This is a genomic window from Synechococcus elongatus PCC 11801 (assembly GCF_003846445.2).
In the GTDB taxonomy this organism is placed as follows: Bacteria; Cyanobacteriota; Cyanobacteriia; order Synechococcales; family Synechococcaceae; genus Synechococcus; species Synechococcus elongatus_A.
Genome location: NZ_CP030139.2, coordinates 2,164,190 through 2,220,785, shown reverse-complemented (window position 1 = coordinate 2,220,785; position 56,596 = coordinate 2,164,190). Strand labels below are relative to the sequence as shown.

Sequence of the window (56,596 nt, the reverse complement as noted above, 5' to 3'; positions counted from 1 at the left end):
AACATGGGACAACTCAAAGCCGTGATGGAACAGCCGGTCGACTAAGCAATGCAGGCTACTCCGGCTCAAGCAACAAGGCTGCGAGTCGTCCAAGCAAGTTTTCCGCTGAGGCTGCAGGGCGTTCACCGATCCTTCAGTTGCCTTAGGAAGAGAACAGGCTCGTTTCTTTGCTACTACTTGACAGTCATATAGAAATTAGCGATTGCTGCATGAGTCATGCAGATTTATCAACAATTATCATGAGAATTTTATCAATTCGAACTCCATCCATATCAACTACTTCGAATCTCAAGTTTTCCCAAGTAAAAGTCTCGCCAGTCTCCGGAACTCGTCCTAGATGATTCAGGACAAATCCACCTAAAGTATGAAACTTACTTGTCTCTTCTTCTGGTAATTGCTCACGATTGACTAAATTCTTAAAATCATGAATATCCAGAAATCCATCGAGCAGCCAAGATCCATCTTCTCGTTGAACAACTAGGGGCTCCTCATGATGCTCAGCAGAGGGAAGAGAGCCAACGATTGCCTCCATTAAGTCACTGAGGGTTACCAGTCCTTCCACCCCACCATATTCATCAGTCACAAGAGCAATATGGACTCCTGTATTTTTAAATTGGCTGATGACGTTCAAGACTCGAGTATTCTCTGCAACATAGAGAGGCGGCTGCACAATCGTTTCGATATTGACAGATTGATCAGCTAGTTTTGCCGCTAATAAGTTCTTCCCTCGGATAATTCCAACACAGTCGTCTAAACTACCCTGTCCGACAGGGAAGCGAGAGTGACTGCTCGACATAATTAATTCTATATTTTCTTCTAAAGAAGACTCCATATCTAGCCAGTCGATCTCAGTGCGAGGAGTCATCATCGCTCTAATGGGGCGATCGCCTAGCTGAAAGACTCGCTCTAGCATTTTATGTTCTGTTTCTTCAAATAAGCCTGACTGTGCCCCTTGTCGAATCAGAACTTTAATCTCTTCTTCCGTCATCTCAGGTTCATCAGAAGCCTGAACTCCCATAACTTTAAGGAGTGCATCGGTTGAGGTACCCAAGATATGGACAATTGGTGCCGTGATGCGAGCCAGAAGTTTCATTGGCCTAGCGATCGCGCAGGCAAATTTCTCAGGATTACCCAGAGCAATGCGTTTGGGAGCGAGTTCTCCAACGACCAGTGAAAGATAGGTGATGACCGTGACAACGACAACAACGCTAAGCCCTTCGCTATAAGACTTCAAAGAAGGGATACTCTCAAAGATGGGTTTGATTCTTTGAGCAATAGTTGCTCCACCAACAGCACCACTTAAAATGCCGATTAACGTAATCCCAATCTGTACAGCTGACAGAAAGTCATTTGGAGAATTGATAAGACTAATTGCAGCATTGGCACTACGATTACCTTGCTTCGCAATTTGCTCTAAGCGAACTCTTCGAGAGGAAACAACAGAGATTTCCGAGCCAGAAAAGACTCCATTAGCGACAACTAGAACTAGGATAAAGAATATTTCAGCTATTATTGCTGACATTGCCTTGATCTTGAGACTTTCTAGTTGAGATCATAGCAGAATAAACAAGATTTTATAAAGTTATTTTTATAACAACAAAAATCGATAATTTCTAAGACTTATTCAATTACTATTACTCAAATTTTGACTTGTTGATTATGCCTGTTTATTGGTCAACAAAAAGCGTAATTTCACTCCAGAAACAGAGTGAAATTTGGCCGATTTTTACTGCGAAAGAGTCATGCTCAAAGATCCTCTCTCACCTTGAAGGTTTAGACAGTGATGCAGTCAGACAAAGCCACCACTCGGAGTGTATCAACTGTAAGTTGAGCAATTTGTTGCATCTATTGAAACCCGCAACTGCAGGTTAATTTTGATGTTCACGTCATGCGACTTAGGCTTTCGGCCAATCAATGCGCAGCAGATGGAAGAGAGGACCAGGGAGTTCTGCCCGGATGCGGGCTCCGCGATCGCGGCAGAGTTGTCGCCATTGGTCAAGATCAATTAATTCCACGGGTGCCCCAAGATAGGTCTCAAGAATGGCCCAGTCTTCAGCGATCGCTGCTTCCGGATTCACAACATCAAACAGGAAATGACCACCCGGCTTGAGCACCTTTTGGACTGCGGTCAGGACTTCAGCCCAGTAGTCGAGCGGATAGTAGGCACTGACTCCCGTGGCAATCGCGCCATCGAAGCTGCGATCAGAGTAGTCGAGTTGGTGGGCAGGGGCGAGGCGGCAGCCCTTGAACAGTTTGGAGTTGAGCTGAGGCCCCCGCTGCCGCAGGATTTCGCAAGCTTCGGGGCAAATATCTTGTCCTGAAAAGCTAGCCTGCCAATCGCGCCAAGGATAGACCAAAAAGCTGAGGCCACAGCCTAAATCCAGCCAAGTTTGGCCTTTGCTGGGTTGCACCAGTTCCCAGAAGGGAGAAGCAATCTGGTTCTGGAGATGACCCGCGCGCCAGGTTTGGACGATCGCCAACGACTCGAGGTCATCCGGGAGCGGTTGGTCTTCGCGCCGATACTCGCGGCTGTAGCGACGAGCAACGGTCTGCCAGCGGTCTTGCCAAGGATCTGCGATCGCCATGACCCTAACCCTTGAGGGCGCGACGGAAGTTCTGGCGGAAGGACTGACTGACTAACAGCAGCGGCCAGAGCAGCGTCAAAAGAGCACGGTTATGACTGAAGTGGGTTTTTCCAAAGCCCACCCAGAACCGCCAAGCGCCGAGGAGGTAAACAATCAACCCAAGGTAGAGCAAGCCGGTCATTGCAATTTTTCTCTGGTCTTGCCCCGATCATAGGATTTTTGCCTCATTGCGGGCATCTTGCCAAAAAAGACGGCAGAGACGATGCGTGCTGTTTTACTGGCGGGTGGATTGGGAACGCGGTTGCGGCCTTTGACCTGCGATCGCCCCAAACCGATGGTGCCGATCCTCAATCGCCCGATCGCGGCCCACATTCTGCAGTTACTCCAACGTCACGGCTATCAAGAAATTCTGGCGACCCTCTACTATCATCCCGAGACGATTCAGCAGTATTTTCAGCAAGGTCAGGACTGGGGGGTTGACCTGCGCTACGTCCTCGAGGCCGATCGCCCCTTGGGAACAGCAGGCAGTGTTAAAAATCTGGCCGGTCAGCTGCGAGAAACCTTTTTGGTTGCCAGTGGCGACTGCCTGAGCGACTTTGACCTAACGGCGGCCTTGGCTTGGCATCGACAGCAGCAGGCCATTGCCACGGTGATTTTGGCGACGGTCGATCAGCCGCTGGAATTTGGCTGCGTTGTCTGCGATCGCCAGCAACGGATCATTCGTCTGATTGAAAAACCGGACGCTAGCGAATTAATCTCCGACACCGTCAACAGTGGCTTCTACATCCTGGAGCCCGAGGCCTTGGATTATCTGCCGCTGGATGAGCCCTCGGACTTTGCGACCCATCTTCTGCCCCGCTTGCTCGCGGCTGGAGAAGTGGTGACAGGCTACGTGGATCAGGGCTACTGGTGCGACATCGGCAATCGGCAGGCCTATCAGCGAGCGCAACTGGATGCCTTGCTAGGGCGGGTACAACTGCAAGCCGATCATGTGGAATGGCAGCCCGGCATCTATGTGGGGGAAGGCAGCACGATCGCGAGTAGTGCGCAGCTCGAACCGCCGCTCTGGATTGGTCGCCACTGTCAGATTGGCGAAGAGGTTCAGCTCAAAGCGGGTACCGTCATTGGCGATGAAAGCCGAGTCGAGGCCGGTGCTTGCCTCGATCGCGCGGTCATTTGGAATCGGGTTCAAATTGGGCAGCGATCGCACTTAGAGGGCTGTGTGCTGGCGGATGGGGTGCGGCTGGAACGCCATGTGCAAATTCACGAGGGCGCGGTCATTGGCAGCGGCTGTCGTCTTCAAGAAGAAGCGCAAGTGCAGGCCGAAGTGCGGATTTGGCCGCGCAAACAAGTTGAAGCTGGGGCGATCGTCAACCTCAATCTAATTTGGGCGACCAGTGCCCGCCGTCGCCTATTTAGTGATGGGGGCGTGCGCGGCATCGCCAACGTCGATATCACGCCGGAGTTTGCCGTCAAGCTCGGAGTCGCCTACGGCTCAACCCTGCCGCCCGGTAGCAGTGTCACGGTCTCGCGGGACCAGCGCAGTATTTCGCAAATGGTGACGCGATCGCTGATCGCTGGCTTGATGTCCGCAGGCATCACGATTCGGAATCTCGAAGCCGCAGCGGTGCCGATCGCCCGTTCGATGCTGGCGCGGCTGCCGGTGGTGGGCGGCATTCACGTCCGTCTCGATCCCCTCTGGCCCACCCATGTCCTGATCGAGTTTTTGGATCGCGAGGGCTTGACCGTCGATCGCGCTTTGGAGCGGCGGATTGAAGCTGCCTTCTTCCAAGAGGATCTGCGCCGCGTCCCGATGCAGGATCTGGGCACGATGATTACTGTCAGCGAAACCCTGCCGCTCTACCGCCAACTCTTTTGCGATCGCCTCGATCGGGATTTACTGCTGCGATCGCCCAACCGCATCGTGATCGACTACGCCTATGCCGTATCGGGAGCCGTGCTGCCGTTGCTGCTGAGTGAATTTGGCTGTGATGCCGTAGTGCTCAATGCCAGCCTGCGTCAGCAACCGCCCACAGAGATCGAACGCCAGTCCCTGCTGGCCCAGATGGGGCAAGTCGTCAGCGCGATTAAAGCGAACTGTGGCGTACAAGTGGCAGCCAATGGTGAGCGTTTCACGCTGGTGGATGAGCAGGGCGTGGCGCTGGACCAAGAGCAGTTGACGGTTTTGATGGCAGAAATTTGCTGGTTGCGGCGGCCCGGGGGCACCGTGGTGGTGCCAATGACCAGCTCCAGCGCTGTGGAACAAGCAGCTTGGCGCTATCAGGGGCGGGTTCATCGCTGCCGACCCACACCAACGGCGTTGATGGCTGCCTGCCGCAATCTACCGGACGTCATCCTCGGCGGCAGCGGCGAGTTGGGCTTTATTTTCCCAGAGCTGCACGCCGGTTTTGATGCCATGTTTGGCATTGCTCGCCTCATGGAAGGGCTCGATCGCCAGTCGCGATCGCTGTCCCAGTGGGTAGAGTCGCTGCCGAGTATTGCCCATCGCCACCTAACCCTGAGCTGCCCGCGCAATCTGTTAGGAACGCTGATGCGGCAACTCCTCGAAAGCCATCATCCCGATCGCCTCAATTTCCAGGAAGGCTTGCGGATTCATGGCGATCGCAGTGATCAATGGCTGCTCGTCCTGCCAGATGCCAGTTACCCGCTGATTCATCTCTATGCCAATGCCCAAGACCATCACTGGGTCGAACAAACACTGGGGAGTTATCAACAGCGGATCGAGCAGTTTGTCGCAACCATTCAGAGCCCGTAATTGGCTCTCAAGGATTCAACTCGCGTAGCCTTCGATGATGCAGACTTCGCTGGCAGTGGTGTGAATCTGCTTGAGCTGGAAACCGGATTCAGACAGGAGTGTTGCGAACTCTGCTTGGGTACGTTCGCGGCCACCCTGGGTCATCACCAACATGTTCAGGTCGAGCCACTTGGCGACATTGATCGTGTTGCCCGGCTGTACGACCTGTTCCACCAGCAATAGGCGATCGCCTGGCTGCATCACCTGACGACAATTCGCCAGAATCTTGCGGGAGTCAGCATCATCCCAGTCATGAATGATGTGCTTAAGCAGGTAGGCATCGCCACCGGCAGGTACAGCCTCAAAGAAATCGCCGCCGCTGATCTGAATGCGATCGCTCCAGTCTGCTAAAACGCTGTCAGCACCCGCGACCACTGCCGGTTGGTCAAAGAGAATGCCCGTCAGTTCAGGATAGGCCGCCAAGATCTGAGTCAGCAGTTGGCCATGTCCGCCACCCACGTCTACCAGACAGCGAATTCCTTGAAAGTCATAAGCGGCAATCACGGCAGCCGTATCTTGTCGCGAGATATCGGACATCGCGCCATTGAAAATGGCTGCTGGCGCAGGGTGCTGCGCGTAGTAGGCAAACACCGGCGCACCATAGTGATGCTCAAAGGCATTCTCACCAGTCTGGACACTATGCAGCAGCTCACCCCAAGCCACGTAATGCTCTTCGCCAAACATGATCACGAGATGACGCACCGATTCCGTCGTGCCCGATCGCAGCAGTTCGGCAGCCGGTGTCAGGGCAAACTGGCGATCGCTAACCTCAGTGAAAATGCCTAGGCTGGCAAGAGCCCGCAGCAGTCGGTAAAGAACATCCGCCTTAGCCCCAACGGCGATCGCCAGATCATCACAAGATCGCGGGCCATCCACCAGTTGATCGGCAAGGCCTAACTTCGCTGCGACGTAGAGCGCCTGTGATCCCCAATAACCAGTCGTGATCTGACGCAGCAGCAAACTTGCATCCATCCGGACATCCTCAGCGAACTTCCTTGGAATACCCGTCGGACGCTGCTGATCTGTCATTCCTCGCCGGAAAACTCCGACAAAGCGATCGCGAGATGGGTTAGGGAGCCGCCGCTAGGGCCGGGTCAAGCGGAAATGGGCCACTGACGACTTTTTGCAACGGCAACTGCACCAAGTAAGCCAGTGGCGGTTGTCCTCCTTCGGCTGGGCAAGCGACCAGGTATTCCCCAATTTCAGGGTCAAGCTGGTTGGCGCGGTAGCGGTAGGGTTTGCAGTTCGGGACGGTGTAGCGGCTCAAGCTACTATCCAACTCCGCTAATGGTTGGGTTTGCCACGGCCCCGGATAGATCTCTGCCAAGCTAGGCTCGCGCAGCAGTTCCGTTCCGGCCCAATAGCCTAAGAGTCCGATCGCCGTGCTGCCGATCGCAAGCCCAAGGAGACGACGTTTACCCATCGTGGCGGGTTAAGCACTGAGCAGCTCAGCGGGCGATCGCTCGGGCAGGCTAGCGTCACCCACAATTTCGACAATTCGATTCGCGGCGGCTGGATTGGTCAAGGCTTCGACTGCGACTTCCGCCACTTGGAGGCGCGGCAGACTGCCTTCAAGGAGCTGATCCGGCCCCGTTAGTTTGAGGGGAACCCTTGTGCGATCGCTACGTAGACCGCCAGGACGCACGATCGTGTAGGACAGGCCGCTGGATTGGAGGTAGTGCTCAGCGCGGCGCTTCCAGAACAGCACCAGCCAAAACAGGTTGAGCGGGTGCAGCAACTGCGACACACAGAGCGAGCTGACCAAGACAAAGCGCTGAATGCCGGCGGCACCGGCCAGATCAATCAGCTGAGTTGTTCCTAGATAGTCAACCTTGAAGGGACCGAGGGGATCGAGGTTGGGTGTAGCCCCAGCAGCTGAGATCACGGCGTCCATACCGGTGAGTGCTGCCTCCAAACTGGCGCGATCGCCAAGGTTACCCACCACGACTTCCACGCCCTCGGGTAAGGGTGGCTGGGGATTGGCACTCCGCACCAGCGCCCGCACCTGATGTCCGGCTGCGATCGCCGTTTCGACAACACATCGCCCCGTGCGACCGGTGGCACCCACAACTAAAACGCGCATTGGTTTCTGGCTGATCGTTTCCCTCTAGCCTAGAAGGCCAGCCGACCATTGCTGGCGATCGCCCCGATACAAGACATGCGTCCGCAGGCGATCGCCCTCTGGCAATGCCGGATGCTCGAACGTCCCAACGGGTTGTAGCCCCAGCCGTTGCATTAACCGCTGCGATCGCTGGTTACAGACAGCGGTAAAGCTGACGATTGTTTCGAGCTGAAGCTGCTCAAAGCCAAATTGCAGGGCAGCCTTTGCTCCTTCAGACGCCAGCCCTTGCCCCCAGTAGAGTTGTGCGAGTCGCCAACCAATTTCAATGGCCGGTGTAAATGCAGCTTCAAAGGGGACTTGCTTCAGGCCAATAAACCCAATGAAGGCGCGATCGCTCTTTTGTTCAACCGCCCAGAGGCCAAATCCCAACTGCTGCCAATGCGCTTCGATGCGATCGATGAAGGCATCACTCTCGGCCCGACTCAGGCAGGCAGGAAAATGCTCCATCACCAAGGGATCGGCATTGAGTGCCGCAAAGGGCTCGCGATCGCTCTCTTGCCATGCCCGCAGGCGTAAGCGATCGGTTTCGAGTTCAGCAATTGTGGCCATGGTTAGGGTTCAGGCTGGGGAACGATCGCAAATTCTTGGGCTTCGACGATCGGATATTCACGGCCAAGCTGTTCCTGAAACCGGCGATCGCCCTCGATCAACACATCCTCAGGAATACTCTTCCACTGCTCGCGACTTTGCCAGTGAATGACGAGCACAACCCGATCGCGATCGCCGGGATCCCGCCAGATTTCTTTGCGCAAGTAACCCGGATAGTGACTGAGAAGGGGCGTCCAAATTGCCGCATCGGCAGCCAGAAAAGCCGCTTGTTCAGCTTCAGGAACGGCGAATTTGAGCCACTCAACCACCATCAGCTGCTCAACTGTTCCTGTGGGTCGAGGTTGAACAACATTTGCAGGGCATCCACAGCACGACGGCGGGCTTCGATATCCTGCTGCGATCGCAGCTGCACCATCGGGTCATGCAGGATTTTGTTGACGATGCCGCGGGTTAGCGCTTCCACCACCGCTTGGTGCTTGTCGCCAAATTCCGTGCCGAGTCGCGACAGGGCTTTTTCTAGCTCTTGCTCGCGAATCATCTCAATCTTGTCCCGCAGGCAGTTAATCGTCGGCACCGTATCGAGGGACTGCCACCAGTTGTCGAAGGCGTCGACCTCTTCTTCCAAAAGTGCTTCTGCTTCTTCAGCCAGCTTGCGGCGACTCTCTTGGTTTTGCGCCACAACCTCGCGGAGGTCATCGACGTTGTAGGACTCAACCGCCGTCAGCTCGACCACATCGGCTGCCACGTTCCGCGGCACCGCAATATCGATCAGCATCAGCTGTTGTTCGGGCGCCAGCACCATCTCTAGCTTGGCGCGATCGAGAATTGGATCGGTAGAGGAGGTACTGGTGAAGACAATATCGGCCTCAACGATCGCTCCCATCAAGCCCGAGAGCAACCCGACCTGAATTTGCAGATCGCCACCGTACTGTTTGGCCAATTCTTCGGCCCGTCCCAAGGTGCGGTTGAGGATCTGAATCGTGTCGGCTCCTTTGGCGATCAGGTGCTGCACCAACAGGCGCGACATTTTGCCTGCACCGAGAATCAGTACTCGCTGGCCCGCGAGGTTGCCATCATTGCGATCGCCCCGTGCCATGACCTTGAGCTGCGCTAGTTCCACCGCAGCAGAGCTGATCGAAACAGCGCCAGTGCCAATACTGGTTTCAGTGCGGACGCGCTTGCCTGCCGTCACTGCTTGCTTGAGCAGGCGATTGAGAATGCGACCGACACCTTCGTACTGCTGCCCCAGCTTGTACATGGTTTTGACTTGGGACAGAATCTGGCCTTCTCCCAGCACCAAACTGTCGAGACCCGCTGCCACCCGCATCAGGTGCATCACCGCATCTTGATGAAGCAGGACAAACAGGTGAGGCCGCAACTCCGCTAGGGGCAGGTGGCTGTGCTCAGACAGAAATTGAGTGATCTCGCGCACGCCGGGTTCGGTGGCGCGGGTGACACAGTAGATTTCGAGGCGGTTGCAAGTGCTGAGGATCGCCACCTCTTCAATGTGCGGATAACTTTTGAGCTGCTGAATCGCGGCTTCAACTTGCTGTTCAGGAATGCTCAGCTTCTCGCGCACGGCAACCGGTGCTGTCCGATGGCTGAGGCCGACAACTGCGAGATGCATGAGGGGCGTTTAAAGAAGGTTGACTAAAGAATTTTGAAAAGCGATCGCCAATGGAGTCGCTGAAAAACAACGGCCGAAGCGATCGAGCTATACCCGTTCTACCGCTCCGGCCGCCATTTGGGATCAGGAATTAACGGAGGCTAACCGTTTTGACATCGTCGAACATGTGAATCGTGTCGACAAAACGAGCAGTGCGCGACTGGCTGGAGATCACCAAGCTTTGAGTGCGAGCGCCGCCTTTGAAGAAGCGCACGCCTTCCATCAGCAAGCCCGAGGTGATACCGCAAGCAGCGAACAGCACTTCTTGACCCGAAGCCAGTTCTTCAGCGTCATAAACGCGATCGGGATCGGTGATGCCCATTTCTTGCAGACGCGCGATGTTGCTCTCGCGGCTTTCACCGATCAGACCGGTTTTGACAACTTCCGGGTCGTAGATCAATTGACCTTGGAAGTGACCGCCGAGGCAACGCATTGCTGCTGCCGAAATCACGCCCTCGGGAGCTGCACCGATGCCCATCAAGGCGTGGGTGTTGGTGCCAGAAAAACCGCAGGAGATGGCGGCCGAAACGTCACCGTCGCTGATCAGACGGACGCGAGCACCGGCTTGGCGGATCTCTTGGATCAGCTCTTTGTGGCGAGGACGATCCATGACCACAACCACCAGCTCATCGATGGCGCGATCGAGGCATTCCGACAGAATTTTCAGGTTCTCGGTGGCGGACTTGTTGATGTCCACTTTGCCTTTGGCTGCTGGGGGCGCAGCCAGTTTCTTCATGTAGAAGTCAGGAGCGGCAAACAGACCACCTTTCTCGGAGATGGCCAAGACCGCCATCGAGCCAGGCTGACCGTAGGCGCAGAGGTTGGTGCCTTCGCAGGGGTCAACAGCGATGTCGATTTCCACCAGCTTGCCAGCAGGGACACCGGCTCGCTTGTCTGCATCGCGGTAGATGCCGACTTCTTCCCCGATGTAGAGCATCGGTGCTTCGTCACGTTCGCCTTCACCGATGACGATGCGGCCGAGCATTTCGACTTGGTTCATCCGCACCCGCATCGCTTCCACCGCGACGCGATCGGCTTCATTTTTTTCGCCTTTGCCCATCAGGCGGGCCGAGGCGATCGCTGCCTGCTCGACAACTTCAATAATCTCGAGACCGATCGTCTTCTCCACGCCTACCTGACTCCTTACGGATGATTGCTTCTAGGGATTCCAACAGTTGAGTCTACCAAAGGGCGGATCCCCTCCTGACATCTGTGGCTTTAGTTGCGATCGCGGTGACTGCTATCGTTAGTGGGGCTGGTGAGGCATCGACCCCAGTCAAGTGTGGGCATGGCCTATAAACGCGTTCTTCTCAAACTGAGTGGCGAAGCCTTGATGGGCGACGCGACCTACGGCATTGATCCCGCTGTGGTGCAGCGCATTGCGCAGGAAATCGCCACAGTGGTCCAAGAGGGCTTTCAAGTCGCGATCGTGGTTGGTGGCGGCAATATCTTTCGGGGTATCAAAGGTGCTGCCGCGGGCATGGAGCGGGCGACAGCAGACTATGTCGGCATGATTGCCACCGTGATGAATGCCATCACCCTGCAGGATGCGCTAGAGCAGCTTAAGGTGCCGACGCGGGTGCAGACTGCGATCGCCATGCAAGAAGTGGCTGAACCTTACATTCGTCGCCGTGCGATCCGTCACCTTGAAAAAGGCCGCGTCGTGATCTTCGGCTCCGGCACCGGCAATCCCTTCTTCACGACGGATACAACAGCAGCCCTACGGGCAGCAGAGATCAACGCTGATGTGGTCTTCAAAGCCACCAAGGTTGATGGCGTTTACGATTCTGATCCGAAACTTAACCCGCAAGCGCGGCGTTTTACGACGCTGAACTATAACTACGTCCTCAATCACGAGCTAGGCGTGATGGATAGTACGGCGATCGCGCTTTGCAAAGATAATAATATTCCGATTGTAGTTTTCGACCTGTTTGGCGAGGGCAACATCCGCCGCGCTGTCCAAGGCGAAAACATTGGTACGACTGTGGGAGGTTCCTGTGAAGTTAGCTGACGTTGAAAGCACCATGCAGAAGTCGGTGGAGGCGACACTGCGGTCCTTCAATACCATTCGTACGGGCCGAGCTAATGCGTCTCTCCTCGACAAAATTGTTGTCGACTACTACGGCAGTGAAACACCTCTGAAGTCGTTGGCTTCTATCAGCACTCCTGATGCTTCAACGCTACAAATTCAGCCCTTCGATCGCAGTAGTGTCGGTGCGATTGAAAAAGCAATTTCACTATCGGATATTGGCCTCACGCCCAACAATGACGGTCAAACAATTCGCCTCAATATCCCGCCGTTGACCAGCGATCGCCGGAAGGAACTGGTGAAACTGGCTGCGAAATACGCTGAAGAAGGCAAGGTCGCGATTCGGAACGTGCGCCGCGATGCGATCGACAGTATTCGCAAGCTGGAAAAGAATGGCGAAATCTCAGAAGATGACGCCCGAGATCAACAGGATCAAGTCCAAAAGCTCACCGATAAGTTCTCAGCCAAAGTTGAGCAACTGCTGAGCGAAAAAGAAAAAGACATTATGACGGTTTAAGCCGTCATGCTGGACTGCATTGTTGTTGGGGCTGGTCCTGCAGGCGGCAGTGCGGCCTATCATTTGGCGCGACGCGATCGCCAAGTGCTCCTGTTAGAGCAAGCTAAGTTGCCACGGCTAAAAGCCTGTGCTGGTGGAGTTTCGCCCCAAGTCGCCCGCTGGTTCGATTGCGATTTGCGATCGGTGGTCGATCACGGCGTCGATCGCCTGCGGTTTACTTGGAAGCTCGGCGATCCTGTTGAGGCTGAACTACCGAGTGCTGAACCATTCTGGATGGTGCGGCGCGATCGCTTCGATCACTTTTTAGTGGAGCAAGCGGCTAACCTCGGGGCGCGAGTGGAAGATGGCGCAACCGTCACGGCAGTCTCGGCTGAAGGAGATGGATGGTTGGTTTCCTTGGGCGATCGCGCCTATCGCTGTCGCTATTTGATCGCAGCGGATGGCGCCAAGGGATCGCTGGCGCAATGGTTGGGCTTCCCGAGTCAAAAGCGCCGCTATGCCCAGGCCTGCGAGCTGGATATTCCGCTAACTGAGCGCCCCGATAGCACGGCTCACTTTGAGTTCGGGCTTGTCCGGAACGGTTACATCTGGGTCTTTCCTAAATCTGACGGCTACTCGATTGGGATTGGCACCTTTCGCGGCAACGAAGAAACCGACTTTCGCGGACTGCTCGCTACTTATCTCGACGGCTTTGGTCTAAGTGCGGATCTCGATCGCATTCTTCCCCACCCGCTCTGCATTTGGGATGGATCCCAGCCGCTCCACCGAGGCTCTGCTCTGCTCGTGGGCGAAGCAGCATCTCTGACTGATCCCTTCACAGCTGAAGGGATTCGTCCGGCACTGCTCAGTGGTATGCGGGCAGCTGAGGCTATCGATCGCGCGATCGCGGGTGAGAGCAAGGCACTGGCTGGCTATAGCCGCACCATCCAGCAGGAGTGGGGCGACAGTATGGCTTGGGCGAAACGGATTTCCAGCGTCTTCTATCGCGTTCCTAATCTCGGCTATCAAATCGGGATTAAGCGCCCAACGGCACCCCAGAGGATGGCACAAATCCTTGTGGGTGAGCTGGATTACAGCGATATTGCCACGCGGGTAATTCGACGGTTGACGACCGGTTTTCTGCCCGGGATGCGCTAGTCTGCCAGCGAGTGAGGCGCAGCAGGAATCTGCATGGGACGACTTGCAAACCTGAAGCTGGCGATCGCGATCGCAGGACTCTCGTTGCTGCCTCAGCCCGCGATCGCGTTACCTTGGCCCGCTAGCCTTCAACCCCTAGTCCAATCTCTGACTCGCTTTGGCTTTCAAGTGCGCCTACAACGCCCTAGACAAGATGGACTCTACGGCTACCTAGCACCAGCTGAACGCCTGATTGTAATCAATCCCGTCGTCTTTGAACTGGGAATTGCTGAAGCGACCCTAGTCCACGAAGCTGTTCATGCAGCTCAGTTTTGTGCGGGTCGCACTCAGCTGCGGGTGCTGGGGCTACCCTACGATCCGCCACCCCAAGTGCGACGAGCCTTTTTGCGCTACCGCGACCCTCGCCGTCAACAGCTTGAAGCCGAAGCCTACGCAGTCCAAGCCCGCAGCGATCGCCTCACAGAGGTGCAACGGCTACTCAATCAGTACTGCAAGCCCCGCTAGTGTGACCAGTGGCGCTGCAGCTCCTGACGAACATCGTGGAAGGTATCCCACGGGATTGAAGCCTTGTTGCGATCGCGCAAATAGTCTGCAAGGTGAGGACGCGCAAACACCAAATCGGCAGCCATGCCTAAATTCACGTCGGTGATCGAGTCACCGATCGCGATCGCCTGAGAAGCCCCGACCTTATCAAGAACTTGGACTTTGGCGACTAACTCTTGGTCAGATTCGAAGTGTGAATAGACCTGAATCGTGGGACCGCTGGTATCAACTTCAGCTGCATAGAGACCAGCCAGACGCGATCGCCAAGGGTGCAAGACTGCTTCCACTAAACACCGCAGGCCACCCGAGACCACGTAGAAGGGAATCGATCGCGCTTCCAACTCATCCAGCAGTTCCACAAAGCCAGGTCGCACCGGATAGGTTGCGACCAAGGACTGCATCTCCGGTAGGCGATCGCAGGGAATCGTCGCCATCACTTGGCGAATACTCTGGCGCAGGCTGATCCGGAAGGCAAAGAGGTCTTCGCATACTGCTGCCCAAGCTTCGGGAGCAAAAGCTTCGAGGACGCGGATAAAGGTGTCTTCTGTGGTGATCGTGCCGTCAAAGTCACAAAAAACAGCCTGTTCAGGAGCGCGATCGGACATGTCGGCAACGTCTGTCTGGGTTAGAAGAACCAACCGTAACTGTGCAAGCCCTTACCAAGCAAGTTCACACCCAAATAGCAGACCCAGACCACGCCAAAACCGATCGTTGCTAAAACCGCTGGACGGCGACCCTGCCAACCGCGGGTAATGCGAGCGTGCAGGTAGGCGGCAAACACCAACCAAGTGATCAAAGCCCATGTCTCTTTCGGATCCCAGCTCCAATAGGAACCCCAGGCTTCATTCGCCCAAACCGCACCGGCGATAATCCCGATCGTCAGCAGCGGGAAGCCTAGACCAATGACGCGATAGCTGACGTTGTCGAGGGTGTCGGCCAAGCTGAGCTGTTCAGGCGCAAGTTGAAGAACAGGTTTCTCAAGGACTGCCGTGCCCCCATTACCAGCAGACTCTGCAGAAGCGATCGCGAGTTCACTGGCTCGATTGAGCTTGACCTGCCGGAAACTGCCCGTGCCGACGGAACTGCCCCGCAATTCGATCGCCTGCCCACGGGTCACGACCAGAAAAGCCACGCTCAGCAGCGAACCCACGAGCAATGCGGCGTAGCTAACCATCATCACGCTGACATGCATCATCAGCCAGTTCGATTTCAGCGCCGGCACCAGCGGCTCAGCCTGCCGCATGTCGGTCGGCAGCGTGAAAGCAGCAAAAGCCACGATTCCAAGTGCCAGCGGTGAGGTCGCCGCACCCACTAAGCGGCTGCCGCTTAGCTTTTCGGCCAGCAGATGAACCGCCGTCAGTCCCCAAGCCAAAAAGAAGAGTGACTCATACAGGTTGCTGATCGGGAAGTAGCCTGCTTCAATCCAGCGCGCACCAAGGAGAGCTGCCATGCAGAGATTCGCGATCGCCATGCCAGCCGTCCCGATCGCTGGTAGTGCTTTGAGATTCGGGAAAGCCACTGCCGTCCAGTAGCAGAGCAACGTAGGTAATAACACGGCAAACGTCGCGTTATCCAGACTGTTCTGAAGACTGACCAGGTTCATGGCATTGGCGTCGCAGTTGTTTTTGATCCTAAGGGCTGGTGGTCGCTAGCGTGCCGTTTGACGCAGTAGGTAAATCCCCACACCCATCCCCAAGAGCCACGGGAACCAGCCTGCCAGAATCGTCGGCAATGTGCCATTGATGCCCAGAGCGCCGGTGACAAAGGCAAGGAGGTAGTAGGAAAAGATAATCAGCACGCTGATACCAAAGCCCGTCGCACGGCCCGTGCGTTGGTTAGGTGCAGTTCCCAAACTCGCACCAATCAATCCAAAGGCGATACAGACGAAAGGTAATGCCAATTTCTGCTGCAAGCGTACTTCCCACTTGCGAATATCAGCAGTGTTATTGGTCTGGCGAAGAACGCGCAAATATTGCCAGATTTGCGTTGCATTCATCTGAGTCTCGTCGCGGCTTTGGCTGGCGATACTGAGCGGTGTCTCTGGAATCGTGAACTCCTGTGACTTGAAAGTAGCGATACCGCTGTAGGAACCATCTGGAGCAACGCCGTAGATAGTGCCGTCCCGAAACTCCCAGAGTTGATCCTCGGGATGCCAAACCCCTGTCTCCGCAGAGATGATCTGACTCAGTTCCCCACGGGTAAAATCCAGAATCGTCAGACCTCGCATCCGCTCGCCATCGTAGCGGCGGGCATAGAAGATCCGTGCTAGTTCCGAGGTTTCACGATCGAATTGCTGATAGACAATGTTGTTTTTTTCTTCGAGCTGAGGCCGCGTCTGGTTGAGCGCTGTTTGCAGCGTCACTTGCGCCTGAAAGTTGGCGGCCGGCACCACGGACTCATAAAAAGCAAAGGTAATACCCGTGACCACAATACTCATCAGGATCCCCGGCAAAATAAACCGGTAGCTGCTGATGCCACAGCTGCGCAGTGCAATCAGTTCACTGTCGCTCGACAGCCGGTTGTAGGCCATCAAAGCTGACAGCAGCATCGACATCGGAAATGCCAAGACTAGAAAGTCTGGCATTTTCAGCAAAAAGACCTGACCGGCAACCGCAAGGGGGAGCCCAGCTTCGGTGACTTGCCGCACCAGCTCAAAGACAACACCAATGGAAAGCCCAACGGAGGTGAAGGCTCCGACCCCAAACAGAAAGGGCCCCAACATCTCCCGCAGGATGTAGCGGTCCATGATCGAGATTCGATCCCACCAAGGCAGTCGAAAGCTCGGCTTAGACCGGGTTGGCGGTGCCGCAAGACTGAGATCTGGAGTAGTCATGCTGCCAAGTGTAGCGGTTCGCTGGGAGGCGCCGTCTGCTGCGCTAGTCCATCCTACGGGCATGCTGCGCAGGGTAGTCGCGATCGCGGTGAGGGCTAGAAAACGAAGTCTTCACCCAAATAATATTGGCGGACAAGGGGATTGGCTGCTAACTCCTCGGCGGAACCAGCGGCCAGAATTTCTCCATCCCGAAGAATGTAAGCGCGATCGGTAATCTTCAGCGTCTCGCGCACGTTATGGTCAGTGATCAAAATCCCCATCTGTTGATCGCGCAGTCGAGCAATGATGTCTTGCACTTCGGCAACCGCGATCGGGTCAATTCCCGCAAAGGGCTCATCCAGCAGCAGAAATTTTGGTCCTTGGGACCCGACGGCTAAGGCGCGGGCAATCTCAGTGCGGCGACGCTCGCCACCGGAGACACGAATTCCTTGGGTATGCGCCACCTTTTCGAGGCGAAATTCACTCAGCAACTGTTCCACGCGCTGGCGTTGTTGTTTGCCACGAATACCGGTCTGCTGCAGAACTAGCAGTAAATTCTCTAGTACTGTCAGATGCCGAAAAATACTGGCCTCTTGGGCCAAATAGCCAATCCCCAGCCGCGCCCGTTGGGTCATGGGCAGACGGGTGAGTTCAGTGTCATCCAGCCAGACATGCCCTTCATCGGGCCGTTCAAGGCCGGTGGTCATATAGAACGTTGTGGTTTTGCCAGCACCATTGGGGCCCAGCAGGCCAACGACCTCACCTTGGGCAACAGACAAGCTGACGCGGTTCACAATCAGGCGCTTGCCGTAGGACTTCCGTACATTTTCTAAGCGAATCTTCACAGCGATCGCAGCGGTACTCGGCAAACGTTCTCATCTTATGGGCCAGCGGTGACCTAGGGAGACTCAGCACTATCGAGGTTATAGATCGATTGCACCTGTCCTTGGGGAGTGGGCAGGGCAACAAACTTGCCGGTTTCGATCAAATAGGTCACCGTTTCGCCCCGCAGCGAGTTGCCCCCTTCCTGCTGGACGTAGACATTACCGGTCAAGATAATGCGTCGCTCCCGTGAGAAATACTGGGCTTGAGCGGCTGTCGCCCGCAGTTGACGGGCAGGATAGAGAATCACCACGTTGCCACGAGCAGTAACAACGCCGGTTTTAGAGTTAGCTTCTTGAATGTCTGACAGCAGCGTGAGGCTTTGATCTTGCTGAGCGGGCGCAGGACTACTCGGCGTTTGCGCAAAGCTCCAGCTTGCAGGCGCGATCGCCGCAAGCAGGCTCACACCCCAAAACAGTCGCCGAATTGCCGCTGTCATTGCTGTCGTCCTTGTCACACGGGCACGATCGCCCCAATCATACCCCGCTCGTTTGTAGACGGAGCCGAGGACAGCTCAGGTTGGGCGCGTTCCCTGGGCGCAGTCCCAAACCGATCGCGATCGCTTCACCAGAATCCCCGTCAGGCAGGGCTTGTAGGGATTGCAGAATTGGTTCACTGTGAGCCATTAGGTCGCTGACATCAACCGCAGCATAGTCCGGCTGATAGTCCTGCAGTCGGGCACCCCCTTCCCCAAGCAGAATCGTAGCACCGCGCCGGTTCAGGTTCGAAAGATGATGTAGTCCCACCGCAATTTGCAAAATACCTTGCAAAAAGGTGCGATCGGGCTCGATCGCCTCATGCCAGAGGGCTTCGAAGATGTCGTGACAGGCGTAGAATTGCCGCTGATTAAAGAGCGCGATCCCCTCGTGATAGCGGGGATCGGCCAGCAAGTCGCTCAAGGCTGGATCTCGCTGGGACGCTGGCTCAACTGCGAAGGCACGGCTGGCGTGGGAGTCGTCTCTGCAGTCCGGCGCTCCAAGGTCGCGATCGCTTGCCCATAGGTGGGATCTTGGTTGGAGCCGAGGAAGCTGGGATCACTACGCTGCAGGGCTTGCTGCCGTTGGTTAAGCCGGACTTCGACATCCGGCTGAATGCCGCGATTGCCCAGATCAGTGCCATTGGGCGTGTAATAGTGGGCAACTGTCACCGCTAAGCCCGAGCCATCGGCAAGGGTATGCACAGATTGCACGAGCGCTTTTCCGAAGGTCTGACGGCCAATGACCACGGCTCGATTGTTGTCTTTCAGAGCGCCAACGAGGATTTCGCTGGAGCTAGCAGAGTTCTGATCGACCAAGACTGCGAGGGGTTTGTTGGTCAGGGCACTGTTATTGGCGTTGATCGTCTCTGATTTGCCATTGCGATCGACAGTTTTGACGATTGCGCCATTGTTCAGCCACATGCGGGCAATTTCGATGCTGGAGTAGAGCAGTCCACCCGGGTTGCCTCGCAGATCCAGCACATAGGAATCGACACCTTTGTCGTCAAGGTCGCGGATGGCTGTCCGCATTTCACGGGCCGCATGAGCCGTAAACTCCTTGAGCTGGATGTAGCCAACAGCCCGCCCGCCATGTTGCCGAAGTTCTGCGTTGACACTGGGAATTTCAATTTGGGCGCGGACTAGTTTGACTGAAAAGATGCGATCGCCCCGCTGCAGTTTAAGACTCAGTTCACTCCCGACACTGCCCTGCAGCCGGTTTCTGACTTCATCTAAGGTCAGCTCACGCGTGGATTCATCGTTGACTGACAAAATGCGATCGCCGACACGGAGATCGCTTTGGCTCGCTGGTGAATTATCCAGAATGGCCCGAATCTGCGGACGACTATCTTTGCTGTCGGGCACAATCTCAATGCCAATGCCCGAGGATTCGCCAGCTGTTTGCTCCGTCAAAGTTTTGAATTGTTCGGGCGGCAGGAAACGCGTGTAGGGATCATCAAGGCGACGCAGAGCCGATCTCAAGGCTGCATAGGCTTCTTCACTGGAGCCATAGTTGCGACTGAGTAGTTCGCGCCGCACAGCCTGCCAATCTTGGCGATTGAAAGTCGGGTCGACATATTCGCGGTCGATCAACTGCCAAGCTTGGTCGAGCACGACCTTAGGACTGTCCTGCCAAGGAAAAGCTCGGGCATGTTCCGCTGAAACTCCGATGCAGACAGCACCACTAGCAGCCAACAGAGCCGAACCGTAAACCGAAACACGAAGGCGACTGAACAGCGACATGGTCGAGGCTCCTAGAAGCCAGAAGCGGGAAACCCTAGGCTCAGCCTAGGCAAGGGCTTGGGACAGTTCCCAGGGCAACTGTGCCAGTTGTCCCGGCGGTTCCGCTGTCGGTCAAGACAAGCTAGGCCGGCTCGGAAGTGCGGAGATTATAGCGATCGTGAAGTCCTGCGGCTAGCGTCTGCAAGGAAGCCTCGCCGAAGAACTGCCGCTGTCTCTGCCATTCTCGCAGGAGTCGCTGCCACTGGTGGTGAGTCTGGCGGACTTGGGGAGTTTGCCAATCTAACTGCGCCCAGTTAGGCCAAGTAAGCAGCACACCCTCTGAACTGATTTGCCAGTGATAGCCCAAGGGTTCACCGATCTGCAAGCTCTTTTTGAGGAAATCGATCGGCCAGCCGAGGCGATCGCTCAAACTTGACCAGCTGACGGGTTGCGATCGCTGAGCCAGAGACCGCAACACCCCCAGCCATTGTCGCCAAGCGCGCTCGAGATCTTCCACTTCAGGCGGTGGATAAGCCAGCGCTAAAGGCTGCTGCAGTCGTTGGGCTTGTTGCCACTGCAAGGCAAGCTCCTCCCAGCTCCACGGACAGGTAGTGACTACATGAGCTGCGATCGCCGAATCAGGTCGCTGCGATCGCCAGTCCAACAGCATCGGTTCTGGATCTGACGGAGCAGTCTGGTGCGGTCGCCAAGCCAGCAAACGCGCAACCAATTCCCGCCGGCTTTGATCACCGGCAGCAGTGCGGAGATCTAGCTCAATTACAAGGTCGCAGCGATCGCCTTCTGGAGGTAAGGTCTCGGCATTGCTCTCTGGCCAGTACTGGCCTGCAGCGATCGCGCCGCTGTCATCGGTGATCTGAAAGATCCAATACTGGCGGCGGTAGAGTCCTGAACCAACGTAACTTGGTCGTTGTTGTTGCAAGCGGCAACGCCGGATTTCTAATTGCGGCAGACGATCGCAGGGTTCTAAGGCATAGAGGGCACGGAACAGCGGGCGATCGAGATCGGCTACCGTGACCGTGACCTCTGGGGCGATCGCGGCTAAGTGGCGATCGGGCGGATGCAGGTGCAGGCGTTGCTCCAGTGCATCTCTCAGAATGGGCAGATGTTCGTTGGCTAGGCTAAGACCCGCTGCTTGGGGGTGCCCACCAAAGCGAAGCAAGAGCGATCGCTGATCAGCGAGCAATTCATAAAGGTTGAGACCGGGGATCGAACGCGCCGATCCCCGAGCTAGCCGAGGTTCTGTTCCTGGTGGATCGAGGCTCAGCACAAGGGTCGGCTTCTCTTCGCGGTGAGCTACCTGACCAGCCACTAGCCCCAAAAGACCTCCATGCCACCCTTCTCCGACAAGGACTAGGGCAGTGCGATCGCGCTGTTGCTGAATTTGTGGCTCTAACTCCCGCAGCAAATCGCGTTGTAACCGTTGCCGCCGTTGGTTGAGTTCTTCAACTTGATGAGCAAGGCGAATGCCTGCCTGTGGATCACAACCGGTGAGCAGTTGCAGCGCCAAATCGGCCTTGCCCTGCAAACGGCTGACCGCATTCAATCGCGGCCCGATGCCAAAGCGGATATCACTGGGGCGATCGCCTTGGCGTTTGCAGCAATTCAGAAGTTCCGTGATGCCAGGACGTCGACTAGCTTGAGGCCGCACTTGGGAGAGTTGCTGAAGCTGCTGCAATCCCTGCTGCGCGAGATAGCGACAGTCGCCTCTTAGCTCAACGAGATCCGCAATCAAACCGATCGCCACGAGATCGAGCAAGTGTTCTAAAGGCTGTACGTCAGGTAGTGGTAGAGCTGTGTAGAGTGCTTCCACAAGTTTGTACGCAACGGCAACCCCGGAGAGGGTCGCGAGCGGATGATCGGTCGGGAACTGACGGGGATTGATCAGAGCTGTGACTGGTGGTCGTTCGGGCAGCAGCGTGTGGTGATCGGTGATGATCACATCCAATCCACGATCGTGGGCCCACTCCAACAGCTCTGCATCGCCGCAGCCCGTGTCACAGGTAATCACGAGGGTGGTGCCGTCAGCGATCGCCTGCTCTAGTCCCTCAATGTTCAAACCATGGGATTGCTGGAGGCGATCGGGAATCGTCCAAAACAGACGTTCCGATTGCGGGAAGTATTGCCCTAGTCCTTCCCAAAGCACTGCCGTAGCGGTCAGTCCATCTGCATCAAAATCGCCCCAGATCAAAAGGCGATCGTCAGGATTGCCATAGGCTTGCTGCAACCGGGCGATCGCCCACTCCATTTCGATGCCAAAAGCTTCAGGGCCTGTTGGCTGATAGCGATCGGGTTCAAGGAATCCTGCGAGCGACGCTGGCGTGGCCAGTTGTCGCTGCCAAATCAGCTGGGCAAGGATGTGAGCGTAGGGTTTGGGATAGACCTGCTTGACCTGCTGGAGCCAGCCAAACGGTAGATCGACCCGAGCAGGCGATCGCCAAGTCCGCTGCATGCTAGTCCTCCAAAACAGTGCCGCATACTGAGTGAGGTCAACGGAAAGGATTCTCGACCATGCGCCTCGGGCAGTGGCTTGGTTTCACCGGCATCCTAGCAGCCGCCTATATTCTCTGGCAGTTGCGGCAGGTGATGCTACTCCTCTTTGCGGCGGTGGTCCTTGCGGTGATCATTAACCACCTCGCCCGCCAGCTTCAGCAGCGGTTGCGCTGGTCGCGTCGCCTCTCACTGACCGTAACGCTGTTGGGGTTGACCGTGGTGGGTGGCTTGCTGGTTGCCCTGCTTATGCCACCCCTACTGGTGCAGTTTCAAGACCTACTCGAGTTGGCACCCCAGGGGTTTGCCAAGTTACTGGACTGGGTCGAAGAACGACTGGTTGACATCGTGCAACTGCTGCCAGGGTTTAGTGATGATCGCAGTGCCCGCCTCTTTGTTGATTCGGCGATTCGTGACCTCATTCAAAGTTTTGGCGATCGCCGCAATTGGACTTCCTTCTCTCAGCAGCTAGGTCCACTGGCGCGCAATTTTCTGTCTGTCTTTAACAACACAGTCGTCGCTGCTGCTCAGTTGCTTCTGATCGTCGTTCTGACACTAATGATGCTGAGCAACCCCCAATCCTATCGGCAAACTTTCTTGCGGTTGCTGCCCTCCTTCTATCGGCGACGAGCTGATGAGATTCTCAATGCCTGCGAAATTTCACTGAGCGATTGGTTCCTTGGAATTTTGATTAGCTCAAGTGCGATCGCACTCTTCAGCTGGGTTGGTTTGATGATTCTTGGTGTTAAGCTCGCTCTAGTGAATGCAATCATTGCGGGCTTCCTCAATTTAATCCCTAACCTTGGCCCAACCCTGAGCGCTGTTTTTCCTATCTCAGTGGTTCTTTTAGATGAGCCTTGGAAAGCTTGGGCAGTTTTAGTCCTTTACATCATCATTCAACAACTTGAAAGCTACTGGCTGACGCCGACAATTATGGCGCGGCAGGTTTCACTTTTACCTGCACTAACGCTGATTGCTCAGATTGTCTTCGCTAGTATTTTTGGGCTAGCCGGCCTGATTTTAGCGCTGCCTTTAGCTGTGGTTGCTAAGGTCTTTTTCGAGCAAGTGTTGATCCACGATGTCCTCGATCGCTGGCAGCATCTGCACTACTTCAAGCATCCCGAATGGATTGGCCCTCATCCTGAATCGGAACAGGCGGCGATCGCAGAGGCAGAGGAAGAGACTTTCTAGCTCCTGCTTGGGGCTGGGCTCAGCCTTCTAAGATCAACCACAGCCTTCTAGTCGCCAGCGATGCCGGATTCTCTGCCGAACATTCCCGAAAATCCTGACTTTGGGACTGCGATCGCCTTAGCCCAGCAGCTTTTAGCCTTGGAGCCAACAGACGCTGTGGCGCAAGCGATCGCCCAGTTGGTGGCTAGCCGGGATGGAGCGCGGGGCTTTTTCGTCACCTATCTCACCAGCGAGGAGCCATGGGCCGATCAACCCTCTCCTGCTTTGATTGCAGCCCTGCGATCGCAATCGACGTATGTCGAAGACTTGATGGTGCGCAATCTGGCGATGTCTACGGCGATGGTGCTGACTCACGAGCGCAATGCCGACCCAGCAATGGCAGCTCAATCCCAGCGAGTCAGTCGGCGATCGGCAGAACACCTGCGGCAATTAGAGAGTCCAAGCCTACGCCAGCTTTTGCAGGACTTGCAGCAGAGTTTGACGGGTGCGGGAGCGTTTACAGACTTTCTCGATCGCTGGGGCTATGACGCCGAACAACGCGCAGCGATTGCCGGTGCGATCGCGCCCTTGCTCGATTGAGGCCAAGTCTGCGCGGTAGACTCAAATTTGGCTTTACAAGGATGTTGTTTTGGGCGTTGAGCTGCGCAGTTACGTCTACCTCGACAATTTGCAACGGCAACACGCCTCCTATATCGGTACAGTCGCCACAGGCTTTTTGACACTGCCAGGGGATGCTTCGGTCTGGATTGAAATCTCCCCAGGCATTGAAATCAACCGGATGATGGACATCGCGCTCAAGTCGGCAGTGGTGCGACCCGGCGTGCAATTTATTGAGCGCCTCTATGGCTTGATGGAAGTCCATGCCAGCAATCAGGGCGAAGTGCGTGAAGCCGGACGTGCAGTCCTCTCCGCTCTGGGACTGACGGAACGCGATCGCCTCAAACCCAAAATTGTCTCCAGCCAAATCATCCGTAATATTGATGCTCACCAAGCGCAGCTGATCAACCGGCAGCGCCGTGGCCAAATGCTGCTGGCCGGTGAAACCCTCTACGTCCTTGAGGTCCAACCGGCGGCGTATGCAGCGCTAGCAGCCAACGAAGCCGAAAAAGCAGCGTTGATCAACATCCTGCAAGTCAGTGCGATCGGTAGTTTTGGCCGACTCTTTTTAGGTGGGGAAGAACGCGACATCATTGCTGGCTCGCAGGCTGCCTTAGCGGCACTCGAAAATTTGTCGGGACGTGAGCATCCCGGCGATCGCTCTCGGGAGTAGCGATATGGCAAATGCCGAACATCTGGCATTTCTACGGCGAGGCACAGCTGTCTGGAGTCGCTGGCGATCGCAAAATCCGACGATTATTCCCGACTTGCGCCAAGCAGATCTCTCGTTTGTCGATCTCGTCAATGTTGATCTCGAAAATGCTGATCTGACGGGCGCAATTCTGGTTGGGGCAGATCTGCGGCGGGCTTGGCTGCGGGGAGCAATCCTCAGGGAAGCCGACTGTAGCGGCGCGAATCTCCTCGGAGCTGATTTGCTGCGCGCTGATCTCTGTCGATCGCAACTCGTGGGTGCAAATTTACGGCGGGCAATGCTTAACGACAGCATTTTGGCCGAGGCTAATTGCCGGCAAGCCTGCTTGCAGCAAGCTGATTTGGTGCGCGCCATTCTCTATCGGACTGACTTCACGGCTGCCGATCTGCATGAAGCTGACCTCAGTCATGCCTTCATCTACGACGTGAACTTTACGGGTGTGGATCTCAGCCATACCGATCGCCGCTGGAGTCGTCCCGGCACGGATCTCGCTGAGCATGAACGCTGGGCTTGGAGCCGCACTCACTCAACCCATTCAGTCTTTATCGAATAGCGATCGCGCATTAATCAATTTCGTCTGCAATGTGTGATCAATCTCACACACTCAAACACGATTAGATCACGAGGAGTCTCTTAACTCAGAGCGATCGTAAAGAAGTCAGTGATTCTGTTCTGAACCATGACTTCCATCAATAACCGTTCGTTCACTGCTGCACTCTTAACAGCGATCGCTCTGTTCAGCACGACCTCAATGCTGCTGAGCTTGCCGGAAGCTGCTGAGGCCAATCAAAAAGGAAAGCCTGTTCGCTGTTGGGTTGATCGAGTCACCAAGCAACAAATGTGCGCCTATCAAAATAGCAATGGATCGCTACAACTCGGAACTCGCTAGAGCTAATCGGTTCTAACTGAATATTTTTGTAAGAACAGATGTTGCCTAACCAGTGACATCTGTTTCTCTATTGAATCTCTCGGGACAAGAGAATTGATTGCATTAGAGTTAGTCTTGCCTACAATCGATTGCTGACATTTCTCAAGTTCTGAATCATGGCTTGCGATCGCAGAACCTTTCTGGGCAATCTAGTCCAGAGGCGTTCTACCCAGTAACCAAGATGCAAAAGTCAAACTTGTTGATGCAATGGATGACCAGTAGCCTCTTGGGACTCGGGCTAGCAACAGCCTTCGCTCTGCCTGGATTAGCAACACCGGCTCGCTGTGTCATTAAAGAAGCCGGTCGCACCACGTTTAACGGTGCCTGCGATTTCAAGCAATTTGGCAGCAATGGCAGCTTTACAGTAACCTCGCTGCAGTCCAATTGGATTGCCGGTCGCTCTGTGATTACCGTCACGATTGTGTCGCCAGGAGTTGCTGAAGTGCGAGGACTGACACCAGAGGGCATCAATTCGCGCTGGGGCATCACCGAGCGTTCTAACCGCGATCGCGCTTGTTGGGTTGGCGATGACTTCGAAGTTTGTGCCTACTAACTCAGGCAAACAGACGCCAAACAATCACTAATAATGCAGCGACAGAGACGAGGTAACTGAGCGATCGCGGCAAGCCCAATCCGGCCAAATAGGTAAGGCTGTGGGCGATGCGGGCCAACAGCAGCACAATCGAGGCGATCGCAGTGGTGCCATCGGCTTTGCCACTGATCTGGGCAATCAAAATCACGCTAGCGATCATCGCCAGATTGTCGAGATGATTGCGTTGAGCGCGATCGGCACGACCGACCCACTCCGGCACTTCTGGCTGGCGATCGCGATTGCTCAACGCCCAATCCAGACCGGCTTTGCTGGCTCGTCCAATAGCAGGGATGTGGTTCAGCGGTAGGGTCCACAGCGCCAGAATCAGCAGGCAGAGTAAATCAGTGGTCACAGTAGGTTCGCTTGAGTCTGTTGAGGGGCAGGAATTAGCCTGAATCAGTCTGGCATAGCCTTCGGCTCAGACCCGCATTCAGGGACAATTAAGCGATCGCCTGCAGAACCTCTTGCAGGGTTTGGCTAGGGACTTGATCGGTAATCGTGACGTGACCGAGCGTCGTCGGCAGAATGAACCGTACCTTGCCTGCCTGCACTTTTTTGTCGAGTTGCAAAGCATCAACGATCGCCGCTTGATCCAAGCCCTCAGGTAATCGGGTCGGCAAGCCTGCTTTAGCAATCACGGCTTCTTGGCGATCGCATTCCTCTTGATTCCAGAGCCCTAGCGCCACAGCCAGCCGTCCTGCAGCAACCATACCGATCGCCACAGCTTCGCCATGGTTAACGACGCGATAGCCCGTCAGACTTTCGACTGCGTGGCCAATCGTATGGCCGTAGTTGAGGATGGCCCGCAAACCTGACTCTTTCTCATCCTTCGCAACCACTTCTGCTTTGGCACGACAGGAGCGCTCCAAGATTAGGGTCAGCAAATCAGCCGGTAGTGATCGCGGGCGATCGAGACGGGGGCTCGCTTCCAACCGTTCAAACAGATCCCGATCCCAGATCACACCGTACTTAATCACCTCAGCCATGCCGGCACGGAACTCCCGTACGGGCAGGGTCTGTAGCGTTTCTGGATCGATCAACACCAGCTTGGGTTGATGAAACGCCCCGATCAGGTTCTTGCCACGGGGATGATTGACGCCGGTTTTACCACCAATCGAAGCATCAACCATCGCCAGCAGTGAAGTTGGAATCTGCACAAAGCTAATCCCGCGCAGCCAGGTTGCCGCTGCAAATCCGGTCATGTCGCCAATCACGCCGCCACCTAAGGCGACCAAAGCCGAACGGCGCTCCAGCCGGAGTTCTAGGGCTTTGTCATAGATGCGTTGAACCGTTGCTGGCGTTTTGTAGCGCTCGCCAGCCGGTAGGGTGAGGCAGTTGACGATAAAGCCTGCTTCTTTCAGTGCTGCTACGAGGCGATCGCCATAGCGCCGCCCGATCGCGGGGTTGGTGACGACCAGAAGTTTGGTGCCAGCCTTCAGACCTGCTTGTTGCAGCCAACTGCCCGCTGCTGCCAGTCCCCCGTGAGCGATCGCAATCTCGTAGGCGTTTTGCGGCAGAGCAACAGGGATTTGAACGGACATGGCAAGCTGACGCCGAGCGGGGAAACCAGTATTTTACCTTCGGGGCCTTCGCCCTCGGTTGTCTGTGCCAGAGGTGTCCATGACTGCATTGCGCGATCGCCTGTCTCCCTATCTGTTCTTGGCACCGGCGCTGACAATTTTGGGTCTGACAGTATTTTGGCCAGCGCTGCAGGCTTTTTATTTCAGCTTCACCCGCTTCGACTACAACTTGACGCGATCGCCCCAGTGGGTCGGCCTAGAAAATTTCCAGCGACTGATCAACGATGCCGTCTTCTGGAAAACCCTTGGCAACACGTTTATCTATCTCATTGGTGTTGTGCCGCTGCTGGTCTTTCTGCCCTTGGGACTGGCGATCTTGGTCAATCGCCCACTGCGCGGCATTACCCTCTTTCGCTTGGCCTACTACACCCCCGTGATCGTCTCGATCGTGGTGGCGGGAATTGCTTGGCGGTGGCTCTATGCCGAAACAGGGCTACTCAACCAACTAGGGCAACTGGTGTTTGGTGAACGATTCCAACCGATTCCTTGGCTGACGAGTCCAGCGCTAGCCCTCTTCAGCGTTATGGCAGTCACCGTCTGGAAAGGTCTGGGCTATTACATGGTGATCTATCTGGCAGGACTGCAAGGGATCCCCGGCGAACTCTACGAAGCCGCTGCTTTGGATGGCTCGGATGGTTGGCGTCGCCATTGGGATATCACGCTGCCGCTGATGCGCCCCTACTTGGTCTTAGTGGCAGTGATTTCGGCAATTTCTGCCACTAAGGTCTTTGAAGAAGTCTTCATCATGACCCAAGGTGGCCCACTGAATAGTTCCAAAACGGTTGTCTATTACGTCTACCAACAGGCCTTTCAAAAGCTGGAAGTGAGTTATGCCTGCACCGTGGGTCTAGCGCTCTTTTTAGTTGTTTTGACGTTATCCCTGCTGCGCCTTCGCTTTGGGGCTAGCGATCCAGTCCTATAAATCTGCTGCAGGCAGAGTGATAATTCATAAGTTATTAAGTGCAGCAGAGTCCCTCAACACGTGTTGAGAGTATATAGAATCTACGCATAAAAAATGGCGAAAGGTCAATCAATAAATTCTTTCGGGAAGTAAACTTAATTAATTTACTTATTTTAACAGCTTTAGTCCCACTACTAAACAGTGTTATATCGCAACAACTGTTAATTGTGGGATTGGATTACCGCACCATCTCTCAGTCTCAAAACATTTGTTACTGCAATGCGATCGCCCGTTTTAAGGCCAGATTTGATTTGATATTGATTGCCCTGAATTGGACCTAGTTCAACAGGCTGTAATCGGACAACTGGCTGGCCTTTTTGATTAGGCTTTTTATCAACTACGAATACGAAGCTCTTACCACTAATTCGGGAAATTGCTCCTGTCGGCACCAAGATACCAGGTTGAACTCCCCAGATCAAACGCGCAGCAACAAATTGACCATCTCTCAGCTTACTATTAACATTTTGAAACTGAGCTTTTGTTAAAATACCTTGAGCATTAAATTTAACCGTTGGAGAAATAAAGACTAAGCTACCTGTTGCCAACTGCTGTCCATTACTAGGATCTAGCAACTCTACTGCTAATCCTATCTTCAGTTGATTGGCCTTTTCAGCAGGTACTTCAATATTCAGATAAAACATATCTGTCTGCGTTATCCGAGTGACTGGTTGACCTGTAGTGACGTAATCTCCTACTTTTACTAGAATGTCATCAACTACTCCAGCAATTGGAGCAACGACGTTCTTAAAACCAAGACTGACTCCAGAAGATTGTGCCTGAGCACGAGCCTCTCGAATTTTTGCATCAGCTTGTGTAATAGCGACTTGTGCTGCGGCAACCTGCTCTTCAGCTGCTTTTAGGCTGTTACGAGCCGCATCTTGTTTAGCTAACACTTCATCTAAATAAATTTGCGCAAGTGCTCCATCTGCAACCAGTTGCTGAACCCGTTTAGTATTAATAATTTTGAGATTCAAATCAGAGCGAGCAGTATCTCGCTGTGCTCTTGCAATATCTAGGGCTTTTAGAGCATTTTCTCGACCACCAATAGCCACATCAAGAGCAGCTAAGGACCCTTGCAACTGAGGAAGTGTTTCGTCTGCTTTCAAAACTAGCAGCGATCTCCCAACATCTACACTTTGCCCTGGTGAAACAATAATACGCTCAACTCGCCCCTGAATCTCAGGTCGAACTTCGGCAATCTGAGCCGCTTCTAAGCTACCCACAAACTCAGTACTATTTTTAGTGAGATTTGTCTGTAAAGTAATTATCTCTGTAGCAATACTTGGAGTTTGAGCATCGGCCTCAAGCACTGGCCGACAGGATGTACTAAAGATCGGCAGAGCAAGAACCACACCAAGCAGAAAAGGGAAAGAGTGCTGAGATAAAAGAGATTTAGAATTTTTCATTACTCCTAACTCCTTGTTCCTGAACTCTCAGGAGAGCAAAAGCAAACTCTGCAAATCTAAAACATCTAAAATAAGAACTGACAACTCCTTCTAAACTATAGTCATAGTTTTTGCTCTTTCAAGATAAACTTCAACTGATTTAAGCTTCTACGGTATCGTAGTGATATCCTTCGGGCGTTAAAGCCTTTAATTTCAGACTATAGCTTTCATCTTAAAAGCGACTCTTACCGTTAAATCACTTGAAAAGTGACATCCTAGACATTGAACATAGACATCTGTTTCTTTAGAAACTCTTTAATCCAAGTTCCCTAAAGGTCATAGCAATACCTCTATCCGCTAGTATGGCTATGAATTTCTAGCAGGTAAATACTATGGATGACAAGAGCGATCGTGATTTAGATCAACGTCTAGCAGCTCTTGAGGCGAGAATTAATAGTTACAATCAACTATCAAGCAGAATTGAAAGGCTTGAACAGGCTGTCAACAGCATTAAAGAGCAGCTAAATTATCTTAAATCGATAACACGATCTATTCAAGAACTTCAGCAAGAAGTTCAACAAGAACAGTCTGTCCTCTCTCATCTAGAAGCTTCAATCGAGAATCTACAAGATGATTTACTAATGATTTCTGATATTGACACTTTTCAAAGACTTCAGAATTTTCTCAAGAGAAGAGAGTTTAAAGAGGCAGACCAAGAAACTGCAAAAATATTAATGAATATTATCAACAAAAATTCAGACACTATTTCTCCTGAAGACATTGAAAAATATCCTCTTGGGCCTCTAAGAATTACTGATAGGCTTTGGCAAAAGTATAGTAATGGCAAATTTGGATTTAGTGTCCAGCTACAGAGCTATCGTGACCTTGGAGGTAGTCTCAACACACTCATTGCCCAAGATCAAGATTTAATGTTTCAGTTCTTTGACCGTATTGGTTGGCGCCAAAAGGGTGAGTTCATCTTTCATCAAGATTGGCAAGTTGATTCCTCATCTCCAACAGGTTTCTTGCCTTTATCTTGGTGGATCACTCCCTACGGCCTCAAGATTGGCAACTTTATTTTAGCTCGACTCATTAAGCTTGGATTCTAGAGTTTCAGGATCTAATATTGAATCTAGCTACGTCTTTTATTTGCTTGGCTGACAGTTGCAAAGCCAGCACCAACCATAAATCCCAGCCCAGCTCCAAGAAGAGGATAGCGATGATAAAGAGTCTGGTAAAACTCACTCTGATAGCGCCTTAGTTCCAAGTCTGGCTGACCAATATAGGTGAAAGAAAAACCTGCAATAGCTCCAAGAATAGATGTCATGAATGCTGAAAAAATGATCGATCGATAGTTCATGATGAAGCCGCCTCATATAAATACACCTTTCAAGTACTCTAGTTAATTTTCTTGACAGTCAACTCTTGCAATATCTGGAGTAAAATAGATACTTTATCTAGGCTGATTCTTAGGTTTTGAGTCTAGTAAAAACTCTTTCTCTAAGGTCTTGATAATAATGTAAATAATTGGCGCGATGCCTAAGCTTAAAACTGTTGCGACTAGGTAACCACCAAAGCTGACTGTCCCAATTGACCAGCGGCTAATTGCGCCTGCACCTGCGGCTGTCATCAACGGGATATAGCCAACTAAACCAGAGGAGGCAGTCATCAAGATAGGCTGAAAACGAGATTTTGCTGCTTCCACTGCTGCTTTTCCAATATCCATCCCTTGACGAAGAAACTCATTAGCCTGCTCCACAATCAAAATGGCATTTTTACTAGCCATGCCAATCAGCATAAGCAGTCCTACTTGAGCATAAATATCATTGTTAATCACAGGGAAAACACTTCCCACTTGAAAGAGATTAGCGCGAATCCAAATAGCTCCCATGGCGCCTAAAATTGCTAAAGGAACTGTCAAGAGAATAATAAGAGGGTCAATGTAGCTACCATATTGAGCTGCCATGACCAGAAAGACTAGGACGATCGCTAGTCCAAAAATAGCCCCAGTCGCTCCTCCTGCTGAAATTTCTTCTAGGCTCAACCCCGTCCACTCATAACCAAAACCTGGATCTAAAACTTCTTTTGCGACTGATTCTATAGCAGCAATTCCTTGTCCAGAGCTAAATCCCGGTGCTGGAACTGCTTGAATTTTGATTGAATCATAGACGTTGTAGCGGGTAATAATCGGTGGCGCAATAAACTCTTGGAATGTGACCAACTTACCTAATGGAACTAGACTTCCCGATCGCGATCGCACATAGAAGGAATTAATGTCTTCTGGAGTGCTGCGAAAGGCTACATCAGCTTGTGCATAGACTCGATACTGATCACCATCAAGAATAAAATCATTAATATAGCGGCCCCCTAAGTAAGTTTGTAAAGTTCCAAAAGCCTCATTGATGTCGATACCCAGTGCCTTAGTTTGATTACGATCGATCTGAATTGCGATTTGTGGGACTCCAGGCGTGAAAGTAGTCCGTACTCCTTCTAGCTCAGGTCGTTCATTCGCTGTCACAATCATTGCCTGAGCATTTTTCCACAGTGCTTCCGAAGGCAACCCTCCACGATTTTGCAATTGAAACTCCAAGCCACCTGTGGCTCCAACTCCATCAATCGGAGGAATATTGGTGACGATCGCAATGGATCCAGTTATTTCTGTTCTCAGTCTTTTATTGATTGTTTGTATTAGGCTAAAGACTGACTGACTCTTTTGAGTACGTTGCGACCAGTCTGTTAGCTTGACAAAGAAAGCATATTTATTGTAAGCATTACCATCAAAACCAAAGCCAGCAGCCCCAAGATAGCTTTCAATTTCTGGATAATCATCTAAGACTTTCCCAACCTTAGCGACCTCCCCATCTGTATACTGTAGGGAAGACATCGGCGGTGCTTCACCCACAAGAATCATCAAACCTTGATCCTCTTCAGGGATAAAACCTGTTGGGGTCACTCTTAGCATCCAGACTGTTGCTAATAGACCCACAACAAAAATTGCTAAAATGAGATAGCGTGATGATTTGAGTATCTCAATGACTCGGCTATACCACCGCTCAAGTTGACCAAATCCAGAATTGAATAACCTAAAAAACCAGCCCATCAGAAAATTAACTGCTCTATCAATTTTTTCTGGAGCAGTACCTTCTGGCTTCAAGAACAACGCTGCCATCGTTGGCGAGAAAGTTAAAGCATTAAACGTGGAGAAGATAATCGCTGCTGATAAAGTAATTGCAAACTGTCGGTAAACAATCCCAGTTGTTCCTGGGAAGAACATGACTGGGATGAAAACAGCTAGCTGCACTAAGGCAGCTGTAATTGAAGGAGTCGCTAGCTCATTCATAGAGTCCAGAGCTGCTTGCATTGGTCGCATACCCTGACTCATTTTGCTCTTAATCGATTGAACGATTACGACGGCATCATCCGTCACTGTTCCGATCGCCAAAATGATGCCGAACATAGTCAGCTGGTTGATGCTAAAACCAAATCCCAGCAGTACCGACATTGCACCGATCATGGCGACGGGCATCGCCAAAGCAGGAACGATCGTTGAGCGCCAATCTTGTAAAAAGATCAAAATTGTTAATACAGCCATCACAATGGCTTGCATCAAGTTCGAGGTGACATCTTGGAGTGATGTCACGACAAAGAGGGTAGAGTCATAGGGAATTTCATACCTTAATCCTGGCGGAAAATCAGCTGACAGTTCTTCAATCTTTGCCTTAATACGATTGCCAGTATCCAGCGCGTTAGCACCAGGCAACTGATACAGTGCCAAGCCAGCAGTTGGCTTACCACTCACAATCGTACTAACGTCATAATTTTCAGCTCCTAGCTCCGCTCGACCAATATCTCGAATTTTTGTCAGCTGACCATTCTCACTGACTTGAATCACTAAGTTCTCGGCATCTTCAACACTGATAAAGCGGCTGTCAGCGCGAAGTGGAATGGCAAATGTTTGACCCGGTTGAGAGGGCTCCTGTCCAATCCGTCCAGCCCCAGTTTGAATATTCTGCTCTTTCAAAGCCCGCTCTACATCAGAGGCAGTAAGGTTACGGCCTGCTAATTTATTGGGATCTAACCAAATACGTAGTGCATATTTTCGTTCTCCCAGGATGAGAAGGCTGCCAATTCCTGGAATGCGCTTCAGCTCATCAACGACAAACTGATCAAGATAGTTACTCATAAACTCAGTGTCATAGAGCGGCTTTCCATCAGCTCCTAGCTCTGAATAAAAGCCATAGGCCAGTAGCAAACTCGGTGAGGCTGCTTCAACCGTGATTCCAGTCTGCTTGACCACCTCAGGCATACTAGGCAGCGCTTGGTTCACTCTGTTAGTGACATTGACCTGAGCAATATTGCGATTAACCGCAACTGGGAATGAGACTTTGATATTGGCAATCCCACCTGAGTCAGTGGTTGAAGACATATATTTCATGTCCTCAACACCATTAATTTCTGTTTCTAGAACGCTGGTTACTGTATCTACAGTAGTCTTGGCATCTGCACCCAAATTAGTTGCAGTAACTGCAATTTGGGTCGGTGCCATCTGGGGAAGCTTTTCGAGTGGTAGCAACGGAATTGCAATGCCGCCCAGCAATAGGATGACAAGAGAGCAGACCGTAGTCAGCACTGGGTTACGGATAAACTTGTCAGAAAGGCTCATCTTCACCCCAAAGTGCTTGGTAGGCTACGAAACCAGTTATCACTGCACATGCAGGCGACAAACAACAGTCTTGAGGTTTGACTGTGCTCTGATTGTTTTCAAGAAAGCGTGGAAGTGGGAAAATCTTGATGCCTTTCTTAATCTTCAGATGGCATCTTCAGAACAATCTGTCCACTAGAGGCACAACTGAAGATCGTTACGACTGTCTTGAGATTAAGTAACACTCGTTTTGATATTCACAAGTCTCAACATTCAGCAATGCTCAACTTCCTGTCCGCGATGACTGAGCAATTAAAACGACGAGACCCTACTCTCACCCCATTGATTTAACAGTCGAATTCTTGGTGAGGGTCAGGGATTTAAGGATTAGCATGAGCGACTACCGAGCTAGGCCAGCTTCGGCAGGGGCAGTCCAGGCAAATTCGCGTAGCGGCGCCAGAGGTCACCGTAGATGATGTCGCTGGTATTCCAGGGCTTGTGATGACCGCCGCTCCAGTGAATGACCCCGGCTTCTTGGGGGTCACAGGCCAACAACCGAGCAACTGGTCGGGCATTGCCGTAGCCACAGCGATTCCAGCGCTTCGGTAGAGCCTGGTAGGACGGGAAACAGGCGTTGAGTAAGGCTTCATCTCCGCCTTCTAGAAAGCGGTAGCGGAATTGGCGATCGCGATCGAGAACGGCTTGAATGCGTTGATAGACCGACTCCGTCCAAAAGCGAAGATCGGTGACCATCACCCCGCTGTTAAAGGTTTTGCCCATGATCTTCAGATACCGGCTTGCTCGCCATGGCTTCTTGAAGTACATCCAAGCCGGACGGGCATGAGGTACCGCTGCGAAGAAGAGGTCGGGGCGAAATTCACCGGCTTGCTGACTCAACTGGCCCGGATCGTCGAGCAGCACGACATCAGTATCGAAGTAGAGGACGCGCGTTAGGTCTGGGAATACCTGAGGGATCCAAACGCGAGAAAACTGCATGTAGCGCCCCAGCAGCCGTTCACCGCGATCGCGGCTGTATTTGTGGGCGAGGTAATCCGCGAGATCAGCAGATGGCTGAAACGTACCGAGCCGCCACTGAAAGCTGGGATTGGGGAACGTGGTTTCTAGCAGAGCTTGAAAATGCTCAGTTTGACCGACGGGAATGACGATATTGAACCGTAAAGTCTCAGGTTGCGGACTATTTTGAACCGCCGAATTGATGACCACTGGCAAGGTGAAGTCAATCGCTTGATTGAGTCCAAGAACAATGTCCAGCGTCATGGCGGCAGTCTCATAAAACAGGGCGCAGAGTGACGCCGCTGCGGTTCCTTACCCTAACGTGCTCTGGTGCTCAGAAGAGCTGTCAGTAGGCACGAGCTGAACCTGCACAATAACCATCAGCCAGAATGGAGCCAGTGCAGAGAGCCTGAGATGTCCGTTCATCAATCTGTTGTGGCTGATTTCGCAGCGGTGGTGGCCGCTGCCCGATCGCTGGTGTTGGAAACTGCTAGCCAAGCGATCGCGGAACGAGGGACATTTCGCCTCGCACTGTCAGGTGGGAGTACACCAAAAGCGCTCTATGAACAGTTTGCGGATAGCGCTGCCGACTGGGCTCACTGGCAAATTTTCTGGGGTGATGAGCGCTATGTTCCTAACGATCATCCCGATAGCAATGAACGGATGGCTCGCCAAGCTTGGCTGAATCGAGTGCCGATTCCAGCTGAGCAGATCCACCCGCTACCGACCCAGTCCGCAGATCCTTGGCAGGATGCCGCGATCGCAGAAGCAGATCTGCGACGAGCCTTTCAAGTTTCGGAAGAGGACTGGCCGGTATTTGATCTGATTCTCTTGGGCTTAGGGGATGACGGGCATACGGCTTCTCTCTTCCCGAGAACAGCAGCGCTAGACGAACAAACCCGCTTGGTCACGGTTGGTGATCGCGACGGACAACCGCGCCTCACGTTTACGGCCCCGTTGATCAATCGAGCACGAACGGTAGTGTTTCTCGTCAGCGGTGCCGCCAAGCAAGAAGCGCTGCAATGTGCCTTGGCAGCTGAGGGGGATAGTCAACAAACGCCCGCTCGTTTGATTCAGCCAGCGGGACAACTCTATTGGCTGCTCGATCGCGATGCGGCTGCATTGCTTTAAGTGATGACCCCAACGCTTGCGGAGCAGATTAAGGCAGAAGCAATCGCCCTTGGTTTTGACAAAGTGGGGATTGCCAGTGTCGATCCACCCGATACTGCAGCGTTAGCTGCGCTCGATCGCTGGTTGGAGAAGGGCTATCAAGCTGAGATGGGCTGGATGGCGAGCGATCGCCGTCGAGATGTCCGCAATCTGCTCCCCAGTGCTCAGTCAGTCATCTGTGTCGCACTGAACTACTACACCGGCGATCATCCAGAATCAACACCGGATGTGGGCAAAATTGCTCGCTACGCTTGGGGGCGCGACTACCATCGCGTGCTCGAAAAGCGCCTGAAAGCCTTGGCGCGCTGGCTACAAACCCAGCAGCCGGGCTGCGAATGTCGCTGGTATGTGGATAGCGGACCGATCGCGGATAAGGTCTGGGCTCAACGAGCGGGCTTGGGCTGGATTGCCAAAAACAGCAATGTCATTAGTCGTGAGTTTGGCTCCTGGATCTTTCTAGGGGAACTGGTGACGGATCTCGCATTGCCCGCCGATCGTCCGCACACTGCCCACTGTGGCACCTGTAGCCGCTGTCTAGACGCTTGCCCGACCCAAGCGATCGTTGAACCTTACGTGGTGGATGCCAATCGCTGCATTGCCTATCACACGATCGAGAACCGAGCGACAGAGTTACCCGAAGCGATCGCCCAGAATCTCCACGGCTGGGTGGCAGGCTGCGATATCTGCCAAGAGGTCTGTCCTTGGAACCAGCGCTTTGCTCAGCAAACCACTCTGCCAGAGCTGCAGCCGCGACCAGAGTTGCTGGCACCGGATCTGGCTAAGCTAGCGATACTTTCAGAGGAAGCATGGGATCAGCAGTTTCAGGGGTCAGCACTGCGACGCATCAAACCTGCGATGTGGCAGCGCAATAGTCGGGCGAACTTAGCCCAGCAGCCTGAAGGGAATCCGCTAAGCTAGCGATGACTGCTCTCCGGCTGATCTGTGAAGCGAACTGCTCTAATTGCCTTGATTGCCGCACTCAGTTGCAGTGGAACGGCGCTCTCACCTGCCCGAGCCTTCACGCCTTATGTGCCCGATATCGATCCGAGCTATCTACAAGAGCAGGGTTTGGCACTGGCGCAGGAAGCTGCTCAGCTCTTACAGTTCCAGCAGGTGGAGTTTGCCCAGCGGCAGGCTGCTTTGGCTGCCCAGTTGGCACCGAATGATTTTCGAGTGTGGTTGGTTTTAGCCGATGCGAGCTTGAGACTCAATCAGCTCGAACCCGCGATCGAGGCACTAGATAAAGCACAGAAGTTAGCGCCCCGCGAACCAGCGATCCTGTTTGCGCTGGGCTCAGCCCGCTTCCGGCAGGGAAATTACAGCGAGGCGGCGAGCTTCCTGCAGCGGGGACTGGCCATTAAACCTGATTCATCCGGCGCACTGTTTGATCTCGGCAATGTCTATCTCATTCAGAAGCAATATCCGCCCGCGATCGCAGCTTTCCAAAAAGCGATTCAAGTCAAGCCAGATTTCTGGGAAGCGATCAATAACTTGGGCTTGGTCAGTTATGAACAGGGCGATCGCCAACAAGCCTTAAATTATTGGAATCGTGCGATTGAGTTGAGTAAAAGTGCTGCTGAGCCGGTGCTAGCAAAAGCAGTCTTGCTCTATCAAAAAGGACAAACAGCAGAAGCTATCCAACTTGCCCAGCAAGCTTTGGGTAAGGATAGTCAGTATGTCAGCGTGGATTTCCTGAAAGAACAGTTGTGGGGCGATCGCCTTTTAGCTGACACGAATCAGCTCTTTCAAGCGCCTGCGATGCAAGCAACACTCCTTGAAGCACGTCAACGTGCCCAAAACCCATAGGCTCATTGCTGAGTGTTTAAAATCTAAAAATAAAAATATAGAGAAGACTAGAGCAATCCCAGTGTCGCTTGTTCTAATAAAGCGTAGTGGCTTTTTAAAGCTATGGGATTTTTTGATGATTTGCTTAGAGCATTTACAGGGAAGCGAGTCTCTTCTACTGCTACACTCACACAACATCCACGAAAAGCTGAGTGGCAATATTTAGAGCAACTTGTTCGAACAAACAGTGTTACTACCCTCTATCACTTTACCGACCAAGCCAATCTGGACTCTATTCGCCGCTGCGGGGGTCTATATAGCTGGGAGTACTGCGAAAATCGTCAAATTACAGTCCCTCGACCTGGTGGTAATTCTTTATCACGTGACCTTGATCGCAGAAGAAGCCTAGGCAACTATGTTCGTGTAAGTTTTGCCAAATACACTCCAATGTTTTATGTCGCACGTTCAGATGGACGATTAATGAAGCCATACATACTAGAAATAGATCCCGAAGTTATCTTTTGGAGAGACACACTATTTAGCGATGGCAATGCTACAGCAAATCGAGCTTTAATAGGCGATCAATTGAATGACTTCAAGCGCATTCGCTTTGATGTATTGAGGAAGCCAGAATGGACAAGTGAAGATGAGAAATATTATTGGCAAGCTGAAGTGCTAGTAAAAGAACATATCCCAGCAGCTTATATTAGAAATTTGTGAGACTAAAATGGCTATACGTCCAGTCTTTATTCCATCTTCTTTAGAAGATACTTTCGTTAAAGAAATACCAATTGAATTTACATGGTATTCAGGACTATCAAAAGTTCAAGCTCAAAAATCTATTGTTTCTCTACATACAGAAGCAGCAAAAAAAAATATTTGGCCTATCCTAGAAATCTCCTCTAAGTCAGTTAGCCATCTTGGTATATCACTGAGTGCTTTCAATCTCATGTTAGAGGTAGCACTACCAAGCCAAGAAATAAAACTCTCTGTTGAGTGTGCTTATCAAGGTAGCAAAGTATTTGCTAGCGGTGGACCTTATACAGATCTTTATTATGTTTCTAGCAGAGATGCTAAGGTTGACGAAAGGTTACGTAGTTCTGGTCACTTTGTCAAATACTCTTTTTTTGGTGAGGATTTTCCTTGCCAACCAGTAACAGCATTTTATGATTGGCTTTATTTACAAGCTCTCTCTCAAAATACAAGTCTTTCCGAACAGCTTTTTGAGTTTCAGGGATTTTCAGACATTGCATTCAATCCTGCAAAGTCCTTGAATTGCCAGGCTAGAGCTGCTGCATTATTTGTTGCTCTTACAAGGTGCAAACACCTAGAACAAGTTTTAGCTGATAAAAACTACTACCTTGCTTTAGTCTCAGGAAGAGAAGTAAAAATTAAGGATCAGCAACTACTGCTTGATTTACAATAGTCTACAAACACAAGAAATTCAAAGCACTATTAGAACTTCACTAGTGATTTAGAGTCAGTTTTCTTCTTTGTCTACTCGACAGTGACAGATTTGGCAAGATTTCGAGGTTGGTCGACGTCCAAACCCCGCAGTGCAGCGATATGATAGCTCAGCAATTGCAGTGGGATAACCGTCAGTAGCGGCGAGAGCAGTTCATCCACAATTGGCACCCAGAGGTGATAGTCAAAAACATTAGCATCAGGGCCATCTGGGAGTACGCCAATCATTCGCGCATCTCGGGCTTTCGCTTCTTGGGCGTTTGAGAGCACCTTGTCGTACACAGAACCTGGAACTGCGATCGCAACCACCGGCACCTTCGAATCGAGCAGCGCGATCGGGCCGTGCTTCATCTCACCTGCCGGATAGCCCTCAGCATGGATGTAGCTAATCTCCTTCAGCTTTAGCGCCCCTTCGAGGGCGATCGGGAAGTTAATCCCACGCCCCATAAAGATGAAGTCTTGGGTTTCGGTGAACTGATGGGCGAGCGACTCAATTGCCCCATCTTGTTCCCGCAACAGCTGCTCAATCTGATCTGGAATCCGTTTCAGTCCTGCGATTAAGGCTTCAAGTTTTTCGTGCGACTGACTGCCGCGCCGATAGGCCAAATCGATCGCCAGACCATAGAAAGCCAGCACCTGTCCTAAAAAGGTCTTTGTGGCTGCAACGCCCACCTCAATTCCTGCTTGGATATCGAGAATGTGCGGCACCACGTGGGCCAGCGTACTTTCCGAGCGGTTGGTAATCCCCAGCAAACGCGGTGCAAACTCAGCGCCCAAGCCCGATCGCCGTTCGCCTTCTTTCTCCAAAGCGGCCAGCGTGTCTGCGGTCTCGCCAGACTGCGTCACCCCAATCGTGAGGGTGTTGCGCACCAGCGGCGCAGGAGCATAGCGAAACTCCGAAGCGTAGTAAACCTGTGTAGGCACGCCTGCCAACGTTTCGAGCAAGTAGCGTCCGACAAGGCTGGCATGCCAGCTAGTGCCACAAGCCAGAATCTGAATTTGCTCAAGGTCATTGAGCAGCTCGTCGGGCAAATTGAGGATGACCGGCGTTTGCGCATGGGGATAGGGTGCCACTTGGGCTGGTTCATCGGCGGCATCAGCACGCCAATTGTCATTGAGGTGAGTGCTCAACCAACTGCGCACCACGCCCGGTTGGTCGTAAATCTCCTTGAGCATGTAGTGGCGGAAGCCCTGTTTTTCCGCCAACAGAGAGGTACCGCTCAACAACCGTGGTTGCTTACGCAGGCGATCGCCTTGGAAGTTAAAGATCTCAACCCCCAGCGGCGTTAGTCGGGCCATCTCGCCATTCTCAAGCGTCACCACGGCTCGAGTGTGGTTGATGATTGCCGGCGTATCTGAAGCGCAGAAAAACTCCCCTTGACCAAAGCCAATCACCAGAGGTGCTTGCTGGCGCGCCACCACGATCTCATCGGGAGCATCGATACAGAGCACCGCGATCGCGTAGGCTCCCTCTAACTCCTGTACCGCCAGGCGTACCGCCTCCAGTAGTCGCGAGTCAGGCGCACTGCCTGCCGCTTCCAATTGCCGGAAGTGACGCGCAATCAAATTGGGGATAACTTCCGTGTCGGTGTCTGAGACAAACTCGATTCCTTCCGCCTGCAGTGCCTCACGCAGCTCACGGTAGTTTTCGACGATGCCATTCTGAACAACCGCCACTAAGCCACTCATGTCTTTGTGGGGGTGGGCGTTCCGGACTTCCGGTTTGCCGTGGGTTGCCCAGCGGGTATGCCCAATGCCGAGGTGGGCAGGACTGTCATGGTTTTGCAGTGCAGCTTGCAGATTGTGGAGCTTGCCTTCCGCCCGCACAATTTGGAGCTGATGATCCCACAGGGTTGCAATACCGGCTGAATCGTAGCCGCGATACTCCAGCTGCCGCAGACCATCCAAGAGGATGTGACTGGCAGGCTGAGTGCCGATATAGCCAACGATGCCGCACATGGACTGAACTCCCAGCAGGGATCAATGGCAGCCATCGTAGCGGAAAGTCTGTCCCCTTCAAGGGCGATCGCCGCAGAAAGAGGTCACAAAAAAGGGGGCGATCGCCCCCTAAACCACAAGCCTGGATCTTGACCGTTGACGTGGCTTTAGTAAGCCAGACCCATACTGCGAGTCGTTTCAGCACCCAGATAGACCCGAATGCTCAAAAAGTCGGTGGGGCAAGCTGTTTCGCAACGCTTACAGCCCACACAGTCTTCAGTCCGTGGAGAAGCAGCGATCTGACCGGCTTTACAGCCGTCCCAGGGCACCATTTCCAGCACATCGAGAGGGCACGCCCGCACGCACTGGGTGCAGCCGATGCAAGTGTCGTAAATCTTGACCGAATGAGACATTGAACTGTTGCTCCAATTGCAGCGCTAGACTCTGGGCAACGTCGGCAGCAAACGGCCGAACCACTGCGCAAGCCAAACAGCCTGATGTAACAGGCATTCAGGCAATTTCCGGCCTCAGCATACCGTGGGGCTTTCAACCAGTTTTCGCGCGGCTGCAAAAAATTAACAAATTGCCAAGCAGGGCAAGGGATTGACCCACGATCGCCCTTGTTTTTGTTACAGCTCCGAGACGGTCTCGTCCCCTTGAGGTCATCTCCGCTATTTAGCGGGGGCTCCGCTTGCCTTTAAGATGTAGGGATGCCTAAATCCGAACGCTCTCTGATCACGCCCTGATCACGCGATCGTTTCGGTCTGGGCAGTCGGCAAAACTGCTGACTGGGCTTAGCTTCTGGCGACCCCCCTTCATTGTCACCTTGTTTCCCGCATTTCTAGGTAGAGAGCATCCATGAGCCAAGAAGACATCTTCAGCAAAGTCAAGGACATCGTGGCCGAGCAGCTGAGTGTGGATGTGGCTGAAGTCAAGCCAGAATCCAGCTTCCAAAATGATCTGGGAGCGGACTCACTGGACACCGTGGAACTGGTGATGGCTCTGGAAGAAGCATTTGATATCGAAATTCCTGACGAAGCCGCTGAAGGCATTGCGACCGTTCAAGATGCCGTCGATTTCATCGCCAGCAAAGCTGCCTAGGGGATGAAGTCACTGGGGCTCAACCGAGCCTGCTGTTGCTGACCATCGTTTGTGCAGAGACGCATCCATGACTGAATCCGGACGCCAGCGTGTTGTTATTACCGGTCTGGGAGCAATTACCCCGATCGGAAATGATCCAACGGAATATTGGCAAGGACTGCTTGCTGGTCGCAATGGCATCGACCTGATTCGGGGCTTTGATGCGTCCCGCCATGCTTGCAAGATTGCGGGTGAGGTCAAGGACTTTGACCCGAACCAGTACATGGATCGCAAGGATGCTAAGCGCATGGATCGCTTTGCGCAACTCGCGGTAGCGGCCAGTCGCCAAGCCGTGAGTGACGCCAAGCTAGAGATCACTGAACTCAATGCGGATTCGATTGGGGTGCTGATCGGCTCCGGTATTGGCGGTCTCAAGGTGATGGAAGACCAGCAGACAGTTTTGCTGGAGAAAGGGCCCGATCGCTGCAGCCCCTTCATGGTGCCGATGATGATCGCCAACATGGCGGCAGGGCTGACGGCAATCCAGTTGGGTGCCAAAGGTCCTTGTAACGTCACAGTCACAGCCTGTGCAGCGGGTTCGAATGCAGTTGGTGAAGCCTTTCGCTTGATTCAGTACGGTTATGCCAAGGCCATGGTTTGTGGCGGCACTGAGTCCTGCGTGACGCCGTTGGCCATGGCTGGCTTTGCCGCTTGTAAGGCACTGTCGTTGCGCAATGACGACCCAGCCCATGCCTGCCGTCCCTTTGATAAGGGCCGTGATGGCTTTGTTATGGGTGAAGGGGCTGGCATTTTGGTGCTGGAATCCTTGGAACATGCCCAAGCGCGGGGCGCTCGCATCTATGGCGAGATTGTCGGCTATGGCATGACTTGCGACGCCTATCACATCACCTCGCCGGTGCCAGGTGGTTTAGGTGCTGCGCGGGCGATCGAGCTGGCCTTGCGGGATGCGAATCTGCAGCCCAGCCAAGTCAGCTACATCAATGCCCATGGCACCAGCACGCCAGCCAATGACAGTACGGAGACGGCGGCAATTAAAAAAGCCTTGGGTGAGCATGCCTACAAGCTGGTCATCAGCTCCACCAAGTCGATGACCGGCCACCTCCTGGGCGGATCGGGCGGGATTGAAGCGGTCGCTACAACTTTGGCGATCGCCGAAGACAAAGTGCCGCCGACGATCAACTTGGAAGATCCTGATCCTGATTGCGACTTGGACTATGTCCCCAATCAGGCGCGATCGCTACCGGTGGAAGTGGCCTTGTCCAATTCCTTCGGCTTCGGTGGGCACAACGTCACGCTGGCCTTCCGGAAATTCCATCCTTAGATTTCCTGCAGGTATCCTTCGCATCTTGATGGGGATCACCGGAGGATGAAATGATGGGTCAGTGGCGAAGTCTGCTGCCTCACCCGCTTGGGTTGACCCTGTGGGGGCTGTAAGCCCGAGTCAATTTTGTCAGTTAGGTAGAGATTATGGTTGTTGCGGCTCAATCCCTCGACGAACTTTGTATTAATTCGATCCGTTTTCTTGCCATTGATGCGGTCGAAAAAGCAAAGTCGGGTCACCCCGGTCTGCCCATGGGGGCAGCGCCGATGGCCTACGTCCTTTGGGACCGCTTCCTGCGCTTCAATCCCAAAAACCCTGCTTGGTTCAATCGCGATCGCTTCGTCCTCTCGGCCGGCCACGGCTGCATGCTGCAGTACGCGCTGCTGCACCTGAGCGGCTACGACAGCGTCAGCATTGACGACATCAAGAACTTCCGTCAGTGGGGTTCGCCGACTCCGGGTCACCCTGAGAACTTTGAAACCCCGGGCGTGGAAGTGACCACTGGACCCTTGGGTCAAGGCATCGCTAACGCGGTGGGTCTGGCGCTAGCAGAAGCTCACTTGGCGGCTCGCTTCAACAAGCCCGATGCCAAGCTGGTTGATCACTACACCTATGTGATCCTGGGCGACGGCTGCAACATGGAGGGGATCTCCGGTGAAGCCGCTTCACTGGCGGGTCACTGGGGCCTAGGCAAACTGATCGCCCTCTACGACGACAACCACATCTCCATCGACGGCTCGACTGATGTTGCCTTCACGGAAGATGTCAGCAAGCGCTTTGAAGCCTACGGCTGGCATGTCCTGCACGTCGAGAACGGCAACACCGATCTAGCAGCGATCGAGAAAGCGATCGCGGATGCGAAAGCCGTGACCGACAAGCCGACCCTGATCAAAGTCACCACGACGATTGGCTACGGCTCGCCCAACAAAGCCAATACTGCTGGCGTTCACGGTGCGGCGCTGGGTGAAGCTGAAATCAAGCTGACTCGCGAAAACCTCGGCTGGGATTACGAACCCTTCGTGGTGCCCGAGGATGCGCTGGCGCACTGGCGTAAAGCGATCGAGCGCGGTGCTGCACTGGAATCGAGCTGGAATGAAACCCTAGCTCAGTACAAAGCCAACTACCCTGCTGAAGCGGCTGAATTCGAGCGGATGTTGCGCGGCGAATTGCCGACCGGCTGGGCCGATGCACTGCCGAGCTACACTCCGGCGGACAAAGCGGTTGCTACCCGTAAGCACTCGGAAATCTGTCTGAATGCCTTGGCTCCGGTGCTGCCGGAACTGATCGGTGGCTCGGCTGACTTGACCCACTCCAACCTGACGGAGTTGCATGTCTCGGGCGACTTCCAGAAAGGCGCTTACGAAAACCGCAACGTCCACTTTGGGGTGCGTGAGCATGCGATGGCGGCGATCGCCAACGGCATTGCCTTGCACAACAGCGGCTTAATTCCTTACGCTGCGACCTTCTTGGTCTTCGCAGACTACATGCGCGGCGCGATGCGTCTGTCGGCGCTGTCGGAAGTGGGCGTCATCTACGTCCTCACCCACGACTCGATCGGCTTGGGCGAAGATGGCCCGACCCACCAACCGGTGGAAACGATCGCCTCGCTACGGATTATCCCCAACATGCTGGTCTTCCGTCCGGCGGACGGTAATGAAGCCAGCGGAGCCTACAAAGTTGCGGTGGAAAATCGCAAGCGTCCGTCGGTCTTGGCAATGTCGCGCCAAAACCTGCCCAACTTGGAAGGTTCCAGCATCGACATCGTCGCTAAGGGTGCCTATGTGCTCTCCGATGACGAAGGCACGCCGGACCTGATCCTGCTGGCCACCGGTAGCGAAGTCTCGCTCTGCGTGGAAGCAGCGAAACAACTGCGGGCAGAAGGCAAGAAAGTCCGTATCGTCTCCATGCCTTGCTGGGAACTGTTCGACGAACAGTCTGCTGAGTACAAAGAGTCCGTGCTGCCGAAAGCTGTGACCGCGCGTCTGGCTGTGGAAGCAGGTTCTTCCTTCGGCTGGCATCGCTACACCGGTGACGCAGGTGCCACGATCTCGACCGATACCTTCGGTGCTTCGGCTCCGGGCAACGTCATGTTCGAGAAATTTGGCTTCACCGTCGACAACGTTGTTGCTAAAGCGAAAGCAGTGCTCGGCTAGGCGATCGCCTTCTGGCTGACCACTAAAGCTTGAATCGACTCCCCTTTCGTAAGCTGACGGAAGGGGATTTTTCTTTGGTGTCCGAGGAGGAGCATTGTGGGTCAGCCTGTTGATGCAGCCATTTCATGGCGATTGCACCTCCTGCTTTGGCTGCTGGGGATGATGGGCGTTCTCTCGCTGTTGCTGCTGCCTTTGCCGCCACTGGGTGAAGCTCCGATACCCCCGATGGCTCTGCGAGTCTTAGTGCTGATTCAGCCAACGATTTTGCTCACGATCGCGGTTCTAATCGGTGCTCGCCTCGCGCCTGCGGTGGGTTTGCAAGCACCAGCTGTAGTTGCCTGTAGCAATCGTCAGAATGGCTGGTCACTGCTTCAACCGCAACTTTGGCCTGCATTGTTAGCTGGACTGCTCAGTGGTGTCTTGCTCTGGGCGATCGCGGGGGTCGGTCAGTTTCTGCTTCCGCTAGAACTGGCTAGCATGGCTGCTCCGCCGCTACTCCTGCGCTTCCTCTATGGCGGAATTACGGAGGAAATTTTACTGCGCTGGGGTTTGATGACCTTGCTGCTCTGGCTAGGCTGGCGCTGGGGACAACGACGTCAGGGCTTGCCTCAAAAACGCTGGGTCGCGATCGCGATTGCTCTTTCTGCTTTTGTCTTTGCAGCAGCGCACTTACCCTATGCTGCTGCGATCGGGCTACCGCTGACGCCAGTGCTGACTGGCTATCTACTGCTGCAAAACGGGCTGTTTGGCCTCGTTGCAGGCTATCTCTATTGGCGCTATGGACTAGAAGCCGCGATCGTTGCCCACTGGGTCGTCCACCTCGCGTTGGCGATTCTTCAGGGCTGAGGGGGGCGATCGCCACTCACATGACCGATGGCTAAGCTCGATCGTGGCCTGCCCTTACTTCTTCCAAGGCCAGCGAGTTCCCATTTCGGTCGCAGCTGACCAACAGAGGTAGAGGATGAGAACGGCAACGCCCAGTAGGAAGGGAAAAAGATCGTCGGGCATGGTGAAAAGCGATCGCTGCTTATGGCACTGAAGATTCGGTGATGATAGCGCTCAAGTCCTATGGGGCAGTGTGTCACAATTCGAAAAGTTGCGATCGCTGCCTTTAAAGCACCCTGTCAGCGACTGTGATCGCCGCTATCTCTGCACTCACGAGCCCCGAACTGAGGAGCGTCTCTTGGTCGTCAAACCGGAATGGCTGCGAGTCAAAGCACCGCAGTGGCAACGCGTCGGCAACGTCAAGCAAGTCTTGGCAGATCTGGGGCTGAATACCGTTTGCGAAGAGGCATCCTGCCCCAACATTGGTGAATGCTTTAACGCTGGGACGGCCACCTTTTTGATCATGGGTCCGGCTTGCACGCGGGCTTGCCCCTACTGCGATATTGACTTTGAGAAGAAACCCAAGGCACTCGATCCGACTGAGCCACAGCGTCTTGCAGAAGCCGTGGGGCGGCTCAATCTCAATCACGTCGTGATCACCTCGGTCAATCGCGATGATTTGCCGGATGGCGGTGCTGAACAATTCAAACGCTGCATCGAGGCTGTGCGATCGCGATCGCCTCAGACCACAATCGAGGTTTTGATTCCTGACCTCTGTGGCAATTGGCAGGCACTGGAAATCATTTTGTCCGCTGCGCCCGAGGTGCTGAACCACAACATCGAAACCGTCTCGCGGCTCTACCGGCGAGTGCGACCCCAAGGCGACTACCAGCGATCGCTGGAACTGTTGCGCCGCAGTCGTGAACAGGCACCGTGGATCTACACCAAGTCCGGGCTGATGGTCGGTTTGGGCGAAAGTGCGGAAGAAGTCCAACAGGTTCTGGTGGATCTGCGCAGCGTCGACTGTGACATCGTCACGATCGGGCAGTACCTGCAGCCCACCCAAAAACATTTGGGTGTTGATCGCTTTGTCACACCCGCTGAGTTCGATGCTTGGCAACAGCAAGGCAGTGAGCTCGGCTTCCTACAAGTCGTAGCCTCGCCCCTAACCCGCAGCTCCTATCACGCAGAAGAAGTGCGGCGCTTGATGCAGGAATACCCACGCCAGCGCCCAGCGATCGCGCTGAACTAAGTCCGTTCCAAATAGCTGACGAGCGTTCGCCCCAGGTTGAGGAAAGCCTCCTGTTGAGCCTCATCCTGCAGCTGATCGTGATCGTTAAAAGCGAGATCAGCGTGGGTTAGCGATCGTTGCTGGGGCAGGATAATCGTGCCGAGATTGTAGAGGATGTCGCGGACGTGAAAGAGTCCCCGCAGTCCGCCCAACTGCCCCGGCGAAGCTGACATCAAGATCGTGGTTTTGCCTCGGAAGGGACTGGCTGCACCGTTCGGTTCTGGCCGGGAGGCCCAGTCGATCGCATTCTTCAGTAGCGGCGTGATTGAACTGTTGTATTCCGGGCAAGCAATCAGCCAGCCGTCATGCTGTCGCAGTAAGCGCTTGAAGCCAACAGCACCCGGCGGTAAACCCTGCTCGGCTTCCTCATCCTCGTTAAAGATCGGCAGATTGAGATCCTGCAGATTGATCAGGGTGACTTCTGCTCCCGCTCGATGGGCACCCGCCGCCGCGATCGCCACCAAGCGTTGGTTGTAGGACTGACGACGGCCACTGCCGGAGAAGGCCAAGACTTTGACCATGGCTAAATCAAGAGGCTCCTGTGATTGAGCATAGCGGCAGCATCGATAATGCCTGAGAAGTCTCACTACACTGACAAAATGGCCAAGTTTGTTCTCTGGGGTCGCTACTGCGAGGACGTTCTGGAAAAACGGGCTCCCCACCGAGAAGCGCACCTCGCCGGGCTGGCGGTGCAAAAAGAGCAAGGGCTTCTGATTACCCTCGGCCCCACCCAAGATCTCACCCATGTGTTTGGGATTTACGAAGCAGACGCGATCGAAACCGTCAAACAGGCGATCGAAGCCGATCCCTACTGGCAAAATGGCATCTGGACCGAATATGAGGTGCGCGAGTGGATTCAAGCCTTCTGAAGCGATGGCTAGCAGCGATCGCGTGGCTCGCACTCGTGAGTTACACGGTTCTATTCTCTCCACCCGACGATCCGCAGACCTGGGATTTAATTCGTCGGCTATCGCTGGGGCAGTGGCAAGGGATTAACCCGTTGATTGTGGCGCTGTTTAACGCCATGGGGTTATGGCCGCTGCTCTACGGCCCGCTCTTGCTGATCGATGGCCATCAGCGGGGCTGGCGAGCTTGGCCCTTTGCGATCGCCAGTTTTGGGGCGGGTGCCTTTGCGCTGCTGCCCTACTTTGTCTTTCGTCCGCTGCAGCCTGGCGCACAACCCGCTAGTTGGCCGCCGTTCCTCCAGAAGCTCGATCGCCGCTGGTTAGCTCTGCCTTTGGCAGGGGCGATTGCCCTCTTAGGAGCCCTAGCGCTGCAAGGTGATCCAGCGGACTTTGTGCAGCAATTTCAGAGCAGTCGCTTCATCCACGTGATGACCTTGGACTTTGCTTGCCTGACGCTGCTGTTCCCCGTACTCCTGCTGGAGGATGCGTACCGCCGTGGCGATCGCCGTCGTTTTTGGGCATGGATTGGTTTCCTGCCGTTGCTGGGTGCGGTGATTTATCAAGGCTGGCGCTTCCCCTTGCCGACGGCCAAACCCTTGTCTGCAAGCGATGAGGCGACAGCGGCTGCAATTTCCTGAAATCGTGCTGCCATAGGAACATCGTGCACCTGAGGCCGCCATGCACTTCAGTCACGTTGTGGTCGTCCTGATCGAAATTCTGGTCGTCATCCTCTGCTCGCGGTTATTGGGCTCCTTGGTGCACCGGTTTGGCCAGCCCCTCGTGGTCGGTGAGATTGCGGCGGGAATTCTGCTAGGGCCGTCCTTCCTGGGGGCGATCGCTCCGAAATTAGAGCTAGCGATTTTTCCGCAGGCGAGTGGGTCTTACCTTGAGCTACTGGCTCAAGTCGGCCTGATCTTCTTCATGTTTTTGATTGGGCTGGAACTCAATCCCCAGTATTTGCAAGGGCGATTGCGGCTTGCCCTCTGGGTTTCTAACCTGAGTGTGTTGCTGCCGTTTGGTTTGGGCATTGGCCTCGCGATTGGGTTGCAGCGCTTCTATCCAGCGATTTTGGTTCAGGGTGTCGGTCTGTTACCCGTCAGTTTATTTCTGGGTGTGGCGCTGTCGATTACCGCCTTTCCGGTGCTGGCGCGCATCCTCACTGAGCGCAACCTACAGCGCACGCCGCTGGGAAGTTTGGCGCTGACCTGTGCTGCGATCGATGACCTCACGGCTTGGTGTCTGTTGGCGATCGCGATCGCGGTGACCCGCACCAACAGCATGGTGGCGGCCATTCCCACGATCATTCTGGCGATCCTTTTCTGCGGGGGGATGTTGACGCTGGGGCGACGCTGGCTGGGCAACGTGATCAGCCGTTGGTATGCCCGCAGCGGGGAACTCTCCCAAGTGCTGCTAGCCACGATCTACATGGGGGTGCTGGTTTCGGCACTGCTAACTGAGCTGATTGGTATTCACTTCATCTTCGGTGCCTTTTTACTGGGCGTAGTCTTGCCCAAGAATCAGGAGCTGACACGGGATTTAGCCCTGCGCACCGAAGACTTTGTATTGACGATTTTGCTGCCGGTTTTCTTTGCCTATAGCGGGTTGCGCACTGATCTCAGCCGTCTCAATCAACCGGCACTTTGGTTCATTGGTGTACTGATTTTGGTCGTCGCGATCGCGGGCAAAGTCGGTGGGGCTTACCTTGCAGCGCGCTGGGGCAAACTATCCTCCCGCGAAGCACAAACCCTCGGCTGGTTGATGAATACGCGGGGCTTGACGGAACTAGTCGTTCTCAACATTGGCTTGAGCTTGGGAGTAATTTCGTCGGAGTTGTTCACCTTGCTGGTGATTATGGCTTTGGTAACGACGGTGATGACGACCCCACTGCTCAATCGTCTTTATCCGCAGCGGCGCATTCTCTCGCTGCCCCAGCCTCAATTGGCTAATGCTGAATCGGCCTATCAGGTACTCGTGCCCTTGGCCAATCCACGCACGCAGCGCGAACTACTCAGTGTGGCGACCGATTTAGCCCTGAGCGATCGAGGCATGGGGGTGATTTATCCCACCAATTTGCTGGAAATTAACAACGACTATGGCTTCAATGACATGCCCGTGGAAGTCGAAGCTGAACTGCAGAGCTTGCAACAAGGCATGGATCGTCTGCTGGCTGGAATGCGCTTTCCGCCAACAGCAGTGCTGCCAATTATCCGCTCGTCGGGCAACGTTGGTCGTGACCTCTGTCAGTTAGCAGATCAAGCCCGAGTCGATTTAGTTTTGGCAGGCTGGCACCGCTCAACAGTGGGTGATAGTCGCCTTGGGGGACGGGTGGGATATCTGCTCAATCATGCTCCGACTGATGTAGCAATTTACGTTAACAAAGACAGCGATTCATCGCGGCGACATCTGCTTGTACCCTATGGCGGTTCATCCCATGATGACCTCAGTTTGGAATTAGCATTGCGGCTCTTGCTGGGGCAGCCACAACGACAACTACGACTGTTGCAATTTGAGGCGATCGCAGGGGCGGAGCTCAGTGCAGAAGCGAGAGCCTTATTGGATCAGCTCAGTCCTGAACTGCGCGATCGCATTCGCTACGAATGCCTGTGGCAGCAAGATCCCTTGGACTTTCTCATTGAGGCGACGGCTGAGGCTGATCTCACCTTAGTGGGCACGAGTCGTTCTTGGGGTTTGGCGCGTAAGACCCTGGGGTTCTATCCCGATCGCCTGGTCGAAGCCTGTCACTCGTCCTTAATTGTGACGCGCCGCTACACCGCAATGAGTCGGCACCTCAGCCCACAAACGCTGTCCCTCGCGACCATACAGTCGGAGAGTTGAAGGCTAATTTCGACGGTCTTGTGTAGAGCTGAAAGGCATCATTATTTCTTGGCAGAGCCGATCCACTGGATTGGAATATTCCTTGTCATTTTGAATCATAGGGCGATCGCTACGCCAGAGTAATTGAGACTGATTCCAGTCATCGAGTAGGAAGAGCGCTTCGGAAGCACTTTGCTGGGCAATGTCAGTGAATAAGGATTGAATAGACTGACTTTCTTCAAAGGCTTTTGCCATCGCTGAGTAGGACGAAGTGGCGCTCGTAAGCAGATAGCGATCGCCGAACCGAAACGCTGTCCAAACACAACCAATCGCAACATGATCAGTTTGTTCAATCGCTTGTGTATCGAGCGTTTTAACCACCTCATCCAAGGCCACCACAAAACAGAGACAAATATCTGGAGGTGCAGTTTTGGTTGCCAGAATTGATCGCAGTTCCGGTTCAGTTGAGGGCGTCGTCTTTTGAATAATCAGCTCAAATAACGCGGGGGCTTGCTCAATCGGCGTCACAATTTCCAGCGAGACGAGTCGTCCCATTCAACTCCAGCCTCTCTCCGTCAATAGTTGGGTCAGCATGGCTGCATCCTCAAGGCTTAAAACGGTACAGCTTCGGTACTGGGAGGGGGCGAAAGTCGATGCAGATAGTGCAAGAAATCCAGTAGCTCTTCAGTCGTCAACTGTTGGCGACTGGCCTTTCCGTAGGTCTGGCGTAGATGATCGCTGCCTTGGCGATTCGTCCAACCCAGTCGTTTCACTGCAGCACTGGTGAGCTCCATCGCCTCACTGCGATTGGGCTGTACCTCTGGCGGGGCGATCACGGGGGGTGCCGCCGGTTCAGGAGTGGGTACTGGTGGCAAGGAAACGCTTCGGACTGGCTCAGGTTCGGCAGCGACGGGTGTTGCAGGAGTTAGCCCCGGAGTTGGCAGCGATCGCAAGTGATCGAGGAAGAGCAAAAGCTGATCGTAGTCAGCAATCAGGGCACGCGATCGCTTACCGAAGTGTTGCAACAGGTAAGCTTGCTCCTCGGCTTCCGTCCACATCAGTCGCTTCAGCTCGACTTCAATTTCCGCTAGGTCTTCTGACCAGTCGGTTGGCACGGTGGATAAGGGAGCCGTTGGCGCTGGCTCGAGATCCAGCAAGGGCAGCTCAGCCGGTGTCGCTGCCGGTTGGGGTTGTGAGGGTTTAGGGCGATCGCGCTCAACAGGTGGCGTTTTGACAACGCGCGGGGCTGGAGTAACTTCCTCCAGCTCTGCTTCAACTGCGTCGAAAGCAGGGATCTCGGACTCGAGTTCTGAAGCGATCGCCGGGGCTGCAGGGGCTGTCATCGAAGTGCTGGCAGCTTCCAAGACGCGATCGTTGGCTGTCGCCGATAGAACCGGCGTAGCCTGGGCCACAACTTGAACTTCCCATTGGGTGGGGGCAATTCGCTCGGGGCTGAGCCCCAACAGCTCTAACACCCTCAGCCGGGCGCGATCTTCAGCCTCTTCAATTTGGGTGGCAGCTCCCAACCCCGTGGCCAGTGTTTGCCCTGCAATTTCTACTTGCGCCCGAACCACAAATTGCTCACCTTGGACGCTGACTAACTCTGCTGTCAGGCTGGCATTGGGATACTGCTGGCGCAGCTGTTGGTAGACCTGTAAACGGGCTTGAACAGTCGTTGCCAACGCCAGTGGATGATTGCGGTGTGCGAAGTCAGCGTCCATGGCAGTTTGATGACGGACTTGGACAGCGATCGCGGTTCCGGTTGGGTTCATTCTAAGCGGCTCGGCAAGCCGACTGATTGTACCGCTGCACTTGGGCTGCCCTCGCCCGCTCAGCAGACTGGGCTAGAATTTAGGCCTACTCTCGCCTTGGATGCTGGCTGCTTCGGCAATCACCCTTGATCATGCTCACTGAATTGTTCGGAACCCCACACTTTAGTAGTGACTTATTGCTACTGCTGCCGCTACTCGTGGTTTTGGAAGCCGTCTTGTCTGCAGACAATGCGGTGGCTTTGGCTGCGATCGCGCGCGGGATCGAGAATCCAGAGCAGCAACGGAAAGCCCTGAATCTGGGCTTGGTGGTGGCCTATGTCCTGCGGATGCTGTTGATTTTGACAGCTTCTTGGGTCACTCAGTTTCAACTGGCAGAGTTGGCCGGTGCCCTCTATTTGTTGTGGCTGGCTTTTAACTACTTCCGGCCTGACAGTAGTGATACGGATGAGGGAAAGCACCATCACCGCTTCACGAGTCTTTGGGCTGCCATCCCTACGATCGCACTGACTGACCTAGCGTTCTCCTTAGATAGTGTGACGACCGCGATCGCGGTTTCGCGAGAAACTTGGTTAGTTCTGTTGGGCGGCACGATTGGCGTGATTACCCTGCGCTTCTTGGCAGGCTTGTTCATCCGTTGGTTGAAGGAATACGACAACCTCGAGTCAGCCGGTTACGGTGCAGTAGCGCTTGTCGGTTTGCGCCTGTTGGTGCGATCGATCAATGAATCCTTGACGCCCCCAGAATGGGTAATGGTCAGCTGCATTGCCATTTTGTTTATCTGGGGATTCTCCAAAAAGACTCTGCCCCTCGTCGCTGAACCTGAGGAAGCGGTAGAAGTCACGAAAGATCCTCTCAGTCTCTAGTTGCAGTCATGACAGAACTTTGGCTGCATGCCGGTCTGCCCACGGATGTTTTCCTTGCCAAGAATCAGCAACACCTCGGCTCGCTGCAGCTGGACTGGCTTCCGCAGCCGGGTAGCCATGTTGAAGTTGCCGATCGCACCTATGCCGTCTTAGAGCGTCGTCACCGCTACCAATATCGAGCGGGAGCCTATCGCCTCAGTCAGATGTCGCTCTACGTTCAGGCAGCTGCCCGCCCGAATGAGCGCAGTTTCTGGCAGGGACGCTGGGTGATTGGTGATAGTAGCTGTCTCTACAACGCCCATTCAGAACTGTTGCGCTGTGCCGTTCATCCCGAAGGGCCTTGTGCGGGTTGCCGCAGCTATGAAGCGCGATCGCCTGAAACCAATATCTGAACGCTCTGATCAGGCCGCTCCTGTTCTCTTCAGACGCTGACGCTCGATGACTCCAGCAGTGATTCGGCAGTGCTTCTAGGCAACTGGAGAGGTTGATAGCAATGAGTCCCGAGCGATCGCCAACTGAGAGCGATCGCCGGAGAAATCTGAGAATTGTCGTAACATCATTTTCTTTCCGAAAGAAATATTTATTCTGCTCAGATCCAGACTTCCTAAAAGATAACGTCAGAGCCTATTTCAGGCATTTGAAGCATCTGCAAAACTATTCCAAAAACAAGTCTAAATACCAAGCCACAACAAGGTTATGAGGGTCTACTAGTGGTGTCTGTGTATTTATACTTAGGTGATTTTGCGGAGTTTGCCTGAGTGGATTGGACTAGGAATTTATACTGAATCGCCACGGATTAACTGACGCTAAAACAAACTTTTGTGAACAGTGTTCATAATCCTAAAATTCATCTCTTAGGATGTGTCCAAGCCTGCAGCCATCCCGCAGGCAAAGCTTTCTCACCTATCACGACTGTTCAGGAGCTAGGGTCATGGTCGCAGCTCAGCTGTCCGTCCCCGCACGGGGTTCGCAATTCTGGATTCGGGGCTTTTTGCTCTGGATGTTTACCTTCTTGGTCTGCTTCCTGGTCGTGGGCTTTCCGGCAGTGGTCGTCCTAACTGCGATCGCCGCCTTGGCATCGGTGGTGTTGCAAGCAGTGATGCCTATCAGTGCAGTTTTACTGGTCAGCGGCTTAGTCTTCGGTGGTTTGATCCTCGGTAGTGTGATCCCGTCAGCGCTCCTAACCTTGCGCGGCGTGCATCCTCAAGAGGTCACTTGGTTGCCTTGGTT

The 56,596-nt window shown here is 53.8% G+C and carries 59 protein-coding genes (2 of these 59 cut by a window edge); 30 read left to right on the top strand and 29 right to left on the bottom strand.

From position 1 onward, the window contains the following. A protein-coding gene (locus tag DOP62_RS11060) for a hypothetical protein (protein ID WP_370538794.1) crosses the window boundary here: on the top strand, positions 1-45 show its end. It extends 354 nt beyond the left edge of the window; the window shows 45 of its 399 coding nt (coding positions 355-399); its start codon lies beyond the left edge, outside the window; its stop codon occupies positions 43-45. A 169-nt stretch (positions 46-214) separates the two neighbouring features. Here DOP62_RS11060 and DOP62_RS11055 read toward each other — a convergent pair whose 3' ends face one another. The 3 genes from DOP62_RS11055 to DOP62_RS11045 form a co-directional block, all read right to left on the bottom strand. Beyond that, the gene (locus DOP62_RS11055; RefSeq protein WP_208674805.1) at positions 215-1,522 is read right to left on the bottom strand and encodes a hemolysin family protein; all 1,308 of its coding nucleotides are present in this window, start codon (positions 1,520-1,522) and stop codon (positions 215-217) included. A 373-nt stretch (positions 1,523-1,895) separates the two neighbouring features. Continuing rightward, positions 1,896-2,585, bottom strand: a complete 690-nt coding sequence (locus DOP62_RS11050) for a class I SAM-dependent methyltransferase (protein ID WP_208674803.1) — start codon at positions 2,583-2,585, stop codon at positions 1,896-1,898. Positions 2,586-2,589: 4 nt separating this feature from the next. Further along, positions 2,590-2,766 (bottom strand): hypothetical protein, encoded by a 177-nt coding sequence (locus DOP62_RS11045; RefSeq protein ID WP_208674801.1) that lies wholly within the window; start codon positions 2,764-2,766, stop codon positions 2,590-2,592. 81 nt (positions 2,767-2,847) lie between these two features. Here DOP62_RS11045 and DOP62_RS11040 point away from each other — a divergent pair, with 81 nt between their 5' ends. Continuing rightward, a complete protein-coding gene (locus DOP62_RS11040) occupies positions 2,848-5,361 on the top strand; it encodes a mannose-1-phosphate guanyltransferase (protein WP_208674799.1) in 2,514 nt (837 codons plus the stop codon). 15 nt (positions 5,362-5,376) lie between these two features. On the opposite strand, the gene DOP62_RS11035 is transcribed toward DOP62_RS11040, so the two are convergent. The 7 genes from DOP62_RS11035 to glpX form a co-directional block, all read right to left on the bottom strand. Further along, on the bottom strand, positions 5,377-6,429 hold the full coding sequence (locus tag DOP62_RS11035) for a methyltransferase (RefSeq protein ID WP_222610259.1): 1,053 nt from the start codon (positions 6,427-6,429) through the stop codon (positions 5,377-5,379). 40 nt (positions 6,430-6,469) lie between these two features. Further along, the gene (locus tag DOP62_RS11030) at positions 6,470-6,823 is read right to left on the bottom strand and encodes a hypothetical protein (RefSeq protein WP_208674797.1); all 354 of its coding nucleotides are present in this window, start codon (positions 6,821-6,823) and stop codon (positions 6,470-6,472) included. A gap of 9 nt (positions 6,824-6,832) precedes the next feature. Further along, entirely contained in the window at positions 6,833-7,483 is a 651-nt protein-coding gene (locus DOP62_RS11025; protein ID WP_208674795.1) for an SDR family oxidoreductase, read from the bottom strand. A gap of 24 nt (positions 7,484-7,507) precedes the next feature. Beyond that, positions 7,508-8,071, bottom strand: a complete 564-nt coding sequence (locus DOP62_RS11020; RefSeq protein ID WP_208674793.1) for a GNAT family N-acetyltransferase — start codon at positions 8,069-8,071, stop codon at positions 7,508-7,510. Positions 8,072-8,073: 2 nt separating this feature from the next. Further along, the gene (locus DOP62_RS11015; protein ID WP_208674790.1) at positions 8,074-8,382 is read right to left on the bottom strand and encodes a TIGR03792 family protein; all 309 of its coding nucleotides are present in this window, start codon (positions 8,380-8,382) and stop codon (positions 8,074-8,076) included. Next, positions 8,382-9,698 carry a glutamyl-tRNA reductase gene (locus DOP62_RS11010; protein ID WP_208674787.1) on the bottom strand — a complete coding sequence of 439 codons (1,317 nt, stop codon included), beginning with the start codon at positions 9,696-9,698 and terminating at the stop codon, positions 8,382-8,384. Before DOP62_RS11010 ends, DOP62_RS11015 begins: the two co-directional genes overlap by 1 nt. Positions 9,699-9,828: 130 nt before the next feature. After that, positions 9,829-10,866 carry a class II fructose-bisphosphatase gene (glpX, locus tag DOP62_RS11005; protein WP_208674785.1) on the bottom strand — a complete coding sequence of 346 codons (1,038 nt, stop codon included), beginning with the start codon at positions 10,864-10,866 and terminating at the stop codon, positions 9,829-9,831. A gap of 159 nt (positions 10,867-11,025) precedes the next feature. On the opposite strand from glpX, the gene pyrH reads away from it, so the two are divergent. The 4 genes from pyrH to DOP62_RS10985 are packed head-to-tail and all read left to right on the top strand — an operon-like array spanning position 11,026 to position 13,924. Further along, a complete protein-coding gene (gene pyrH, locus DOP62_RS11000) occupies positions 11,026-11,748 on the top strand; it encodes a UMP kinase (protein ID WP_338429915.1) in 723 nt (240 codons plus the stop codon). Further along, positions 11,735-12,283, top strand: a complete 549-nt coding sequence (frr, locus tag DOP62_RS10995) for a ribosome recycling factor (protein ID WP_208674783.1) — start codon at positions 11,735-11,737, stop codon at positions 12,281-12,283. The genes pyrH and frr overlap by 14 nt, the downstream gene beginning before the upstream one ends. A 6-nt stretch (positions 12,284-12,289) precedes the next feature. Beyond that, positions 12,290-13,420, top strand: a complete 1,131-nt coding sequence (locus tag DOP62_RS10990; RefSeq protein ID WP_370538793.1) for a geranylgeranyl reductase family protein — start codon at positions 12,290-12,292, stop codon at positions 13,418-13,420. A gap of 33 nt (positions 13,421-13,453) precedes the next feature. Next, positions 13,454-13,924, top strand: coding sequence for a hypothetical protein (locus tag DOP62_RS10985; RefSeq protein ID WP_208674781.1), 471 nt, complete (start codon positions 13,454-13,456; stop codon positions 13,922-13,924). Here the strand turns inward: DOP62_RS10985 and DOP62_RS10980 are convergent. The 8 genes from DOP62_RS10980 to recJ all read right to left on the bottom strand — a co-directional run bounded on the left by DOP62_RS10980 (position 13,921) and on the right by recJ (position 22,324). Next, on the bottom strand, positions 13,921-14,568 hold the full coding sequence (locus tag DOP62_RS10980; protein ID WP_208674779.1) for an HAD-IB family phosphatase: 648 nt from the start codon (positions 14,566-14,568) through the stop codon (positions 13,921-13,923). The two genes, DOP62_RS10985 and DOP62_RS10980, sit on opposite strands and share 4 nt — an antisense overlap. Positions 14,569-14,588: 20 nt before the next feature. After that, complete coding sequence (gene ccsB / locus DOP62_RS10975; RefSeq protein ID WP_208674777.1) at positions 14,589-15,566, bottom strand: c-type cytochrome biogenesis protein CcsB; 978 nt, start codon at positions 15,564-15,566, stop codon at positions 14,589-14,591. 45 nt (positions 15,567-15,611) lie between these two features. Further along, a complete protein-coding gene (locus DOP62_RS10970) occupies positions 15,612-16,796 on the bottom strand; it encodes an LptF/LptG family permease (protein WP_208674774.1) in 1,185 nt (394 codons plus the stop codon). Positions 16,797-16,891: 95 nt separating this feature from the next. Next, complete coding sequence (gene lptB / locus DOP62_RS10965) at positions 16,892-17,620, bottom strand: LPS export ABC transporter ATP-binding protein (protein WP_208676798.1); 729 nt, start codon at positions 17,618-17,620, stop codon at positions 16,892-16,894. A 53-nt stretch (positions 17,621-17,673) separates the two neighbouring features. After that, the gene (locus DOP62_RS10960; RefSeq protein ID WP_208674773.1) at positions 17,674-18,096 is read right to left on the bottom strand and encodes an LptA/OstA family protein; all 423 of its coding nucleotides are present in this window, start codon (positions 18,094-18,096) and stop codon (positions 17,674-17,676) included. A 37-nt stretch (positions 18,097-18,133) separates the two neighbouring features. After that, positions 18,134-18,556 carry a DUF309 domain-containing protein gene (locus DOP62_RS10955; protein ID WP_208674771.1) on the bottom strand — a complete coding sequence of 141 codons (423 nt, stop codon included), beginning with the start codon at positions 18,554-18,556 and terminating at the stop codon, positions 18,134-18,136. Beyond that, positions 18,553-19,875, bottom strand: coding sequence for a S41 family peptidase (locus tag DOP62_RS10950; RefSeq protein ID WP_208674768.1), 1,323 nt, complete (start codon positions 19,873-19,875; stop codon positions 18,553-18,555). The genes DOP62_RS10955 and DOP62_RS10950 overlap by 4 nt, the downstream gene beginning before the upstream one ends. A 121-nt stretch (positions 19,876-19,996) precedes the next feature. Continuing rightward, positions 19,997-22,324, bottom strand: a complete 2,328-nt coding sequence (gene recJ / locus DOP62_RS10945; protein ID WP_208674766.1) for a single-stranded-DNA-specific exonuclease RecJ — start codon at positions 22,322-22,324, stop codon at positions 19,997-19,999. Between the two features lie 59 nt (positions 22,325-22,383). Here recJ and DOP62_RS10940 point away from each other — a divergent pair, with 59 nt between their 5' ends. The 6 genes from DOP62_RS10940 (at position 22,384) to DOP62_RS10915 (ending at position 26,343) form a co-directional block, all read left to right on the top strand. Continuing rightward, the gene (locus tag DOP62_RS10940; protein ID WP_208674763.1) at positions 22,384-23,553 is read left to right on the top strand and encodes an AI-2E family transporter; all 1,170 of its coding nucleotides are present in this window, start codon (positions 22,384-22,386) and stop codon (positions 23,551-23,553) included. Between the two features lie 60 nt (positions 23,554-23,613). Then, positions 23,614-24,132, top strand: a complete 519-nt coding sequence (locus tag DOP62_RS10935; RefSeq protein ID WP_208674761.1) for a hypothetical protein — start codon at positions 23,614-23,616, stop codon at positions 24,130-24,132. 49 nt (positions 24,133-24,181) lie between these two features. Beyond that, positions 24,182-24,823: a hypothetical protein gene (locus DOP62_RS10930; protein WP_208674760.1), complete on the top strand. Its 642-nt coding sequence runs from the start codon at positions 24,182-24,184 to the stop codon at positions 24,821-24,823. A gap of 4 nt (positions 24,824-24,827) precedes the next feature. Beyond that, on the top strand, positions 24,828-25,415 hold the full coding sequence (locus DOP62_RS10925) for a pentapeptide repeat-containing protein (protein ID WP_208674758.1): 588 nt from the start codon (positions 24,828-24,830) through the stop codon (positions 25,413-25,415). A gap of 126 nt (positions 25,416-25,541) precedes the next feature. Then, positions 25,542-25,751, top strand: coding sequence for a hypothetical protein (locus DOP62_RS10920; RefSeq protein WP_208674756.1), 210 nt, complete (start codon positions 25,542-25,544; stop codon positions 25,749-25,751). A 220-nt stretch (positions 25,752-25,971) separates the two neighbouring features. Beyond that, positions 25,972-26,343, top strand: a complete 372-nt coding sequence (locus DOP62_RS10915; RefSeq protein ID WP_208674754.1) for a hypothetical protein — start codon at positions 25,972-25,974, stop codon at positions 26,341-26,343. 1 nt (position 26,344) lies between these two features. On the opposite strand, the gene DOP62_RS10910 is transcribed toward DOP62_RS10915, so the two are convergent. Then, positions 26,345-26,734, bottom strand: a complete 390-nt coding sequence (locus tag DOP62_RS10910; RefSeq protein WP_208674752.1) for an MAPEG family protein — start codon at positions 26,732-26,734, stop codon at positions 26,345-26,347. Between the two features lie 88 nt (positions 26,735-26,822). Beyond that, positions 26,823-27,923, bottom strand: a complete 1,101-nt coding sequence (gene aroB / locus DOP62_RS10905) for a 3-dehydroquinate synthase (protein ID WP_208674750.1) — start codon at positions 27,921-27,923, stop codon at positions 26,823-26,825. 79 nt (positions 27,924-28,002) lie between these two features. On the opposite strand from aroB, the gene DOP62_RS10900 reads away from it, so the two are divergent. Further along, positions 28,003-28,884, top strand: a complete 882-nt coding sequence (locus DOP62_RS10900) for a carbohydrate ABC transporter permease (protein WP_208674748.1) — start codon at positions 28,003-28,005, stop codon at positions 28,882-28,884. Between the two features lie 200 nt (positions 28,885-29,084). Here DOP62_RS10900 and DOP62_RS10895 read toward each other — a convergent pair whose 3' ends face one another. Further along, positions 29,085-30,329: an efflux RND transporter periplasmic adaptor subunit gene (locus tag DOP62_RS10895; RefSeq protein ID WP_208674746.1), complete on the bottom strand. Its 1,245-nt coding sequence runs from the start codon at positions 30,327-30,329 to the stop codon at positions 29,085-29,087. 371 nt (positions 30,330-30,700) lie between these two features. On the opposite strand from DOP62_RS10895, the gene DOP62_RS10890 reads away from it, so the two are divergent. After that, positions 30,701-31,417, top strand: coding sequence for a GUN4 domain-containing protein (locus DOP62_RS10890; RefSeq protein ID WP_208674744.1), 717 nt, complete (start codon positions 30,701-30,703; stop codon positions 31,415-31,417). 23 nt (positions 31,418-31,440) lie between these two features. On the opposite strand, the gene DOP62_RS10885 is transcribed toward DOP62_RS10890, so the two are convergent. From DOP62_RS10885 to DOP62_RS10875, 3 genes are all read right to left on the bottom strand, one after another. Continuing rightward, the gene (locus DOP62_RS10885; protein ID WP_208674742.1) at positions 31,441-31,668 is read right to left on the bottom strand and encodes a hypothetical protein; all 228 of its coding nucleotides are present in this window, start codon (positions 31,666-31,668) and stop codon (positions 31,441-31,443) included. A 93-nt stretch (positions 31,669-31,761) separates the two neighbouring features. Beyond that, positions 31,762-34,971, bottom strand: coding sequence for an efflux RND transporter permease subunit (locus DOP62_RS10880; RefSeq protein ID WP_222610258.1), 3,210 nt, complete (start codon positions 34,969-34,971; stop codon positions 31,762-31,764). 387 nt (positions 34,972-35,358) lie between these two features. Further along, on the bottom strand, positions 35,359-36,228 hold the full coding sequence (locus tag DOP62_RS10875; protein WP_208674738.1) for a glycosyltransferase family 8 protein: 870 nt from the start codon (positions 36,226-36,228) through the stop codon (positions 35,359-35,361). Positions 36,229-36,378: 150 nt separating this feature from the next. Between DOP62_RS10875 and pgl the strand changes: the two genes are divergently transcribed. From pgl to DOP62_RS10850, 5 genes are all read left to right on the top strand, one after another. Next, on the top strand, positions 36,379-37,095 hold the full coding sequence (gene pgl / locus DOP62_RS10870) for a 6-phosphogluconolactonase (RefSeq protein WP_370538792.1): 717 nt from the start codon (positions 36,379-36,381) through the stop codon (positions 37,093-37,095). A gap of 3 nt (positions 37,096-37,098) precedes the next feature. After that, entirely contained in the window at positions 37,099-38,052 is a 954-nt protein-coding gene (gene queG / locus DOP62_RS10865) for a tRNA epoxyqueuosine(34) reductase QueG (protein WP_208674735.1), read from the top strand. A gap of 24 nt (positions 38,053-38,076) precedes the next feature. Then, on the top strand, positions 38,077-38,940 hold the full coding sequence (locus DOP62_RS10860) for a tetratricopeptide repeat protein (protein ID WP_208674733.1): 864 nt from the start codon (positions 38,077-38,079) through the stop codon (positions 38,938-38,940). Positions 38,941-39,042: 102 nt separating this feature from the next. Continuing rightward, positions 39,043-39,639, top strand: coding sequence for a DarT ssDNA thymidine ADP-ribosyltransferase family protein (locus DOP62_RS10855; protein ID WP_208674731.1), 597 nt, complete (start codon positions 39,043-39,045; stop codon positions 39,637-39,639). A 7-nt stretch (positions 39,640-39,646) separates the two neighbouring features. Then, the gene (locus tag DOP62_RS10850) at positions 39,647-40,345 is read left to right on the top strand and encodes a DarT1-associated NADAR antitoxin family protein (RefSeq protein WP_208674729.1); all 699 of its coding nucleotides are present in this window, start codon (positions 39,647-39,649) and stop codon (positions 40,343-40,345) included. Positions 40,346-40,416: 71 nt separating this feature from the next. Here the strand turns inward: DOP62_RS10850 and glmS are convergent, their stop codons facing one another. Both glmS and psaC read right to left on the bottom strand, forming a co-directional pair. Then, entirely contained in the window at positions 40,417-42,342 is a 1,926-nt protein-coding gene (gene glmS, locus DOP62_RS10845; protein ID WP_208674727.1) for a glutamine--fructose-6-phosphate transaminase (isomerizing), read from the bottom strand. Positions 42,343-42,488: 146 nt separating this feature from the next. Then, positions 42,489-42,734, bottom strand: coding sequence for a photosystem I iron-sulfur center protein PsaC (gene psaC / locus DOP62_RS10840; protein WP_011243298.1), 246 nt, complete (start codon positions 42,732-42,734; stop codon positions 42,489-42,491). 445 nt (positions 42,735-43,179) lie between these two features. Here psaC and acpP point away from each other — a divergent pair, with 445 nt between their 5' ends. The 5 genes from acpP to lipA all read left to right on the top strand — a co-directional run bounded on the left by acpP (position 43,180) and on the right by lipA (position 48,973). After that, positions 43,180-43,422, top strand: coding sequence for an acyl carrier protein (gene acpP, locus DOP62_RS10835; protein WP_011243297.1), 243 nt, complete (start codon positions 43,180-43,182; stop codon positions 43,420-43,422). A gap of 67 nt (positions 43,423-43,489) precedes the next feature. After that, positions 43,490-44,743: a beta-ketoacyl-ACP synthase II gene (fabF, locus tag DOP62_RS10830; RefSeq protein WP_370538791.1), complete on the top strand. Its 1,254-nt coding sequence runs from the start codon at positions 43,490-43,492 to the stop codon at positions 44,741-44,743. A gap of 146 nt (positions 44,744-44,889) precedes the next feature. Further along, on the top strand, positions 44,890-46,896 hold the full coding sequence (gene tkt / locus DOP62_RS10825) for a transketolase (RefSeq protein WP_208674725.1): 2,007 nt from the start codon (positions 44,890-44,892) through the stop codon (positions 46,894-46,896). 96 nt (positions 46,897-46,992) lie between these two features. Continuing rightward, positions 46,993-47,742, top strand: a complete 750-nt coding sequence (locus DOP62_RS10820; protein WP_208674723.1) for a CPBP family glutamic-type intramembrane protease — start codon at positions 46,993-46,995, stop codon at positions 47,740-47,742. A 232-nt stretch (positions 47,743-47,974) separates the two neighbouring features. Next, positions 47,975-48,973, top strand: coding sequence for a lipoyl synthase (lipA, locus tag DOP62_RS10815; RefSeq protein ID WP_261789907.1), 999 nt, complete (start codon positions 47,975-47,977; stop codon positions 48,971-48,973). Here lipA and DOP62_RS10810 read toward each other — a convergent pair. After that, the gene (locus DOP62_RS10810; RefSeq protein WP_208674720.1) at positions 48,970-49,533 is read right to left on the bottom strand and encodes an NADPH-dependent FMN reductase; all 564 of its coding nucleotides are present in this window, start codon (positions 49,531-49,533) and stop codon (positions 48,970-48,972) included. The two genes, lipA and DOP62_RS10810, sit on opposite strands and share 4 nt — an antisense overlap. 78 nt (positions 49,534-49,611) lie before the next feature. Between DOP62_RS10810 and DOP62_RS10805 the strand changes: the two genes are divergently transcribed. From DOP62_RS10805 to DOP62_RS10795, 3 genes are read left to right on the top strand one after another with little or no spacing between them, the layout of a single operon-like run. Beyond that, entirely contained in the window at positions 49,612-49,881 is a 270-nt protein-coding gene (locus tag DOP62_RS10805) for a YciI family protein (protein ID WP_208674718.1), read from the top strand. Then, a complete protein-coding gene (locus DOP62_RS10800) occupies positions 49,863-50,555 on the top strand; it encodes a hypothetical protein (RefSeq protein ID WP_208674716.1) in 693 nt (230 codons plus the stop codon). Before DOP62_RS10805 ends, DOP62_RS10800 begins: the two co-directional genes overlap by 19 nt. 40 nt (positions 50,556-50,595) lie before the next feature. Next, positions 50,596-52,752, top strand: a complete 2,157-nt coding sequence (locus DOP62_RS10795; protein ID WP_208674714.1) for a cation:proton antiporter — start codon at positions 50,596-50,598, stop codon at positions 52,750-52,752. A 3-nt stretch (positions 52,753-52,755) separates the two neighbouring features. Here DOP62_RS10795 and DOP62_RS10790 read toward each other — a convergent pair whose 3' ends face one another. Beyond that, on the bottom strand, positions 52,756-53,286 hold the full coding sequence (locus DOP62_RS10790) for a hypothetical protein (protein ID WP_208674712.1): 531 nt from the start codon (positions 53,284-53,286) through the stop codon (positions 52,756-52,758). 56 nt (positions 53,287-53,342) lie between these two features. Then, positions 53,343-54,503 (bottom strand): hypothetical protein, encoded by a 1,161-nt coding sequence (locus DOP62_RS10785; RefSeq protein WP_208674710.1) that lies wholly within the window; start codon positions 54,501-54,503, stop codon positions 53,343-53,345. A 131-nt stretch (positions 54,504-54,634) separates the two neighbouring features. Here DOP62_RS10785 and DOP62_RS10780 point away from each other — a divergent pair, with 131 nt between their 5' ends. The 3 genes from DOP62_RS10780 to DOP62_RS10770 form a co-directional block, all read left to right on the top strand. Then, complete coding sequence (locus DOP62_RS10780; RefSeq protein ID WP_208674708.1) at positions 54,635-55,366, top strand: TerC family protein; 732 nt, start codon at positions 54,635-54,637, stop codon at positions 55,364-55,366. An 8-nt stretch (positions 55,367-55,374) separates the two neighbouring features. Continuing rightward, positions 55,375-55,758: a DUF6464 family protein gene (locus DOP62_RS10775; RefSeq protein WP_208674706.1), complete on the top strand. Its 384-nt coding sequence runs from the start codon at positions 55,375-55,377 to the stop codon at positions 55,756-55,758. Positions 55,759-56,297: 539 nt separating this feature from the next. Continuing rightward, a protein-coding gene (locus tag DOP62_RS10770) for a hypothetical protein (RefSeq protein WP_208674703.1) crosses the window boundary here: on the top strand, positions 56,298-56,596 show its 5' portion. It continues 73 nt past the right edge of the window; 299 of the gene's 372 nt are visible here — the first part of the coding sequence; its start codon is at positions 56,298-56,300; the stop codon falls past the right edge of the window.

Coding starts and splice junctions, on each gene's coding strand:
- DOP62_RS11055 (WP_208674805.1), bottom strand. CDS start 1,522: ATGTCAGCAATAATAGCTGAAATATTCTTTATCCTAGTTCTAGTTGTC.
- DOP62_RS11050 (WP_208674803.1), bottom strand. CDS start 2,585: ATGGCGATCGCAGATCCTTGGCAAGACCGCTGGCAGACCGTTGCTCGT.
- DOP62_RS11045 (WP_208674801.1), bottom strand. CDS start 2,766: ATGACCGGCTTGCTCTACCTTGGGTTGATTGTTTACCTCCTCGGCGCT.
- DOP62_RS11040 (WP_208674799.1), top strand. CDS start 2,848: ATGCGTGCTGTTTTACTGGCGGGTGGATTGGGAACGCGGTTGCGGCCT.
- DOP62_RS11035 (WP_222610259.1), bottom strand. CDS start 6,429: ATGACAGATCAGCAGCGTCCGACGGGTATTCCAAGGAAGTTCGCTGAG.
- DOP62_RS11030 (WP_208674797.1), bottom strand. CDS start 6,823: ATGGGTAAACGTCGTCTCCTTGGGCTTGCGATCGGCAGCACGGCGATC.
- DOP62_RS11025 (WP_208674795.1), bottom strand. CDS start 7,483: ATGCGCGTTTTAGTTGTGGGTGCCACCGGTCGCACGGGGCGATGTGTT.
- DOP62_RS11020 (WP_208674793.1), bottom strand. CDS start 8,071: ATGGCCACAATTGCTGAACTCGAAACCGATCGCTTACGCCTGCGGGCA.
- DOP62_RS11015 (WP_208674790.1), bottom strand. CDS start 8,382: ATGGTGGTTGAGTGGCTCAAATTCGCCGTTCCTGAAGCTGAACAAGCG.
- DOP62_RS11010 (WP_208674787.1), bottom strand. CDS start 9,698: ATGCATCTCGCAGTTGTCGGCCTCAGCCATCGGACAGCACCGGTTGCC.
- pyrH (WP_338429915.1), top strand. CDS start 11,026: ATGGCCTATAAACGCGTTCTTCTCAAACTGAGTGGCGAAGCCTTGATG.
- DOP62_RS10990 (WP_370538793.1), top strand. CDS start 12,290: ATGCTGGACTGCATTGTTGTTGGGGCTGGTCCTGCAGGCGGCAGTGCG.
- DOP62_RS10985 (WP_208674781.1), top strand. CDS start 13,454: ATGGGACGACTTGCAAACCTGAAGCTGGCGATCGCGATCGCAGGACTC.
- DOP62_RS10980 (WP_208674779.1), bottom strand. CDS start 14,568: ATGTCCGATCGCGCTCCTGAACAGGCTGTTTTTTGTGACTTTGACGGC.
- ccsB (WP_208674777.1), bottom strand. CDS start 15,566: ATGAACCTGGTCAGTCTTCAGAACAGTCTGGATAACGCGACGTTTGCC.
- DOP62_RS10970 (WP_208674774.1), bottom strand. CDS start 16,796: ATGACTACTCCAGATCTCAGTCTTGCGGCACCGCCAACCCGGTCTAAG.
- DOP62_RS10960 (WP_208674773.1), bottom strand. CDS start 18,096: ATGACAGCGGCAATTCGGCGACTGTTTTGGGGTGTGAGCCTGCTTGCG.
- DOP62_RS10950 (WP_208674768.1), bottom strand. CDS start 19,875: ATGTCGCTGTTCAGTCGCCTTCGTGTTTCGGTTTACGGTTCGGCTCTG.
- recJ (WP_208674766.1), bottom strand. CDS start 22,324: ATGCAGCGGACTTGGCGATCGCCTGCTCGGGTCGATCTACCGTTTGGC.
- DOP62_RS10940 (WP_208674763.1), top strand. CDS start 22,384: ATGCGCCTCGGGCAGTGGCTTGGTTTCACCGGCATCCTAGCAGCCGCC.
- DOP62_RS10935 (WP_208674761.1), top strand. CDS start 23,614: ATGCCGGATTCTCTGCCGAACATTCCCGAAAATCCTGACTTTGGGACT.
- DOP62_RS10925 (WP_208674758.1), top strand. CDS start 24,828: ATGGCAAATGCCGAACATCTGGCATTTCTACGGCGAGGCACAGCTGTC.
- DOP62_RS10920 (WP_208674756.1), top strand. CDS start 25,542: ATGACTTCCATCAATAACCGTTCGTTCACTGCTGCACTCTTAACAGCG.
- DOP62_RS10915 (WP_208674754.1), top strand. CDS start 25,972: ATGCAAAAGTCAAACTTGTTGATGCAATGGATGACCAGTAGCCTCTTG.
- aroB (WP_208674750.1), bottom strand. CDS start 27,923: ATGTCCGTTCAAATCCCTGTTGCTCTGCCGCAAAACGCCTACGAGATT.
- DOP62_RS10900 (WP_208674748.1), top strand. CDS start 28,003: ATGACTGCATTGCGCGATCGCCTGTCTCCCTATCTGTTCTTGGCACCG.
- DOP62_RS10895 (WP_208674746.1), bottom strand. CDS start 30,329: ATGAAAAATTCTAAATCTCTTTTATCTCAGCACTCTTTCCCTTTTCTG.
- DOP62_RS10890 (WP_208674744.1), top strand. CDS start 30,701: ATGGATGACAAGAGCGATCGTGATTTAGATCAACGTCTAGCAGCTCTT.
- DOP62_RS10885 (WP_208674742.1), bottom strand. CDS start 31,668: ATGAACTATCGATCGATCATTTTTTCAGCATTCATGACATCTATTCTT.
- DOP62_RS10880 (WP_222610258.1), bottom strand. CDS start 34,971: ATGAGCCTTTCTGACAAGTTTATCCGTAACCCAGTGCTGACTACGGTC.
- DOP62_RS10875 (WP_208674738.1), bottom strand. CDS start 36,228: ATGACGCTGGACATTGTTCTTGGACTCAATCAAGCGATTGACTTCACC.
- pgl (WP_370538792.1), top strand. CDS start 36,379: ATGTCCGTTCATCAATCTGTTGTGGCTGATTTCGCAGCGGTGGTGGCC.
- queG (WP_208674735.1), top strand. CDS start 37,099: ATGACCCCAACGCTTGCGGAGCAGATTAAGGCAGAAGCAATCGCCCTT.
- DOP62_RS10855 (WP_208674731.1), top strand. CDS start 39,043: ATGGGATTTTTTGATGATTTGCTTAGAGCATTTACAGGGAAGCGAGTC.
- DOP62_RS10850 (WP_208674729.1), top strand. CDS start 39,647: ATGGCTATACGTCCAGTCTTTATTCCATCTTCTTTAGAAGATACTTTC.
- glmS (WP_208674727.1), bottom strand. CDS start 42,342: ATGTGCGGCATCGTTGGCTATATCGGCACTCAGCCTGCCAGTCACATC.
- psaC (WP_011243298.1), bottom strand. CDS start 42,734: ATGTCTCATTCGGTCAAGATTTACGACACTTGCATCGGCTGCACCCAG.
- acpP (WP_011243297.1), top strand. CDS start 43,180: ATGAGCCAAGAAGACATCTTCAGCAAAGTCAAGGACATCGTGGCCGAG.
- fabF (WP_370538791.1), top strand. CDS start 43,490: ATGACTGAATCCGGACGCCAGCGTGTTGTTATTACCGGTCTGGGAGCA.
- tkt (WP_208674725.1), top strand. CDS start 44,890: ATGGTTGTTGCGGCTCAATCCCTCGACGAACTTTGTATTAATTCGATC.
- DOP62_RS10810 (WP_208674720.1), bottom strand. CDS start 49,533: ATGGTCAAAGTCTTGGCCTTCTCCGGCAGTGGCCGTCGTCAGTCCTAC.
- DOP62_RS10805 (WP_208674718.1), top strand. CDS start 49,612: ATGGCCAAGTTTGTTCTCTGGGGTCGCTACTGCGAGGACGTTCTGGAA.
- DOP62_RS10795 (WP_208674714.1), top strand. CDS start 50,596: ATGCACTTCAGTCACGTTGTGGTCGTCCTGATCGAAATTCTGGTCGTC.
- DOP62_RS10790 (WP_208674712.1), bottom strand. CDS start 53,286: ATGGGACGACTCGTCTCGCTGGAAATTGTGACGCCGATTGAGCAAGCC.
- DOP62_RS10785 (WP_208674710.1), bottom strand. CDS start 54,503: ATGAACCCAACCGGAACCGCGATCGCTGTCCAAGTCCGTCATCAAACT.
- DOP62_RS10780 (WP_208674708.1), top strand. CDS start 54,635: ATGCTCACTGAATTGTTCGGAACCCCACACTTTAGTAGTGACTTATTG.
- DOP62_RS10775 (WP_208674706.1), top strand. CDS start 55,375: ATGACAGAACTTTGGCTGCATGCCGGTCTGCCCACGGATGTTTTCCTT.